Below are 57,671 nucleotides of genomic sequence, written 5' to 3'. Positions count from 1 at the left end.
GTTCTGAGTGCGAAAACCCAGGAGGGTAATATTGCAACCCGCCATTGACAGACCTAGCATTCGCAGAGAATGGGCGATACGCCTCCTGCTGATTTCCGTATCCTGCGTGGTTGCTGTGGTATTTGCCGAAGCGACGGTGCGAGTTTTCTTTCCGATCTCTGATGGACTTGAGAACGTCACGCTTGATGGGAAACCGATCAAGGGCTTCTTTGATCCTGGCAGTGTGTACCGACAGGTTGCTAATGAGTATGACGCACTCACGACCATTACGGATAAAGGACATCGAGTGCCAGGAGTTGAGGGGAATCCAGACACCGTATTCATTGGTGACTCCTTTACGTATGGGTTCGGTCTCAATGATGAAGAGACCTTTGCCTTAATTTACTGCAAGCAACAGCGCCGTGAGTGTGTGAACCTCGGTATACCCGGTAGTGGCACATTGAGGCAGGTTGAAAAGCTTGAGGCTTTCATAGAAAAATGGCACTGGAAGCCAAAAGAGGTGAAGCTGTTTTTTTTCGGCATGAGCGGTAGTTTTTCCGCTGGTAACGATTTTGTCGACAACTACGATCGGTATATACGGGAGCATTCGAGTCAAGCCGAGGTCGAGCAGAGAGTGCGAGATGGAACTCCAAGGGGAGGAGAGCCGCTTGGACTCACCGAACGCCTGATCAACTTGCAAGGTGCTATTCTGGAGCACTCAACCTTAATGCGTCTTGCTAAGTATCACTGGGGGCCGATGCTCAAGAGCCTTTTTGTGGTAGATCCCGGTAACGAACGCATGGCGTTGGCTTTAGCGGCGACCAGGGAGAGCCTCTCCAAGCTAGACGAGTTAAGCCGCCGAATTGGTTTTGACTATAGTATTTATCTTTTGGTCCCGGTGCAGGATATTATTCGAGGTACGTACGGAGAAACGTTGGCGACACTCAATGGAGTTGCACCAAAACCTGTTATAGCTACGGCACAGTTGTTCCTCGACTCACCTAAGGATTATTACTTTGCGTTCGATGGGCATTTTAACGCGAAGGGCAGTAAACGTATCGCAGAGTTCTTGATATTGAATGACCACTGACACGATGAACGCTGAGGGTGATTCTTGGGAATGAAGCGGGTTAGCTTGGTACGAACAATAGCGAGGACACTCGTTCTTATCTTCGTGGCCGTAGTAAGCGTGGCCGCCTATTTTCTATATCCTCCTGAGCCACGAGCAATCACGTTCCCGGGGGGCAAGCAATTTGCGTTTTCGATTGTCGATGATACGGATATGGCAACCCTTGAGCGAGTCAAGCCCCTCTATGAGCTGTTGTCTCGGTATGGAATTCGTACGACGAAAACAGTCTGGGTTTTAGAGTCCAACGAACTCGCTCATTCGCCGAACCGAGGCGATTCATTGCGCGATCCTGCATACCGTGCGTTTATTCTTGATCTGAAGAGTAAGGGGTTCGAAATCGCGTTGCACGGTGTTCGTGGCGGTAGTAGCGAGCGGACGGACATTATCAACGGCCTTGAGGAGTTTAGGGGGGTGATGGAGCAGTACCCCGCGATACATATCAATCACTCGCTTAATCGAGACAATGTCTACTGGGGTGAGCATCGGTGGTCGTTTGCCCTCTTTCGATGGGCCTATGCATTGGTAAGTAAACATGAGTTTTCCGGGCAGGATAGTATGTCGGCCTATTTCTGGGGTGATTTGGTCAAGCAGCGCATTCGGTACGTTAACCAGTTTACGTATGGCGACATAAACCTTCTTGCTGTCAATCCTTCGATGCCGTACCGGTTGGCAGATAAACCGTACGTCAATTACTGGTTCCCAACTGCAGATGGAGACAACCTTGACCGGTTCGACGAGCTTCTCCGGACCGAGAACCTCGATCGGCTTGAGCGAGAGGGCGGAGTCTGTTTAGTATACGTCCATATGGGGGCAGGCAGCTTCAATCGAGACGGTGGACCCGATCCAAGGTTCGAATCCCGCTTGAAAGACCTAGCCTCGCGCAATGGCTGGTTCGCGCCGGCATCGGAAATACTTGATTATTTGAGGGCGCAACCAGGCTGGAGGGCCGATTTGAGCTTTCGAGAGACAGTCCGACTTGAAATACTGTTTCTCTGGAATGCAACCCTTCGGGGTATCCTCCCTGCCCCCCCTCATCATACACACTAGGGGTATGCCGAAATTTCTGATGGTATTTTAAGCTAGATCACAATGGATTACATACGATGAGTACATCGTCGCCTTATTACAGAGGCTCTAGAGTAGAAGTAGCGAAATTTTTGCCGGAGCAATACGTAAAGGTCTTAGAGGTAGGATGTGGCGAAGGTGGCTTCCATAATAACTTACTGCAAGATAGTGAGCATTGGGGCATTGAGCCAGTTCACGCTGCATGCTGTATCGCCCGCGGTAAGTTACATAGGGTAATTGAGGCATCCTATCTAGAGGCTTTCGGCCAGCTCCCAGATAAGTATTTCGACATAGTCATATGCAACGATGTCATCGAGCACATGGTCGATCATGACGAGTTTTTTCGCACGATCAAACAGAAAATTAAGGAAGACGCCTGTCTCGTTGGCTCAATCCCAAATGTAAGGTATATAGGTAATTTAGCTAAATTACTGTTCAATGGAGATTGGAAGTATGAAGGCGAGGGAGTTCTTGATCGGACCCACCTCAGGTTCTTCACTCAAAAAAGCCTTATAAGATTATTCCGTGAAAATGGATTTGCAATTGAAGCGTTTGCTGGAATTAACGAGGTGGAGCCAGGACTGGCGTCGCCCCGAAAGTTTCTGAAGTACGTGTTAACTTTTATTTTTGGGCGAGACACTCGATTTCTGCAGTTCGGCTTTCGTATTAGATACATGGGGCCATCCGATAAATAGTGTCTACTATTGCAAGCGCAGCGCGCATCAGCATTCTCTCTTCGCGAACAGATCATTTACAAAGGAAGAGCAACTATGAAGCCGGATGTCGTAGGAGCTGGAAAGTATTGTGCTGTTCTTTTACTTGTGTTTCTGTGTGCGGTTGCACTTCCGCCCGGTGTTGACGCAAAAACGCTCTACGTGAATGGCGCCGTTGGCAATGATGCCGTGACCTATGCCAGTAACGCTGAAAATTCACCCTGGCGCACTATCGGGCGAGCAGCATGGGGGAGTGCGAGTTATGTTGTTCCTAATGGGAGTCAAGCGGCCCAAGCTGGTGATACTGTATTGATTGCGGCAGGGACCTACTGGGAAGGCGGGAGTACGGGAGGCGATCGTTTTACGGTGTCGCTCAATCCCGCTAATAGTGGGACGCCCGGGAGTCCCATCACGTTTCGCGGAGACGGGACAGTACATATCAGGCTCCTGGCGACATATCGCGGAGCCATGATTGGGTGTGCATCCCGTGACTACATAGTCTGGGATCATTTTGTGATCGATGACTACTACGGCGGTAGTAAGGAAGATACTGGGCCGGTGGTATTTTACCTCTCACATCATTGCGAACTCATCAATAGTGAGGTGATTGCACATCGCGGTTCCTACTACCACGATTATCCAATATTTGATGCGAACTATCGGGGCGTTAGTCTTGAGCCTGCCTATTTTACAACGATTCGGAATAATCGAATTCACGGCTTTACGGGAGCGTCCGGAGGTATCATGGCCTATGATAGCGATGATAGCCTCATTGAGCACAATGAAGTCTATAACTCAAAGATCTGTATTTATCTTAAGGGCATGCATGCTGGTCGTACAATGGCTCGCAATGTCATTCGACGTAATTATGTTCACGATTGCAATCGAGGCATCCAAACTGAGAGCGCACAGGATACGCTCATATCCCAGAATCTGGTTGTGAATAGCTCTCAATCAGGGTTCTATGCAGGGGCGTTGGGGGGGCCTACGCGTTCCCGGTTTATCAATAATACAGTCTATGGAAGTGTAGAGGGCAGCGTATCGATGGTCGCAACCTACATGAGGGATGTTGAGTTTCTGAACAACATTTTCGTTAATGCACCTGCCGCTTATTCTAGTTGGAATGTGGATAACCCTGGTCTTCATTCGTTTAGTGCCGACCGAAATTTATATTACAACCACCCTCGTCATGCCGATTACACGGGTGGGCCCGTTTCTTTCTCCCGAATGCAGCGCACCTACGGGAAAGATGTCAACTCGATTGATGGCAGCGATCCGCTGTTTGTCAATGTCTCGGTCGGCAACTTTCGGCTACAGAGGGGTTCTCCTGCGATCACCCTGGGCCGTGATGTATTGGATCTGAATAACAACGGGAGCACTCTCGATGCAATCCCGGCCGGTGCGTACATCACGGGGTCCGAGGCCATCGGTCTCCTTCCACAACCTCCGGTTCAGCGATGATCTGCGACGTATTTCGGGGTCGTCGCGTTTCACATACAGAGCTAATCTTGACGCCACAAGTTCTCTCTTGAGACTGTCCTGTTAGACAGTGTCCTACGGTGCTGTTAGTAGCAACTGTATTCCGACTGGTGTCGCAGGCGGTGTAAGGTCAGCGGTGCCGCCGGTGCTGCCGGAGATATCAACTCCGACCGTCTGACTTCCGCCATAGGCACCGAGTTCCCCACCCGTCGATGAGGCAGTTTTCAACGCATGCCCAGCGTTAATCCTGAAGTTGTTGTTTGCACGATCCATAAATGGGCTGGATGTCAACTTTTGGCTATTTGCATCTCGTCCATTAATTGCCGCTAACCAGGAGCTCATGGAGTTGTATTGGGTGCCGTTATATACGTAGGTCTCAGTTCCACCGTTCTTGTAGTAAGCGTTGTTACTCATTATGGCGGGGAGCGTGTTGCCGAGCGACACCTCATGTCCAAACGTTCCACTGTTGTTATCCACGATGTTGTTTGTGATGACGACGTTTGACGCGATCCCATTGTTCCGTGTGATGATTCCGCCCTCCGTGTTGATACTTGCTGCATCTACCTTTGCTACGGTCACATGATCAATGATGAGATTGCGTGCTGGGCTCGTTTCGCTCGACATTACCACGCCGCCACTCTGCGCGGTGTTGTAGCATAAGCTGTATTGGAGCGTCGTCGTGTTTACTGAGTCGAGGTCGTTGAACTGATAACACGAGGAGACATCCGACACGATGCCGTAACGGATAGTGCCGTAGTTGAAAGCGCCGCCTGCCGGCGCCGTCCCCTTGAGGAAGATCCCTCTCTGCGTATTTCTGATTTCAAAATGTTCAATCAGAAAATTTTGATCCCCGTATTGATCGCTAAAGAGGGCATTTTGAGGGGTTGTCGAGCCGGTACTATTGTTGATGAAGTCGTAAGTCCGGAAGTTACTGAGTACAGTATCTATGGCAGCATGTGGGCGATAGATAACCGCATTGCTGGCTATGGTGAGCGTTGCTCCCTTAATGACGAAATTCCTGAAATGTATCCCCCTCGCTGACTCCGGGCGTATGACTCCGGAGTCCTCCCTTACGTAGGCTTGCGCCATATCGACATAAAACCCGTCGAAGGTAATGTAGTTGCGCCCGTTGGCTCCATACATGGGAGCGCCAGTGCCTACCCCTATGCCATTTACGATGCTCGGTGCGCCCCCGTCATGTCGTAGCTCTGTGCGAAGTGGGTTTGTTTCCACGCTTGCCAGCGCCACCGCGGCATGCTTGGTGACATAAACAATCCGGCGATCGGAGGCACCGGAGTTGGTCGGGTTAAAGGCGGGAATGCGTGAGCTATTTGTGGTCGGTAGCCGAACGCTGATGCCTGGCAGTACTCCCACGACATCGCCGGCTACAGGTTGCGTTGCGCATTGGGACATATTCCAGGGGGCGCCCAATGTTCCCGATCCATTGCTGTTCAGTGCCCTGGTTGGATCGCAATAGTGATTCGGCGGGCCATAGGTGTTTTGGCGATAATCGCTCGGATCAAATGCCAATGCAGGCAGGGTATAGACACCGAGAATTAAACATACAAGCGGTAGTATTCGTCGCATCAGTTCACCTCCATCGATCTAGTATCTATTCAGGATATCCAGCGTCTTACTTGAAAGAGATCCCCTTCCTGGATCGGGTAGAGCTAGGGGTGGTTGTGTGGTTCTTGGTTTTGTGCCTATCGTTAGTTCAGGGGTGTTTTCCTTCACGGCATCGAGTACAGATTTGGGCGTAAGTACGGATTGCATGAGAAGGAAGCCATTTGTGCAACCTGTCTTTTCATATTCCGATAGAGCATGCGTAAGCAAAAGTAATGCCAGCGTGGCTATTGGCTGACTGCAACTCAAAGATCTATTTATTCGGCCAGTTACTCGGAAAGAATGACAGGATTGAATATTCATAAGATCTCAACGTACTGTAGGACCTTTCCTTCAATTGACCAATATCACCCAACGAGCAGTTTTCTCTTTCTGGATTCGGAAGTACCTTTCTTTCACCTTGATTAATTATCGAGAAGGTCGAGCCGAGTATATCTGGCCATGTAGGGCCAGTTGATAATTGTTGTTCGTTGCAATTTAATTGTGCCTCTGCCTCTTCTTGTTCCGATCCGATTTTACTAACTGAAAGCCATAGCAGTTTGTGGGTACGCAATACTTAGTGTGACCCCTGTCAGCTGCTGCATCGGTAATCATCTACATACCGTCGACCACGAGAGTCTCGCCTTTTGGTTCCTATGCCACCAGGGCCATTCGGTGTTTGAGTGCCAGCCTTCAGAGACTCCCTCATGTTCGCAGGGGGGGGCATCTCCCTGTCTGATAGAGTTCGGCTGGAGGCGGCCCCAACTTCACAGAGGGTAAAGCTCTCTGGCGCTTTCTATGGAATGTCAATCCTTGCTTCAGTTGAAAGCCCGCTTTCATTGCCTGCCGAATCGTAGGCCGTGACGGCAAAAAAGTATGTGGTGCTCGCCGAGAGCCCTGTCGCCTGATAGGAGAGCGTTCCCGCAGAGACTGTGGCGATGGCAGCGCCATATGCGCCTGATGCTGTTCTCCGATAGACCTTATATCCAGCCAAGTCTGGCTCTGTATTTGCGGCCCATGTCAATGTAACAGAATAGGTCGTGGGAGCACTGACCGTCAATGTGACGACAACTGTTCTTGATGTTGCCCCAGTGGCACTGACAGTAATGGTTCCATTATAGGTTCCGGCGGTAAGCCCCGTCGTATTCACCGCTGCTGTCAATGTACTACTGCTACTGCCAGATGGGGGCGTGACGCTTAGCCAGGAAGCGGTATCGCTCACGATCCAATTTGCGATTCCTCCGGTGTTTGTCAGCGTAACGGTTTGATTCGCCGGATTTGATCCGCCCTGTGTTGCTGTATAGGTCAGACTTGTTGGGCTCAAGCTGATACTGGGGGCTGCGGTAACGGTGAATGTTACGGGAACGGTTCTACTCGATGCTCCGGTCGCGCTCAGGGTGATATTTCCGGTATAGCTGCCGGCTGTTAGGATTCCCGTCGTCACGCTTACGGATACCGCACCATTTCCAGTGGCGGAGGAGGGTGAGGCTGCCAGCCAGGTGGTGTCGGGAGTTGCGCTCCAGCTCAAGGTTCCGCCACCGGTGTTACTGATATTCAGAGTTTGTGCGGCGGGGTTTCCTCCTCCTTGCTGAGCGGTAAAGGACAGGCTGGACGGGCTCATGCCAATTGTCGGTGGAGCCGCAACTGCAAAAGTTACGGGAACGGTAACCGAAGTGGCGCCAGTGGCCGCGATCGTTATCGTACCAGTATGGCTGCCCGCAGCCAGGCTGCCGGTCGCTGCGGTCAGGGTTACCGTTCCATTGCCTGTACCTGAGATTGGGGACGCTGTCAGCCAAGCGGCATTGTCGCTGACTGACCACGTCAATGTGCCACCGCCGGTGTTGCTAATGGTCAGAGTCTGGTTTGCTGGATTAACTCCACCCTGTGTCGCGGCAAAGGTCAGACTGGTCGGGCTTGCGCCAATCGCCGGCGGCACGGGGGCCGCTGTGACCGTAAGGCTGACAGGAATGGAAACTGAAGAGGCTCCAGTGGCGGAGAGTGTGATCGTTCCATTATGGGTTCCAGTGGCTAGCGCTCCTAGTAAGGCGGTAACGGTTACCGCGCCGTTGCCGGTTCCTGAGGCTGGTGCGACTGCCAGCCATGCTGCATCATCGCTGGCCGTCCACGTCAATGTGCCACCGCCGGTGTTGCTGATGGCTAGCGCCTGAGTTGCTGGGTTGGCGCCTCCTTGTTGTGCCGTAAACGACAGACTGAGCGGACTTGCTCCGATCGCTGGTGGTACCGGCGCTGCCGTGACGGTGAGCGCTACCGGGACGGTGACGGATGTTGCCCCTGGGGCAGAGAGTGTAATGAGAGCATTGTAGCTCCCTGCCGTCAGAGTGGTGGTATTCACTGTCAAAGTAGTAGTGCCGTTTCCGGTACCGGTGGTTGTCGACAACGTCAGCCAAGCGGCATTGTCGCTAGCGGTCCAGTTCAAGGTTCCGCCACCTGTGTTGCTGATCGTCAGGGTTTGGGTTGCCGGATTGGACCCCGCCTGTGCTGTGAAGGAGAAGCTTGCTGGACTTGCGCCAATCGCGGGAGCCATGGGAGTAGTGGTGACGGTAAATGAAACAGGGACAATGACCGGAGAGGCTCCGGTCGCGCTGAGCATCACGGTACCGCTATAACTTCCTGCTGTCAGGGCTCCGGTAGTTACGCTTACAGACACGGAGCCAGCTCCGGTCCCCGCAGAGGAACTGAGCGACATCCAGGCTGCGCTATCGCTCGCAGTCCAGCTCAAGATTCCACCACCGATATTGCTGATGGTTAAGGTCTGTGCGGCGGGATTGCTGCTTCCTTGCTGAGCTATAAAAGACAGACTGGTCGGACTTATTCCGATCGCGGGAACAACTGAAACTGCTGGGGCCGAAGGCGGTGCGATCAATTGGGCTAGTCTTGGCATCTCTGCGGCCAATCTACGCATTGTTCGCCCACCGGAACCTCTGGGGCCTGAGTTGCCCGGGTTAGCCGTGCTCGCAGCGGCCAGTGGGACAGATCCGGCCAACGCTGTGCCAGTTGCAATGGATCCGATGTTTGGCGTCGGAGCGGCGCTCATGGCCGCAAGAGGTATGGCTGCTCCGACGCTTCTGCTGAGCGTTGAGGGTTCTTTTGGTTGAGAAGTTGGGTTGTCGTTTTGTGGCGTCGATGAAATTGTGGGTAAGGAGGCTGATGGGGAGGGCTCGACGGACGCAATGGGATTGCTATCAGGCTTTCGAATCAGTCGGTGCGGTTTGCGAACTGTGGGTTGTGCATTCTTCTGTTCCAAGGATCTCATTGGGGATGGAGAGGCAGGGGGCATGTTATCGAGTCGGCGACTTTGAATACCTGTTCTGCTGGTTTCCTGGCTAGGTTGGCCTGTCAGCTGCTGGGCGGAGGCGGAGGACATGGGATGAAGCAGTAGCGGCGTGGCTACAACGCCAAATAGCATCATGAGAGTCAAATGTAATGGTTGGTGTATCGCTTGGCGCATGGTCTAGATCCTCCGTATTTCACTATCCGCCACTACGAGTATCGATCGAAGCGGATTTTATGCAGGCCCCAATGAGAGGCAGATGCCCCGACCATGGTAGGTCTGATTCGGGTATGCACTGCCAGTGGGGGAGGCTGAGCAAGAGCAGTGCCCTAGTTCGCATCTGTAGGTCTGGTGGCGTCTCAGCTTCAAATCAATTCAGTAAAACAAGGACTTGAGGTGTCTGCTTGGTAAAACTTTTGGTAGGGGAAGGCAAGGCCGGTGTAGGTGTGGAAGGTGGTCAGCTCCAAAGATTTGAACATATTACGCTACAGATTCACTATGAACTCTAAATAGCTGAAAGATATTAAGTTTATATATTATCATGGCGAGTTGTATCGTCGGAACTAGGCGAGAGTATGCAGCTTTTTGATGGTACAAGACAGTGTTCTTGCGCTGTTTGGCCAGGGGGATGAGGAGGGTAGTTTTGTTAGTAGCCGTTCATGATAGATGTGATTTGTGCTCCCACGTGGTTAGCAAGGGAAAGTGGCCAGCTCTTGCAATGTCTCATCAGGCGAAAAGGTGGTTGTCGGCGAGATCAAGTGTTGATGAGATGTAGCCCGGAGATGTTATCTCAATGCTCTCTTGAGTTTCTTGAGGAGTTGCTAAGATTATCGGCGGGAGTAAAAACGAAAAAGAAAAATCGATTGAACATGTTCCGACAACATGACCGGTTCCTAGCATAGATTCACTCGATTTCGTTGACGGAAGTCGGAGGTTCTGCCATTCTGATAAAAACTAATCGGAGAGGACTCATGGCTCAACAAAAAGAGACATCGCGAAAAATTGCAGTTGTAGGACTCGGCTATGTTGGTCTTCCTATTGCGGTCGCATTCGGGAAACGGCAGCATGTGATTGGTTTTGATATCAACAAGGCAAAGATTGCAGAGTTACAGAAGGGCCTTGACCGTACAGGTGAGGTGTCTGCTGCTGATCTGAAAGCGACGGACGTTCACTATACATTCCAGCCTAGTGATCTCAAGGCCGCAGATTTCATCATTGTGGCCGTCCCTACGCCGATTAATGAAGCTCTTCAGCCTGATTTGACGGCTCTTCGCAAATCATCTGAGCTCATAGGTGCCAATCTCTCACCTGGTTCGATTGTGGTCTACGAATCGACGGTCTATCCCGGCGCCACCGAGGAAGTGTGCCTTCCTATTTTAGAGAAAGTCTCCGGGATGAAAGCAGGTGTTGATTTTAAGATTGGGTATTCCCCAGAACGAATCAATCCGGGAGATAAGGAACATACGCTGGAGAGAATTATTAAGGTCGTGTCGGCCCAAGATGATGCATCGTTAGCGATTGTCGCCGAGACGTATGAACTTGTGGTTAAGGCGGGGATTCATCGGGCTTCCAGCATTAAGGTTGCTGAAGCGGCGAAGGTAATTGAAAATACCCAGCGAGATTTGAATATCGCGCTGATGAATGAGTTGGCACTCATCTTTCACCGACTTGGAATTGATACCAAGTCTGTACTGGATGCGGCAGGAACGAAGTGGAATTTCCTGAAGTTTACTCCGGGCCTCGTTGGCGGCCATTGTATTGGTGTAGACCCGTATTATCTGACTTCCAAGGCTGAATCAGTCGGTTATCATCCTCAAGTAATCCTAGCCGGTCGGCGTATCAACAACGGGATGGGGAAATTTATTGCGGAACAAACGATGAAGCTGCTCAGTCAACTTCCTCGGCCAGTCAACGATCTCAAGGTGGCAGTGTTAGGACTCACATTTAAGGAGAATGTGCCGGATCTGCGCAATAGCAAGGTCCCCGATATTATTCAGGAGTTGCGCGAGTATGGTGTTCAAGTACTTGTACATGATCCGATCGCCGAACCAGAGGAAGCGGTCGCAGAATACGGCATTCATCTCCAGCAGTGGGATGATTTGAAGAACGTCGATGGATTGATTGTTGCCGTGGCTCACCGTGCGTATGCCGAAATGAACTTGCAAGAATTGCTCAAGCCTCTTCGGGATCAGCGTGATGGGGTAGTGATTGATGTGAAGAGCCTACTTGATCGGGCGAAGCTCTCATCCTCGTTGAAGTACTGGCGCTTGTAGCATAATAGAGGGTGGTCGGTTCTGCCTGCCGACCCAGGAACCAGGGCCTTTCACCGGGGCCCTGGTTCTTCAGAGTTGGGGAAGTTGGCTTGGCCTCCCCGAGAACTCTTCAATCTAATACGTGCCAAGCACGGCCTCCCATATCTCACTGTCAGCAGAGTTTGTGAATCTCATTGCCCCACTCTATAGAGGCTGCTATAGATGGCTTGTGGCATCAAGACTCCACGTAGTTTCACCTGGGTCAATTTTTCGCGTTGGCTGTATTTTGGTAACCAATGGATAGCGAGGGCAATACGATAGTGAAGCATACGGCAATAGGGATGTGCTGTGTCCTTGGAACAATGGTGGCTCTTTCTGGCTGCGCCTACTTCAGCTCTCCTGATATCAAGCGAGGCGACCAACAACTCGCTGCAGGGAAATGGGAGGAAGCGAGTCTCGCCTATAAGCAAGCGCTGAAAGACGATCCCTTCAATCCCACTTTACAGAGCAAATACATCATGGCTCGAGAACGAGCCGCGGCCTTGTATGAGGAGCGAGGACGTACTTATCTCAAAGAACATCAGCCCGACCTTGCGTCGGAGCAGTTTAAACGTGCACTTACCATTGAGCCGTCCAGCCAGGAGCATCAATCAGGATTGCTAGAAGCGCTTCGCTTGAAAGATGCGCGTGGCCAGAATCGAGAAGCAGATCGCCTTGCCCAACTCGGTCGGACTGATGAGGCCATGGAAGGTTACGCTAGAGCAGCTGAGCTGGATCCTTCGTTCAAGGAACCTCTCGAAAGTATCTCCAGGCTTACAGAAGAGCAGCAGGCACTGAGCCGTGACGATCGGCGGAAGCAACCGGTGACACTTCGGTTTCGCAATGCCGGGCTCAAAGAAGTCTTGGAAGGGATTGGAAAGGCCGGAGGGATTAATCTCATTTTCGATAAGGATGTCCGAAATGACCCCGTGACCATTAGCATTCAGGACACGCCGTTCGATGATGCGTTCAACCTCATTCTCAACAGCAATAGCCTGTTCTCCCATACCATATCCCCGGGTGTTGTGATTGTCAGCCCGAATACCAGGCAGAAACAGGAGCAGTATCAAGATCTGATGATTCGGACGTTCTATTTGTCTAACGCCAAAGCGAAAGACATGCTGGTGTTGTTAAAGAGTATGCTCGACTCCAAACGGATGCATGCCAATGAACAATTGAATACGATTGTCATTCGGGATCAACCCGAAAAACTGGAGATGGCTGAAAAGATCATCCTGGCCAACGATCGTCTGGACTCTGAAGTGCTGTTTGATGTCGAAGTGTTGGAAGTCGATCGTACGGTCGATCAAACCTATGGTCTGACCTATCCCAAGCAAATCGCCGGCGCCATTGTGCCTCCAGGGTTTTCTGGTGCGATCGCCGGGGATGTTGCGCAGCAGTTCACCCGCGGACAACTCACCGACCTTGGGGGGAACAACTATCTCTTCAAGCTTCCAACTAACATCCAGTTGGACTTCTTTAAACAGATTACAGAAGCCAAGACCCTCGCGTCACCGAAGGTTCGGGTGGTCAATAATAAGAAAGCGGAAATCAACATTGGGGACAAGCAGCCAATTCTGCTGTCCACGACGAATGTCTTGCCAGGGCAAGCTGCCACAGGCGCCGTTCCAACAACCTCGACGGTGACCTCGATTGAATTCCGTGACACGGGAGTCAAGTTGACTGTTGAGCCATCCATCCATCTAGGGAACGAATTGTCCTTGAAGATGAAGATTGAGGTCATTCGCCTCGGCGAGCAGGTGACCCTCCAAGCCAATCCCCCCATTACTCAGTTTAAGTTCGGCAATCGGTCCGCGGAAACCATGCTCAATGTGAGGGATGGCGAAACCATTGTGCTGGGAGGGCTGATCCAAGAAGAAGACCGGAAAACCCGCACGACCATCCCATGGATCGGCGATCTTCCTTTTATCGGTAATCTCCTGAGCTCGTTTATCACCAAACGGGTTACCACCGAGGTGATCTTGACGATCACCCCCCACATTATTCAAGGCATGACTCCTCCCGGGTTGAGTAAACAGGTGTTCTGGTCCGGGACTGATTCAACCTACGCTACGAGCCCGCTGTTTACCCCACAGGGGAAGAAAATGTCCATGATGGGAAGTGGGGCCGCCAGTGCGGGGTTCTCATCGTTGGGAGGGGCCTTAAAAGGGGGAGTGGCAGGGAAAGCTGCTACAGCATCACTCACCCCATTGGTGCCGGTGGGGGCTGCCGCTTCGATCAGACCGGATGAGTCGGTCATTCAAATGGGAAAAGAGTTTACGCTTGCCATCGATGACGAGCGTCTTCGGCCGACGGCAGAAGGCGTGTTTCAGCTTCAGTATGATCCAAAGGTGCTGGAGTTCAGAACGATCCTGAATGGCAACGTCGTACCGCTCGATAGCACGGGTGAGGAGGCCTCCAGTAGCCTGGGGGCGCAAGCAGGAATGGTTGCTTTTAAGATTTCGCCCGCAGCAAGACAGGTCGGCGGGCGGACCGTCACGGTCACCTTCTATGCCAAGGCGCCTGGCGTGTCGCCTATGCGTGTGGTGTTGGTGGATTCCTCTGCAGAATCATCCACGGCACCACCTCAAGAAGGAAAAGGTATTGTGAGGGTGCGGTGAAAGAGTCAGGCGTGACCCTTTTGGAGCTTCTGATCACGCTGACGATTGTGATGGTCCTTGCTTCTGTCGCGATGCCGCTTAGTCGACTGTCGGCGAAACGAACTCACGAAATAGAATTGCGTCAGCATTTGAGGATCATGCGGGCGGCCATTGATACCTTCAAGTTGGAGTGGAACCGCGATGGCGACGTATTATTGGGGCCGGCTTGTTTGAAGAATAAGCTCACATGCAAAGACGTAACGAGCGCTTACGGATATCCGAAGTCGCTGGATATGCTCTTGGGGATTAAGCTCACCGGTGAAGAGGCGACAGTGAGGGGCACGACGACGAAGCGTTACCTGAGGAGTCTTCCACTCGACCCCTTAACCGGCAAGGCCGATTGGTTATTCCGATGTTATCGAGATGCGCCGACTGCATCGAGTTGGTGCGGGGATGATGTCTACGATGTGATGACTCAAAGTCAGGACGCGGCTTTAGATGGAACGAAGTATCGAGATTGGTAGGCGTGGCACAGGGGGCTCAGATGGCTTTACCCTGATCGAACTGATGATCGTGGTATCGATTATCGGTATACTTGCCACCCTGGCGGTGCCCTCATACCAATCGTCGGTTGTCAAAGCCAAAGAGGCTGCCTTGCGTCAGGATCTGTCGACACTCCGCGATGTGCTGGATCAACACAAGGCCGATCAGGGAAAGTACCCGATGTCTTTGGCGGCATTGGTGGGTGCCGGGTATTTACGGGGAATGCCAAAAGACCCCTTCACTGGTTCCACGACCACCTGGCAAGAGATTTCTGATCCTGTCGAAGGGGGCGTGGTCGATGTCTTTTCAGGGGCTGAATTTGTGGGGACGAACGGTACCCCGTACAATCGTTGGTAAGGATGTTTATGTGCAATCACGATCGTAGTCTGGTCCAGGCTTCAGCCGACGCAAGACGCGCCAGTTCTTCAATGGTGCGAGTCGGAGTGTTAACAGTTGTCGGTTTAGCTTCAGCCCTGTTTGTGGGATGTGGCGAGCTTGAGCCGATGCGCGAGCCGGAGGTGGTTGATCTTCAGCTGACCACCGACACGTTAAAATCGTCGGTGCGCGATGCGCAGCGGACGGTGGCGGAGTTGCGGGCCGATCTTGAAGTGCGGCGGAGTGAATTGGCCGAGGCTCAGGTGGCTCGAGCCCAGCTGGAAGGCCGAGTCAGGGAAGCAGAGCGGCGGGTCATCGAAGCGCGGCAGGTGATTGAGTTGCAACGGGAAGAGTTGGCCGTTGCTCGGGCGGAACGAGCTCGTGTGTCACGAGGCAGCCATCAGTTGCAGGGCCAGTTGAAACAGATGCAGAAGCAGTTTGCTCAACCAGGGAAATCGGAATCGGCTCATGATGGGCAGGAGGCCGTTCCCCTCCCGTCTCGCGGTGCGATGCGCAAAGGTTCGAAGGCGACACAGGTTCCTGCACAACGAAATCAGCTCTCGGAGTTTCCTGGGACGCCTCAGGCGGGTGCTATCACAGCGACGGTGTCGCAGGTGCCGATCGACCATGAGCCTTCGTCAGCGGTTGAGCAGCAGTTGGCTCCAGCTAAGCATGTTTCTGTAAAGCCTGGTGATACGCTTTGGAGTATCGCACAGAAGTATCGAGTCAATATGGAACGTCTGCGGACGCTCAATCAGTTGGCCGACAATAGGATTGTCATTGGACAGGCCTTATGGTTGCCGGATGATCGGCCCATGTCCGTGGTCGGTGCCGATAAAGTTGCGTCGACGCCATAAGCATCCATTCCTGTTATCCGCCTGATATTTGTGCACGTCTTACCATGCCTGTCTTTGCTTACAGAGTGGCCCGTTCTGATGGCTCAACCCTCGATGGTCAGATTGAGGGAGAGGAAGAATACCTTGTTCGAGCCAAACTGGAAGGCCAAGGCTTTCTTGTTTTTCGTCTGCAGAGACAGGGGGGGGCTCCAACCGGTTTGGGCCTTGGGTTGCAGGCGTTTGGGAAACTTCCACTTGGCGAATTTTTGGTATTCAATCAAGAGCTGCTCGCTCTTGTGAAAGCCGGTCTCCCCGTATTGCGGGTGTGGGATCTCTTGATCGAGCGATCTAACCATACAGGATTTCAGCAGTCCTTGCGGACGGTTCGACAGGATATTCGTGGAGGGGCGTCGGCTTCAGAAGCGCTGGCAAAACACCCGGCCCATTTTTCTGAACTGTATATTGCGACGATCAAAGCGGGAGAACAATCAGGGAATCTCGCCGAGGTGCTGCAGCGATTCATTGCGTATTTGAAATTGATGATCGGGCTGCGCCAGAAAGTTTCGAAAGTACTGGCCTATCCTGCCTTTCTCGTGCTTGTCGGGATTGCCGTTATTGGGTTTCTGTTGACGTACGTCGTGCCGACATTCGTGTCAGTCTATGCAGAGACGTCGAAATCGTTGCCGCCCGCCACACAACTGTTGCTCGATGTGGTGACAGGCGGCAAAACATACCTGATGCCTGGGTTTGCAGGACTCGCTATTTTTGGGCTCATAGGTCGCGCGTACTATGCGACGTCGGCTGGGCGACTCGTCGTGGATCGACTGTTATTGAGCGTGCCCATCTTGGGGCCGATTTTCGTGAAACATTATACGGTGCAGCTCACTCGCACGCTTGCGACGATTCTTGCCGGAGGCACTCCGCTTGTGGAGGCATTGTCTATTGCACGAGGGGCTATCTCGAATCGGTATGTGTCAGTCGGAGTGGCGGGCACGGTGGCGGAAATTCGCGAAGGGACGACATTGGCCGCCGCATTGGATCGTCCAAAAGTATTTCCAAAGTTAGCGGTGGAGATGTTATCGGTCGGTGAGGAGACCGGATCGTTGCCTACGATGTTGCACGATGTGGCTGAATTTTATGAAGGTGACCTGGACCTCCGGCTCACACAACTGACGACCTGGATTGAACCGGTGTTGCTCTTGATCATGGGGGTTCTCGTGGGCGCGATCGTCATCGTCATGTATCTGCCGGTTTTTCAAATGGCTGGGGCGGTGTAGCTGTACTTGAGTGAGTAGGTGATTATGGCGCGGACTGTGACTCGACCCACGCTTACGGATGTGCTTGTGCGGCAGGGGATTCTGCCGAAGCCGACGCTCGACCAGGTGCTCACCCGCTTGGGTGGCGTGACCGCAGCTCTCGGTCAGACCTTAGTAAGCGAGGGGCTTCTTTCTGAAGAACAGCTGGCGCGGGCACTGGCGGCCCAGTTTGACTTGCCCTGCAATCTACTGACGGAGTTTCGGGTTGACCAGTCGTTTTACGACTCCATGTCGGTGAAACTCATGCAACGGCATCCGTTCATTCCGATTGCAGAGCATCAAGGCCGCTTAGCTGTTGCCATTCCCGACCCTCAGAACCTCCTGGCATTGGATGAGCTGGAGTTGCTCTTGGGCCGTCCGTTGGATTTGGTCGTGAGTCCGAAAAGCTCGATCCTGGCGTCCCTGGAACGCAGTGAAGGCTCCAGCCAAGCCCTTCGTGAGCTCGAGGCCGAGTATCGATCTGTGCTGGTGAAGGAGGATGAGCGTGGAGAGGAAGTCCTCACGATGGACCACGCAGGAGAGGATCAAAGTCCTGCCGTCAAATTACTGGATTCGATTCTTCTGAGCGCGTTGCAGCGTCGGGCCAGCGACATTCACATTGAAGCGGCCGATCGTGCGACCAAGGTGAAGTTGCGGGTTGATGGAATTCTCGTTCCGGCAATGGAACCGCTCGATGTCCGGCTCCATGCGCCGTTGGTCTCTCGACTGAAAGTGATGTCTGATTTGGATATCGCCGAGCGGCGGGTGCCGCAAGATGGAAGCTTCCGGATGCGGCTGGAGCGAAAGACCGTCGATTTTCGTGTCTCAATCCTTCCCAGCGTGTTTGGTGAATCGGTCGTCATTCGTATTCTCGATCGGGAAGCGATTACGACGGGTGTGTCGACGTTGCGATTGGAACGACTGGGATTTAACGCGGAAGATCTGAAGCGTTTTCGGCGCGCGATCACGCGGCCCTACGGCATGGTGTTAGTCACCGGTCCGACCGGAAGCGGTAAGACGACGACGCTGTATGCCGCGATTACGGAGATGAATATTAAAGACGACAAGTTGATCACGATCGAAGATCCGGTCGAGTACCAACTGTCGGGGGTCGTGCAAATTCCCGTGAATGAGAAGAAAGGCCTGACCTTCGCACGCGGGCTACGATCCATCTTGCGTCATGATCCTGACAAGATCATGGTCGGTGAAATCCGCGATGGGGAAACCGCGCAAATCGCCATTCAATCGTCGCTCACGGGGCATTTGGTCTTGACGACGGTGCACGCCAACAACGTGTTCGATGTCATCGGGCGATTTGCTTCAATGGGAATCGACGCCTACAACTTTTTGGCTGCGCTGAATTGTGTGCTGGCGCAGCGGTTGGTTCGCATGGTGTGTCTCGTCTGCCGCGTGGAGGTCAAGCTCGATCAAACTCTGGCGGAAGAATCCGGCCTCGATTTCGAAGAATATAAAGACGTGCCGTTTTATGAAGGCAAGGGGTGCCAGGAATGCCATGGCACTGGGTATCGCGGACGAAAATGCATCACGGAGTTTCTGGATCTGAACGACGAAATCAAAGAAATGATTCTTGCCGAACGTCCCCTCTCCGAGATCCGCTATCGTGCGGTGACCGGTGGGATGATTACGTTGCGGCAGTCCGCCCTCAGAAAGGTGCTGGAAGGTTCTACGACCTTGCGTGAGATCAATCGAGTGACGTTCAGTGAGGAAGGGTAAGTGATGTGGGGACTTGCTCCTAATCGTCCGCGGCATTGCTTGAAAATAGGCGCGCAGACGCTCGCTTGGGGAGAGGCGGTCCGCACCTGGCGAGGGCGATATCGTTACCGCTGTGCTCTCTCGCCGATACCGAACGGGGCCATCAAGCTATCCCCCATGGATCTGAATCTGACAGACCTGTCTGCGGTAGAAACCCGTCTTCGGTCGTTGGCAGGACCAAGTCGAGACGTTCGGTTTGCAGGGCGCGTGTGGTTGCCAAACGTTCCACATCCGATTGTGTTGCTGTTGCCGGATCTATCGGTGCGCACGACGGTGTTGCAGTTGGACCAATTCCCGGCTCAGGCGGAAGAGCAAGAGGCGCTGATTCGTTGGCGCGTAGGGCAGGAGCAGCTGGTGCCTTTGGCTGGAGCCAAGATTGTCTGGCAGGGCTTCCCCTCATATGGCGCAGGAGACCAACGTTCCCATGTGGTGCTCGTCGTGGCGATACAAGAAACCATCTTGAGGCAATATGAGTCCCTCTGTGAGTCGGCCGGCTTGCTTCCGCAGGAAGTCGGCGTGGCCAGCTTTCGTCTATTCAATCTCTGGTTGAAAGCCGCAGGCGGGCGGAAACGGGCGGGCCGTGATTTGCTCTGGGTCAGTGTATCGGATGGCGGATTGACCTGTTTTGTGCTGCAGGAGGGCCGATTGGTATTTGTTCGGACCAAGCGGTTGAGCGTTGAATGTTTTGCAGGCGAAGAAGATCCTGGTTCCGACGTGGCCAACAACATCGTTGAGGAATGTGCCGCGTCACTTCGTGCCTGTGGCGAGCATCACCCAGGCCTGAACGTGGCGGAGGTTGTGCTTGCCAGCGATAGCCCATTTCCGACGCTTGAAGAGGCGTTGACTCGCGAACTCGGTCTGTCGACTGAGAGTTTGGATTGGAAAGCAGTCGAGCGGTTGGGCTGGATTCACGATGGGGGGAGCAGGTCATGGGCGACGCTCTCTGCCGTGGCGGGGGTGATGTAGGCGATGGCTTCTGGGCGAAAATTCTTTCGGGTGTTCGCAGGCAGGGTGAACAGCGTCCTGGTGAAGCCAGGAGGCACACGGTATTTTCAGATCGAACTGAGCAGCCGATACCGTTGGTATCTTGCGCCGACACGAGTCGTGCTGGTTGCGCTCAGCTGGATCCTGGGGGGGGCAATTCTTTGGAGTGTGAGCCAGACAGTGATCGCGATGCACGATCGGCAGGACTTGCAAGATCGCCTCGATCATGTTCGTGTGCAAGATCATCAGCTTCTTGCCGAGGCCCAGCGGGAAGGCCTTGATCTCTCAGGGCCGTCATTGCAACAGTTACCGGTAGAGGTCAGTTTAGCGAACCAGTTGCTCACTAAACGGCATTTTTCCTGGACACAGTTTTTGTCCGCTCTTGAAACTGCGATCCCCCCGCATGTGTCGATTCAGAGTATACGACTGGATCCCGGGAGCGCGGTCGTCCACATGACTGGGTTGGCGGTGACGGTTGAAGATGTCACCGCGTTGACGGTTACCTTGCAGGATCACGCCGTGTTTCGCGATCCTGTGCTGGGCCAACATCGGGTAGGACAGGATGGTTTGGTTGAGTTTGACCTGACGTTGCACTATCGGCAACCTGGCGCCTAGAGCTACATGATGGATTTTATTCTCCAACAGCTGCGAAAACCCTATGGGATTTTGATTCCGTGGCTCGCGTTGGTGTTGCTGCTGACCGGAGTATTGTGGGCGACGTGCACGGTGGGGATTGATGGGGCGGAACAGAGTCGGGCCAAATTGGAACGTGAATGGAGCAACGCCCATCAAGAGTATATCTTCCATAAGGACGCTCAGAAAGCGCGGAAGGATCTTGCGCAAGTGTGGTCTGTCTTGCCTGGTGAACGAGACTTTGCTCCCTTGGCGCTGGGCATTACTGAGGAGGCCAAGCGTGATCGGGTGATCCTTCCCGCGCTCTCCTATAAGACTGAATCCACGCCGGTGGCCCATACGAGTAAGGGTGTGCTTCAAGGCACGATGACCGGTCGCTACGAGGATCTCCGCCGGTTTCTCTATGACCTGGAGACGGCCGAGGAGTTGATATACATTGAGGATTTGGAGCTTGTACGCTCAGGCGCCCAGCAGGACCAGACGTTGACTTTCAACATTAAGATTGCCACGTACCTTCGTGGCGAGCCTGCCAAGGCCACGGTTCAGTAGCGTCGAGACATGATGATGACGAATCGAAAAAAAGTGATGGCGTTGGCCGTGCTCGGCCTATTGTGGGGTGGCATTGTTGCCTGGCAATGGCTGGCTGTCGAAGAACCCGTGCGTGTGCCACTGGCAAATATGACGGGCCCTGCGTCCAGGCCGCTGGCACCTCGTGGAGGAGTCGATAGGGTGCACGTGCAGCTTGACCTTCTTGCCGCGACAAGGACGCAACGAGAGATGACGTTCACGACGCCACGTAATATCTTTGCCCCGCCTCGCCGCAATGATTCAGAGGCGGCCAGTGCACACCAGTCTGAGCCTGATCCTCGGTCGGAGCAGGCGCTGCGCCAACAGGCCGTCCTTGATGAATTAGGACAGTTCCACTATCTCGGGTTTGTGCGGATGGAGGACGCGTGGCGAAAAACCGGTCAGATGGCTGTACTCAGGAGGAATGACGATCTCCATGTCGTCAGGATCGGAGAAACTGTAGAGAATCATGTTCTGGTGAAGGCCATCACGCAAGAGAGTGTGACGTTGCAAGATCGTCCGTCACGACTCGAGTATACGGTCTTGCTCTCAGAGGAAGCTCCGATACAGCCCTAACGGTTCTATGCGTATCAGCCCTCAGCGACGAGTTATCTGCGAGCAAGGTGTGACCTACCTCATGCTCATGTTTGCGATCGTCTTGATCGGCATTGCCACGACTGCGGCAGCAAAACAATGGAAGGTCATCGTCCAGCGGGAACTTGAGGCGGACCTGTTGGCCAAAGGAATTGAGATTCAGAATGCCCTCGCATTCTATTCCGCGACGGTAAAGGCGGGCCGTGTGATGCCGGGGGAGGTCTATCCCCAGACATTGGCGGAACTCACGAGATTGCCCAAACCGTTTTTACGCAAGGTCTATCTTGATCCGATGGGGCATGGGGAGTGGGAATATCTCCTGGCCCCGACAGGCGGTATCATGGGTGTGCGGAGTAAGAGTTACGCAAAGCCATTCCGGCAGCATGACTTTCCCCTTGCTGTCCGGCATTTTGAAGGACGAACCACTTATCATGATTGGGTCTTCCAACATCCGAATCCCTCATCCGCTCCGAACGTGCCACAAGGGGCTGCGCCTGGTGCGGTGGTGCCATCAGCGACGGGATCCTCGAACATAGCCGGCGTCGGCACGTCAGTTTCCCCGTCAACTCAGGGGCAGCCGAGCATGAATCCATAATCCCTGCCAGCATCCCTGTAGCGATTCCTGAAAATGTTATGGTATTCATAACGAGAGAAGCGTAAAAGAGGCGTCATCGTATGCGTATCCTTATTACAGGTGGAGCTGGGTTCCTCGGGAGCCATCTTTCCGACTTGCTGCTGCAAGGCGGACATTCCGTCATCTGCATGGACAACCTCCTGACGGGACGGATGGAGAACATTGCCCATTTGCTTGGGCACGAACGGTTTTCCTTCATTAAGTACGACGTGTGCGACTATCTTCATGTCGAGGGGGCATTGGATGCCGTCATGCATTTTGCCTCGCCTGCCAGTCCGCAAGACTATATGGAGTTTCCGATTGCCACGATGAAGGTCGGGGCGATGGGGACGCATAAAGTGCTGGGGTTGGCACGAGCAAAAGGCGCGCGATTTATCCTTGCCAGCACATCGGAAGTCTATGGCGATCCCCTCGTGAACCCCCAACCGGAAACGTACTGGGGGAATGTGAATCCCATTAGTCCACGTGGGGTCTACGATGAAGCTAAACGGTTTGCCGAGGCGATGACCATGGCGTTTCATCGCTATCACGGCGTCGATACGAGGATTGTGCGTATTTTTAATACGTTCGGTCCACGCATGCGCCCGCACGATGGCCGGGTTGTGTCTAATTTTATCGTTCAGGCACTCCAGGGAAAACCGCTCAGTGTATTCGGCGATGGGTCCCAGACCAGGAGCTTCTGCTATGTCGAGGACCTGGTCCGCGGCATTACCTCATTGCTCATGCTGGATTCAGACAAGACGGTCGAGCAACGGACGGACCGAAAGTTTCTGCTCAGGCAGAAAGAAGGCGAGGATGACTCCAGTATGCACGACCCTGTGAATATTGGAAATCCGCGTGAATTGACCGTGTTGGAGATCGCAAAATTGGTCTTGAAGCTCACCCGATCATCGAGCCACATCACGTACAACCCTTTGCCTGCCGATGACCCAAAAGTCAGACGGCCCGATATTTCACGGGCGCGCAGTCTCCTGAAATGGGAGCCTCAAGTAGAGCTCGACGAGGCCCTCCTTCGGACGATCGAATACTTTAAGAAAGTGATCTAAGTGTTGGTTCTGGCGCGAGGGGTCGTTTTCCCTGGTCTATTCCGAAGGGAAAACGGCCTACAATGGCTGCCTTGACCGCGTCGAAACTCCCGCTGTATCCTATCCCAGCTCTCACGTCACAAGGGATCAGTCTTTTTTATGTTATCTGACCAAACGAATCAGGCGGACACCTCGCTCGAACCCATCGAAGAATCAACGGTCGTGGAAGTCGTTGCGACTCCCGTACCGATTCCAGAGTATGTCAATGAATTGGTTACGCGCGCCAAACAGGCCGCTGGCCGGCTCGCGACGCTGTCGACCGCTGTGAAGAACCGGGCGCTTCTTGCGATGGCAGAGGCGCTGGAAGCACAGAAGGATGCGTTGCTTGTTGCCAACGAACTGGATCTGGAGGCGTTCGGAGCTGAGCCGGAGAAGCAGGCGATGGCGGACCGGCTGCGTTTGACCGCCGAGAGGATTACTGAGATGGCTGCGGGTCTGCGCGAAGTGGCTGCGCTTCCCGATCCTCTCGGAGACATGCCGAAGATGTGGACCAGGCCGAATGGGATGCAAGTGGGGCGCGTACGGGTTCCCATCGGCGTCATCGGCATTATTTATGAGTCCCGTCCGAACGTCACGGCCGATTCCGCCGCGCTCTGTTTGAAATCCGGGAACGCCTGCGTGTTGCGGGGCGGGAGCGAGGCCATCCACTCGAATACCGCGATTGCAACGGTCTTAGCAGAAGCGGCAGAGAAAGCCGGAGTCCCGGCTGGGGCGATTACTTTTGTAGCGCGGTCCGAACGTGAGCTGGTCCCTCTGTTGCTGAAGCAAGATCGCTATATCGACCTGATCATCCCGCGCGGCGGCGAATCGCTCATGCGCGTCGTAACCGAGCATGCCACGATCCCTGTCATCAAGCACGACGCAGGGGTTTGTCACATCTATGTCGATGCCGATGCTGATCCGGCCATGGCGGAGCGGGTCTGTTTCAATGCGAAGGTGCAACGGCCGTCGACCTGCAATGCGGTGGAGACACTCTTAGTGCATCAGGGCATTGCGCGCAACTGGCTCGCCCCATTTATTGAGAAGTTGGTAGAGGCCAAGGTCGAGGTTCGCGGCTGTCAGAAGACCTGTCAGTTGTCATCGTCGGCCAAACCCGCGAGCGACGAGGATTTCGGAAAAGAATTCCTCGATCTCACCGTGGCGGTCAAAGTGGTCAAGAACGTCGATGAAGCGATGGAGCATATCGCTAAATATGGCTCACGCCACACGGAGGCGATCGTGACCTCCGATTATCCCAAGGCGATGCGATTTTTGCGCGAGGTTGATGCCAGTGCGGTGTTGGTGAATGCCTCGACCAGGTTAAACGATGGCTTTCAGTTCGGGCTGGGAGCGGAAATCGGGATCAGCACGTCCCGTATCCATGCTCGAGGCCCTATGGGGCTTGAAGAATTGACCTGCTTCAAGTTTATCGTATTGGGGAGCGGGCAAGTCCGCGAGTAGATGTCTTCCGATCCACTCTCTCTCGCACTGAGAACGTCCGGTCACCTTCACTTTCCAGTCAATCTTCCCTTTGCAGAGGATCTCGAACAGGCGGGAGGACGAGTCGTCCGCCAGCCCACCGGGCATCTTGTCTTCTATCGCCAGGACGGTCGCCGGTTTCTGGCAACCGATCCGGATGGACACCTGTTACATGAATGCGAGTGGGGGACGGATGCCGCAGGCGCGGTGGTTCTGCTCCGTGCTCGAATCCGTTTAGATTGGGGACAATGGGTGGGGTTGAAGCCGGCTGGGTTGGTAAATGAAACCAACCTCAATCTTGCCAGTAAGCCCGGTTGGCAGCGGCTGACGGCTGACGATCTGCGAGCGATGGCCGCGCAGGCTCTTCGGGTCCCGATCGAAGAAGTCAGATTTTTTTACCGGGATGAGGATCTTGTGATCGGGCCGACCGGTCGGGCAACGATTCGTCAACGAAAAGATGCCTTCTATGTCCTTCAGGATGGGGACTTCGGACGAGCTCGTTTTATGTCCTGCATGGGAGCGATGAATTGGGCATCTATTGATTTTTTGCCGGTCGTCGAACTCTTCAAGTCACTGCTGCCGGGAACAGGGTCTGCCGTGTTTGAATTGATACGCGGACTGTATGACGATCAGAACGAGAAGCGTGCAACTCCACGCCCCTTGCGATATCGGGGGATTCCGACCTATCCGTCGGAAGCGGCCTTTGGTTTGTTTAGTAGTTTCTTTACCCCGCAGGCACCTGGGGGGAGCCATCCGTTCACGCTCTTTATGAATCCTGAGCGGTCCAATCAAGTCAGTTGGCTGCCCGCTGGGAAACCGCCGACTCGATATTTTGATCAACGAGCGGAGGCTTGTCTGACATTCCAAGACGGCTTGTTGCGCAAGGTGACCGTGGCGGCAGATTCCTCCGGGCTATCCTATCTGAGCTCGAAGGGCCGTCGGTTTGCCCACTGTGACCGGAGTGCCGCAATTGCCGGAACGCATATCATCCTGAAGGATCGTGATCGTGCGACCACGTTGGCCATGACCTTGCCGCCGGGGAGCCAGGACCAGACTGGCGCGCCTGTGGCCATGAGCCCGGTCGATTGGCGGTCGGTCTTTGTCCAGGGAGTTCCGTTCATCCCCCCATCCAAAGCCTATGGCGCAGTGCTGCTCTATCCGGAAGACGAATCTGAAATCGGTGAACGTGCGGCACAACCGTTTGTGGCGGATTATCTACAAGATCTTGGTGAGCAGGACAGGGAAATTGGCGCGGCGCTTTCGCATGCCGGGCGTGTCCTTATCGACAACGGCGACGCCGTGATCGCGACCTGCATGATGTTTGATCGGCCAAGAGACTATACCGTGCGGATGTATGATGCCGCGCTTGCTCAAAAACAAGCACAACAGCTCTGGAGCGTTTGTGCCGAGTTGCAGCGGTGGGATTGGCTCTCACACATCCGATTCGTTTCGACCGAAGGACCGCAAGAGCAAGAGGCTTCTCACTCCTATGATTTGCTGTATCACTGGATACCCTATGAGGGCGGCGACCAACCAGCTAGGTTGGCCGAATATATGAAGGGGATCAGCCGGGCTCTTCGGGGAGGAGGCCATGCCTTCGTCATTGGTCCGGCACAGTTGGGTCGACAGGGTCCGACCGTTGGACTCCAGGTCTGTTGGGAAGAGCTGGTCGAACAGCTTCCCACATTTCGGATGCATCGCACGATCTTGCCGAGAGCCACACTCAAGGCAGGGCTGACGTTGTTCCACATGAAGAAGGTGTAACATGCTTGCACTACATGTCATGGATCGATTACGGTTATCCCTATGAGCGAACCGACGCCAGAGCAGGTCGACGGCGAAGAGCCGAGCGACAAGATCGTCATCTATTGGGAGCGGGAGTATTCGACGGCCTTCGCGCCGGAGCGATTGAAGCTCGATTTCATGCCGCATCGGCCGTTGTTGTCCGGGATGTCATTGAACGAGCAGAGGACGGTGGCGGTTGAGGGCTACAAGGTGCTTCCTGATGATTGTGGACCAGTGCGAACGGTGGGGCAGTACGGGTGGCTCATTCGGTCTCCCGCTGACTGTAAGATTCGCCGAACGACCGATGGGGTCAAGTGGCAGGCCCCGCCGATTTTGCCGGAAGAGCGAATCCTGGGCTACAAGTCGTTTTCAGGGACCTATGTCGATCTCATTTTAAATAGCGGGTATCCCAAGCTCTGCTGCGGCATCCGGTTCTACTATCCCAAGCAGGTGGGCTTGATGATGAAGGACGTGCCGAACCATTTCTATCATTATCCCGATCGGACATTTTTTGTATGGGAGGGGATTAAGACCCAAGAGTATAAACGTACGCCGAATATGTACGACTGGCTTCAGGACTATGACGCGTTCACGGCGAATTTCCTTCTGCAACTCACGAAGCCGACGACCATTAAGCGGGGCGATCCCATCGGCATCGTGATTCCGGTGATGCTGCCCAAGCAGTTTTCGCTCGAAGAGCTCAAACACCCCTAGCGGAATCTAGTAGTCTGGTGCCCGCAGTCTTCCACGGTGGACGGTGAGGTCATGAACCTTCTCGCTCGGTGCATCGCGGTCCTCGACCCATTTCTCTGTCCCCATATCGGATAAGCCGTGAAAGTGCGCTCCTGCCTCAATGGAAATTGTCGGAGTGCGGATATCGCCGATCACAATCCCCGGGTTCAGGATGGTGACCTTTTCAGAGGCCGTGACATCTCCCTTGATTTTGCCGCTCGTGATTAAGACCCCGGCCGTGATGTTGCCTTTGATGATCGCATGTTCCCCAACCGTCAGCGTCCCGGTTGAGTGGAGTTCACCTTCAAGCTGACCATCGACACGAACGTTTCCCTCCAAGGTCAGGGTGCCTTTAAAGACGACGTCCTTTCCCAGAAAGGTAAAATCTTCCTGCCCCGTTACTGTCCCCGGTTGAGTGTTTCCGAACGCCCACATGACATCCTCCTAATACATGCGCTCCCTATGACAAGCCCGCACGGCTGTTCGGATCGGTCGCTCGGAGGCCCTGTGCATGCGAGTTGGGCATCCACGTTGCTGTGCGTTCATACGAGAGGCAGTCAGGTTACGTTTCATGGGCCCTATACTGCGGCTCGCTTGATGGGTGAAACGCTGGCGTCATCGACGGAGCGGAGCGTCGTTTCCCGGCTCACTTCTCGAACTGCTTGAGTCATCTCCAATGTGCCATTGAAGAGTACGCCGTCCTCGATCGAGAGCATCGGGGTCTTTACGCCGCCATTGAGCACGGCAGGAGCGAGCAGCTTGATTTTTTCTTTTGCCACGACATCGCCGGTGATTTTTCCCATACACACGATGGTCCCTGCGCTCACTTTGGCTGTGAGGACGGCTTCCTCTCCGACCAGCAAGGTCCCGTCGGTGTGGATCTCTCCATCAAGAAAGCCATCGATCCGCACAGTTCCGCTGTATGAGATCGTGCCTTTGAATTCGACGCCTTTGCCGACGAAGGCCACGATGGCTTCAGTCGATTCCGGTCGAGAGTTTGGCGATGAAGGGATGATGCCCTCCAGGTCTGAGAGGGATTGCGTCGAACGTCTGTTGTCCTGCTTTTCCGGCTGCCACATAATCGGTCCTCCTCTGTGTGTTGGATCAGGTAACGTTGGTCTCAGTTTCTGTTATGACCTGTATCGGTTGGTGAACGAGAAATATTGAGCGTTCGATGCCGATGTGGTCCAACTATGCATCTCACTGTCCAGTTTTTTCCCTGGAGAGACAGGAAGGCATCTCGCCTTGCATGCATCTGACCACCATATGTTGTGGGTTGGCTAATTGTGGATGGGCGCCCATGGGGGAGAGCATTGCATTGTGTTTAACGGTAGGTCTGCCTCTGGCGCGGGAACAACTCAGCCTATTCTATCCATGATCGTCGGTACGGCCATTTCGAGAGGACTCTTGGCGGCCATCGTCGTCCCTCCATATTGATCGTGGCCGCTCCACTGCGTGTTCGTTGTCACGTCACTGGGCAGCGATTCTGCTGCTGGCGCTCGCTTCGTCGAGTTCATGGCGAGTCGTGGCTCCATCAACTGGAGAGGTGGAACCTCTCAGTGCGGACCTGTAGAGCGAGTATCGTCTCACGGCTTGACAGCGTTCCTTCGGCCTCAGTAAGATAACGCAACCTTTAATGCTCATCCTGCGAGGTGAGCAAGGAGTGTTCGTGGGCTTCAAGTACCTATCAGTCTGTCGATGTACCCCAACCTTCTCGTCGGATTTCGATGAGAGGGTTTTTTTATGCGTGGAATCAATACGATGAACCCTACACCACAGGATCGACCTCAAGAGCGGCTCGTGATGGACACGGGAGATATTGCGCGGGCGGTCACCCGGATTGCCCATGAAATTCTCGAACGGAATAAGGGCGTGCAGGATTTGGCGCTGGTCGGGATTCGAACCGGGGGCGTGCATCTGGCCCATCGGTTGGTGAAACGTATCCAGGAAATTGAAGCGGCGTCGGTGCCGATCGGTGAATTGGACATTACGCTCTATCGGGACGATCTCTCGATGCGGAAAGAGCAGCCGATTCTCCGCAAGACATCGGTTCCGTTTGATATTTCTGACAAGATTATTGTGTTGGTCGATGACGTCCTGTTCACAGGACGAACCATCCGTGCGGCGATGGATGGGTTGATCGATCTGGGGCGACCGGCAGAGATTCAGCTGGCCGTGCTGGTCGACCGGGGCCATCGCCAGTTGCCGATCAAGGCCACGTATATCGGGAAAAATATTCCGACGTCTCGGGAAGAGAACATTCAAGTGTTGCTGGAAGAACAAGGCGAAGATGATCGGGTGGTGATTCTCAAGGCCTGAGGTGGAGAAAACGATGAGCCTCAAACGCAAAGACCTCTTGAGCCTAGCGCCCTTGTCCGTCGACGAGATCCGGTTAATCTTGGAGACGGCCGATTCGTTCAAGGAGGTGAGCGGTCGGGAAATCAAAAAAGTCCCGGCACTTCGTGGGCGCACCGTGGTCAATCTGTTTTTTGAGCCCAGTACGAGGACGCGCACCTCGTTCGAGTTGGCGGCAAAACGGCTGAGCGCCGACGTCATCAATTTTTCGCCGTCGTCGAGCAGTGTGGTCAAAGGCGAAACATTGCTCGATACCGCGCGCAATATCGAGGCGATGCAGGCGGATATTATCGTCTTGCGCCACCCCTCGGCCGGTGCAGCCGAGGCCCTGGCCCGCGGGGTGAAATCTTCCGTAATCAATGCCGGAGACGGGTGGCATGAGCATCCGACCCAAGGCCTCCTGGATCTCTATACCATTCGGGAGCGAGGCCTGTCGTTCGAGGGGCTCAAGGTGGCGATCGTCGGAGATGTGGCGCATAGCCGGGTGGCTCGCTCGAACATTCATGCGCTGGTCAAGTTAGGAGCGGAAGTTCGGGTCGTAGGGCCGCCGACGATGATACCCAGTGGCGTCGATAAGCTGGGCGCACGAGTCTATTATCATCTCGATGAGGCCTTGCGCGGCGTGCAGGTCATCATGATGTTGCGATTGCAGCTCGAACGGCAGGGCAAGGCGATGTTTCCAACCATCCGCGAATATGCGCGGCTTTACGGGCTGACGGCTGAACGGGTCAAGTTAGCCGACCCAGGGGCTATCGTGATGCATCCAGGTCCGATCAATCGAGGGGTCGAAATTGCTCCTGAGGTGGCCGATAGTTTGTCCTCGGTCATTCTGGATCAGGTGGCGAACGGCGTGGCCGTTCGCATGGGTATTCTCTATCTTATGTCAGGAGCGAACTGAATCGTGGCTATTCATATTGCGGGCGGGCACGTGATCGATCCGGGACGGTTCAATGGCGTGGCCGATGTGCTGATCGATGCAGGGCGAATCGTCGCGGTGGGGCCGAATCTGACGGCTCCCGCAGGGGCCACGAAGATTGATGCTAGGGGACGATTGGTTCTTCCAGGCTTTGTCGATCTTCATGTCCATTTCAGGGAGCCTGGTTTCGAATACAAAGAGTCGATTCAGAGTGGAGCGGCGGCGGCGGTAGCCGGCGGGTTCACGTCGGTCTGTTGTATGCCGAACACCAATCCCGTCAATGACAATCAAGCGATTACAGAGTTCATGCTCGAACGGGCGCGGGCGGCTGGGCTGGCGAATGTGTTTCCGATCGGCGCGATCACGAAAGGCTCCGAAGGGAAAGAACTGGCGGAGATCGGCGACTTGCGGCGTGCCGGTTGTGTCGCCATTTCGGACGACGGGAAGCCGGTGATGAACAGTTTGGTGATGCGGCGAGCGATGGAGTACGCCTTGGCCTTCGATGTGGCGGTGGTCGATCATTGCGAAGACCTGCATCTCGCCGAGGGAGGCTGTATGAACGAAGGGGCTATCTCAACCGAGTTGGGGCTCCCCGGAATTCCCTCTGCGGCAGAAGATGTGATGGTGGCGCGTAATGTTGCCTTGGCGGAACTGACCGGAGCCCGGCTGCATCTAGCTCATATCAGCACAGAGGGTTCGGCCCGGATGGTGCGAGAGGCCAAGTCCCGTGGACTGAAAGTGACGGCCGAGGCCTGCCCCCATCACTTTACCATCACGGAGGAAACGGTCCGAGGGTACAACACCTATGCCAAAATGAATCCCCCGCTTCGGACCTGGAAGGATGTACAAGCTATTAAGGACGGTCTTCGCGACGGGACCATTGATGTCATTGCCACGGATCATGCGCCGCATGCCACTCAGGAAAAACAGCTGGGTTTTGCCGAAGCGCCGTTCGGCATTGTCGGGTTGGAGACAGCACTACCGTTGACCTTCGCCTTGGTCGATGAAGGGGTCTTGTCGTTGGAGGCGGCGGTCGATAAGCTGAGTACCGCTCCGGCGAAGGTATTTGGATTGGCCAAAGGCACGTTGGCGGTCGGGGCCGATGCCGATGTCACGATTGTCGATCAACAGGAATCGTGGGAGGTCGATCCGGCCAGGTTTTTCTCGAAAAGTCGAAACACCCCCTTTGCCGGATGGAAGGTGAAGGGGCGAGTGCGGACGACCATCGTCGGCGGCCGGGTCGTGTTCGAGGCCAGTCAGGCGGAGGGCTAGTGCCACGCCACTTCCGCTGGGGCCTGGTCTGTTGCCTGACCTGTGAATGGCTGGCCTTGGGCATATGGGTCGGCGGATTGCTGGTGCTCATTGGAGCGGTCATTCCAGCTGTCTTTAATACGTTCGGTGGGCAGGACTCAGGCGGGTTCTTTCTGACGCGAGCGTTTGAGGGATATAATCGCTTCGTGATCGGGGCGCTGGCTATCTTATGTGCCGGAACCTGGTATCGCTGGTGGAGTGGAAACCAGGCGGTGGTGGTTAGTCGGAGCGAGATGGCGTTGCTAGTGGGGATGTCGGTGATTGCTGGGGTCATTATTCTCTGGCTGCATCCACAGGCCGCCTCGCTTCAAGCGCAGGCCTTCGCCGTAAAAGATGAGGTCGCAAGGAAGGCGGCGTTCGAAGCATTTTTCCGTATTCACATGCCGGTCCGGTCGTTCTATATGGTGAATCTCGTGCTGGGTATCCTATTGACCGGAATCAAGGCTAAACGATTGCTGCATCGGGACGGAGCGCTCACGTGAAAAAAGCGTTATTAGCATTGGCGGATGGCACGCTCTTCGAGGGGCGTGCATTGGGATATGAAGGGGAGACAGTCGGCGAAGTCGTGTTTAACACGGCCATGACTGGCTACCAGGAAGTTTTGACCGACCCTTCCTATAAAGGACAGATCATTACCATGACCTGTCCCCACATTGGAAACTACGGGGTCACACCGGAGGATATCGAGTCGAGGCGGATCTGGGCTGAAGGATTCATCGTCAAAGAGGCCAGTTCGCTCGCCAGTAACTGGCGCAGCAAACAGCAGCTCCAAGACTATTTACAGGATGCGAAGATCGTCGGCATCGAAGGGCTGGATACGAGGGCCCTCACGCGCCACTTGCGCGAATATGGCTCGCAGCAGGGCCTCATTACCCATGTTGAGATGGATGCCCGCCGAGCTGTGGAGAAGGCGAAAGCGGCCCCCAGCATCATTGGCCGCGATCTGGCGACCACCGTCACCTGCGAGAAGTCCTATCAATGGACGGAGGGATCGGGTGAATGGATTCCTTCGCTCGGCGACAAGCCTCGCGTTGCTGCGACCAGACGCTGGCATGTTGTGGCCTATGATTTTGGGGTGAAACAGAATATTCTTCGCCAACTTGTGGATGTGGGCTGTGCCGTCACCGTTGTGCCGGCTTCGACCACCGCGAAGCAGGTTCACGCGCTCAAGCCGGACGGGGTTTTTCTGTCGAACGGGCCAGGGGATCCTGAAGGGGTACCGTACGCCATCGAGGCGGTGAGGGAGTTGATCGGTCAGTATCCGCTCTTCGGTATTTGTTTAGGACATCAGATTCTTGGCCTCGCACTGGGGCTCAAGACCTATAAGTTAAAGTTCGGCCATCATGGGGCGAATCATCCCGTCATGAATCTCCGCACGAGACAAGTCGAGATCACGTCGCAGAACCACAACTTCGCCGTGCAAGTCACGCAGCCGATCAGTGCCATTCCAGATCGGCCGCCCGTCATCGAGACGTCGTTCGGGAAGGTCGCGGTGACACATCTGAGTCTGAACGATCACTCCATTGAAGGATTGGCCTGTGTGGATCGTCCAGTATTCTCGGTGCAGTATCACCCGGAGGCCTCCCCCGGGCCCCATGACTCGGCCTATTTATTCACCGAGTTTATTCAGCTGATGGAGAAACAGCATGCATAAAATGTGTGTCACTCTTGGTCGGCTGTGTCTCCTTGCGGCCATCAGCCTGCAATCCAGTTGCATCACGGTCAACCTCATCGAACCATCGGGGCCGGTGCAAGAAGTACAGCTGAGCGGCACAGGCGAGGGGAAAGTGTTGTTGCTCGACCTATCGGGTGTGATCAGCTCACAAGATAAAGACGGGCTCGTGTCGCAGCCTAATATGTTGGCTACGTTCAGGGAAGAGCTGACAAGGGCTTCGAAGGACGACAAGGTGAAAGCGGTGGTCGTTCGGATCAACAGTCCGGGTGGAACGGTGACCGCTTCGGACATTCTGTATCACGAGTTGCGGGAGTTCAAGCTCAAGAAGAAGGTTCCCGTGATTGCCTCGATGATGGATGTTGCGGCGTCTGGGGGCTACTACTTGGCCATGGCAGCGGACAGCATTTTGGTCCATCCCTCAACGGTGACGGGCAGCATCGGTGTCATCATGCTGACCGTCAATGCGCGAGGCTTGCTTGAAAAAGTGGGTGTCGAGGCGAACGCCATCACCTCAGGCCCCCGCAAGGACATGGGCTCACCCTTTCGAGTCATGACGCCGGAAGAGCGGGGGATTTTTCAGAGCGTGATCGATTCCTTCTATCATCGGTTTCTGGCCGTGGTACAGGAGGGGCGTCCCCATCTGACGGCCGATCAAATCAAGAAGTTGGCCGATGGACGGATCTATTCAGGAGATCAGGCCAAGGCGGCAGGTTTGATCGACGAGATCGGGTATCTTGATGACGCGCTCGAGCTGGCCAAGAAGAAGGCGGGTCTGACCGAGGCGCGGGTTGTGACCTATGGGCGTCGGGGGGAATATCAGAATAATATATACTCGCGTCTGTTCGGGACGAGTTCTGTGAGTATGGCCGGGTTCGCCAATTTGGATTTGCTGTCGATGGTACGGGGTGGTACGCCACAGTTCATGTATCTCTGGATGCCGTAGGGTCGTATGGCATGTTCGGCTGATCACAGTTCGGATTCCGTCGAGCGAGCGTTAGCGACGCCGGTCGGGCGACGAGCGATGCTGGCGCTGGGCGCCCATGGAGCCATGAACCTCTGTACGGTCCTAGGGGTCGGCACGGCGCTGAGTCTGTTCGGCAGTTTGACCGGTTGTTATCGCGCACCGGGTACGGCTCGCGACCAGGTGATTTTTTTCTCCGAAGAGAAGGAGCTGGAATTCGGATTGAGCGCGTTCCGCGAGGTGTTGCGCTCGGCGCCTCTGAGTGACAATGCCGAAGTGAATGAGTTGGTGCATCGGGTGGGACGGAAAATCGCTGACGCTGCGAACAAGCCTGAATATCAGTGGGAATTTGCGGTCATTCAAGACGATAAGATGGTTAATGCGTTCGCCCTCCCAGGCGGGAAGGTCGCCATCTTCACCGGAATTCTCAAGACGACGAAAGACGATGTGGGCTTGGCAACCGTGATGGGGCATGAGGTCGCACATGCGTTGCAGCGTCACGGGGTCGAACGGATGAGTCGAAGTATCCTGGACCAAATTGCCCAATTGGGCGCATTGGGTGCGGCGGCCTCAGGCCATGCCAATCCCGGTGCGATCCAGGGCCTGTTGGGGGCCTACGGGGTCAATGTGTCGCTGCCGTTTAATCGAAAACAAGAATCAGAAGCCGATTACATTGGACTTCGATTGATGGCCCAGGCCGGGTACGATCCGCGTCAAGCGGTTCCATTTTGGGAGCGCATGAGCGGCTGTCCGAGGCAGATGATCGGTAAGGTCTGCTTCCGCTCGCAGCAGGCGATCCCTGAGTTTCTTTCCACTCATCCGTCCGATTTGACACGTATCAACCAGATTGAAGCCTGGCTTCCCGAGGCGCTCCAGTATTATCATGGGCCTGGGGGAGGGGCGGTTCCGCCGCCACCAGCGCCATACAGGCCGACCATCGGGCCCATGCCACAAACTAGTTAGCTGACCCTGAAACGAGGTTTCTGTGCCAAGGCGAACAGATATCAAATCCATTTTGTTGATCGGGTCTGGCCCGATCGTGATCGGTCAGGCCTGTGAGTTCGACTATTCCGGCACGCAGGCCTGCAAAGCTCTGAGAGAAGAAGGTTACCGGGTCATTCTTATCAACAGCAACCCGGCAACGATCATGACCGATCCAGAGTTGGCCGATCGGACCTATGTGGAGCCGATCACAGCTGAGGTGGTTGAGAAAGTGATCGAGCGTGAGCGTCCTGACGCCCTGCTCCCAACCATGGGAGGACAGACCGCGTTGAATGCGACGATGGCCTTGGTCAAGCGGGGGACGCTCGAAAAATACGGAGTGAAGCTAATCGGCGCGTCCGCCGAAGCGATTCATAAGGCTGAGGATCGCGAAGCGTTCAAACATGCGATGCAGCGTATCGGGTTGCGCGTGCCAACCAGCGGAACGGCGCATACCCGTGAAGAAGCGATCAAGATTCTTGAGCAGGTCGGATTCCCGGCGATCATTCGACCGTCGTTTACCATGGGTGGAACCGGTGGAAACATCGCCTACAATCGGGAAGAGTTCGAGAAGCTGATCGACTGGGCCTTAGCGATGAGTCCGGTCAGTCAAGTGCTGATCGAGGAATCGCTGATTGGCTGGAAAGAGTATGAACTTGAGGTGATGCGGGACCTTAAGGACAATGTCGTCATTATCTGTCCGATCGAAAATCTGGACCCGATGGGCGTGCATACAGGCGATAGCATCACCGTCGCACCGGCGATGACACTGTCGGACAAAGAATATCAACGCATGCGGGATGCTGCGGTTCGGATTATGCGTGAGATCGGCGTCGATACCGGCGGATCGAACGTCCAGTTCGGCCTGAATCCTAAGAATGGCGACATGGTGATCATCGAAATGAATCCTCGTGTATCGAGGAGCTCCGCACTGGCTTCCAAAGCGACGGGATTTCCTATCGCCAAGATTGCCGCGAAGCTCGCCGTGGGCTACACGCTGGATGAAATCACCAACGACATTACCGGTGTGACTAAAGCCTCCTTCGAACCCACGATCGACTATGTGGTGGTGAAGATCCCTCGCTTTGCGTTTCAGAAGTTCCGAGGAGCCGATCCAACCCTCACGACACAGATGAAATCCGTGGGCGAAGTGATGGCGATCGGGCGGACCTTCAAGGAAGCTTTGCAGAAGGCGATTCGTTCGCTGGAGTTGAACATGAACGGGTTCTCCTCGCGGGAGGGGTTGGACCGAGGCATCCCTGAAGGGTTCGATCGGCCACAAGCGCTGGAGCGGGTACGCCAACATCTGCGGACTCCGATTGCGGAGCGGCTGTGGCATGTTGCCGATGGCATGCGACTCGGTCTGTCCAATGACGACCTTTTTGCCCTCACGATGATCGACCCCTGGTTCCTCGAGCAGATCCGGGAGCTGATTCAATTTGAAGCGGTGCTGGTCGGCCAGGCAGGGAAGAAATCATCCGCGCTTGAAGAGTCGCTTCTGTGGCAAGCCAAAGAACTGGGATTTTCAGACGATCGGATCGCGCAGCTCATCGGGTCCACATCGGCCTCCGTCAGGAAGCAGCGGACCCGTGCAGGCCAGGGCCGCAGAGGGGTGACGTATAAACGCGTCGATACCTGCGCCGCAGAGTTTGAAGCCCATACCCCGTATCTCTATTCGACATATGGAAGCGAATGTGAGGCGCGCCCGACAGACCGGAAGAAAGTCATCATCCTCGGGGGAGGACCGAATCGTATCGGACAGGGGATCGAATTCGACTACTGCTGTGTTCATGCGGTGATGGCGCTTCGCGAAGAAGGCATCGAATCGATCATGGTGAATTGCAACCCCGAAACGGTGAGTACCGACTACGACACCTCGGATCGGCTCTATTTTGAGCCGTTGACTGAGGAGGACGTCCTCAACATCGTGGAGCGCGAACAGCCGTTGGGTGTCGTCTTACAGTTCGGCGGGCAGACTCCGCTCAAGCTCGCGCTCCCCTTGTCCAAGGCCGGGGTGCGAATTCTGGGCACAAGTCCTGACGCGATCGACCGAGCAGAAGATCGAGAACGATTCCGCGACCTCTTAAATAAGCTCGGGCTTCGCCAAGCGGAGAGCGGCATGGCCCGATCCGTTGACGAGTCCCTTCGGATCGCCGCGCAGATCAGCTATCCGGTCATGGTGAGGCCTTCGTATGTGCTGGGCGGGCGATCCATGCAGATCGTCTACGACGAGTCCGGCTTGTTGGAATATATGAAGTCGGCCGTGAAAGCCTCGCCGAAACATCCCGTGCTGATCGATAAGTATCTTTCTGATGCGATTGAAGTCGATGCCGATGCCATTTCAGACGGGACGAACGTCGTGGTGGCCGGGATTATGGAGCATATCGAAGAAGCCGGGGTGCATTCGGGGGACTCAGCCTGTTCGTTGCCGCCCTATTCACTTGATCACAGTGTTGTCGAAGAGATTCGTCGACAAATGAAGGCGTTGGCCCTGGAGCTCGGGGTGATCGGCCTGATGAACGCGCAATTTGCGATTAAAGACAAGACGATCTATGTGTTGGAGGTGAATCCTCGAGGCTCACGCACCGTGCCGTTCGTGAGTAAAGCCATTGGTGTGCCGCTGGCCAAGCTGGCGATGAAGACCATGGTGGGTAAGACCCTTCCTGAATTGGGGCTGGTCGAGGCCCCTGCGCCCGCACATCTGTCTGTGAAAGAATCCGTCTTCCCCTTCAATAAGTTTCCGGGGGTGGATGTGCTCTTGGGCCCGGAGATGAAGTCCACCGGAGAAGTCATGGGCATCGATCAGGATTTCGGATGGGCCTTCGCGAAATCTCAGGCAGGCGCCGGTGCGCCCCTGCCGAAGGGCGGCACGGCCTTCATCAGCGTGAAGGAGAGCGATCGACCGGCGGCGTTGGAAGTCGTGCAACAACTGCAGCGGCTGGGGTTTGCCATTGAAGCCACGAGTGGAACGGCAGCTTATTTGCGCGACCACGGAGTCCATACGGAGACCGTGAATAAGGTCAAGGAAGGCCGCCCGCATGTCGTGGACCATATTAAGAACGGCCGGATCGCGTTAGTGGTGAATACGGTACGCACCGCCTCGGCCCATGCTGATTCCTTGTCGATCCGCCGGGAGGCTCTCAATAAAGGGCTGGCTTATTATACGACCATACGGGGGGCACGGGCGGCGGTCATGGGCATTGAAGCGATTCTCAAGACAGAGCTGACCATCCGGTCGTTGCAGGAGTATCACCACCACTCATAGGGGACGATGTAGACCATGCCGACACCGATCACGAGAAAGGGGCACGAGGCGCTCCAGGCAGAGCTCGATCGTTTGCGCAAAGTCGAGCGTGCAAAAAATATCGAGGCCATCGCTGAAGCGCGCGCCCATGGCGACCTGAGCGAGAATGCAGAGTACGATGCCGCCAAAGAACGCCAGGGATTTATCGAATCGCGCATCATCGAGCTTGGGGCGAAGTTAGCCGATGCCCGCATCATCGAAACGGCCGGGCGGGTTTCCGAGACGATCGTGTTCGGCGCGACCGTGCTCCTCATCGAACAGGAGTCGCAGTCGAAGCGGCAGTACACGCTGGTGGGACAGGACGAAGCCGACATGAAAGTGAATCGGATCTCCATTCAGTCTCCGGTCGGCAAGGCGTTGATCGGCAAGCGCGTCGGCGATTTCGTCGAGGTCAAGACACCGGTGAAGATGGTCGAATACGAGGTGGTGGAGATTCGTTTCGAGGAGCTCTAGTGCCGCACCCTCAGGGGCTCATCACGCTGTTGACCGATTTCGGCGATCGGGACTCGTTTGTGGCGAGCATGAAGGGGGTGATCCTTACCATTCATCCCGATGCCCGTATCGTCGACCTCTCCCACCAAATTGCTCCTCACCAGATCGAAGAAGCGGGATACGTCCTGCATTCCTGTTACCGCTCGTTCCCCGATGGGACGATTCATGTGGCGGTCGTCGACCCCGGCGTTGGAAGTGCCAGGCGGCCTCTCCTGGTCGCGACGTCACGGTGCTATTTTATTGCGCCAGATAACGGACTCCTTACTCAGGTGCTGCGAGACGAGCGGCATGTGGAGATTCGGCAGATCGAGCAGACGCCATCTCGCCTTCAATCGGCAGGGGCCACGTTCGATGGCCGTGACCTCTTTGCGCCGGCGGCAGCCTGGCTTGCGAGGGGGCGGTCGTTCGCGTCATTTGGTCGGCTCGTCGATGATCCTGTCGGGCTCCAACTCGATGAGCCGGTATGGCGCGATCGAGAGTTGGTCGGACGGATTGTGTCCGTTGATCGATTCGGCAATCTTATCTCCAACATCACCGCGAAGCATCTGGACGACGTGCGAACGGTTACGCAGCGAACGTCGCCGACAATTCGTATCGCGGAGCGCAGTATTGAGGGGCTCGTTGCCTGTTATAGCGATGGGCAGCCCAACCATCCCTGCGCATTGGTCAATAGCCATGGACGGCTTGAATTCTTCATCCAGGAAAGCAGTGCCGCCAGAGCTCTCAATGTGAGGGCTGGAGAACAGGTCCGCGTCACCTGATACGGGCCTCGTCAGGGCTTCCAGTCGCCGCTCTAACAGCTGCCCAAGGTATAGTCCTTCCGGTAGTTTACCCCCCCTGAAGGGAGTGGTCTTCCCCCTCTGATGGTGAATGGGCACAGTTCCCTTTCGACGATATAGTCGTAACACCGCGTGAGTCATGATCGTTTACCTTGTCTGGTCGTGACGTGGGAGACTTTCGCGCTGTCGGGGATAATGAGTTGAGGGGGTACGCACAGGTGCAAGATCGTCGCCTCTTTGCATTAGATTCGGCACGTGGGATGGCCATGCTGCTGGTCTGTATCGCGCATTTCGTGGATATCTTTCATTCCCGGCAACTTCCCCTGGAGGGCCCGATAGAGAGCTGGATTGTCGATACGCTCACGCTGGCCTGCAGGGCTGCGTCGCCGATGTTCGTGCTGATCAGTGGGGTGTTGCTGGGTTATCAGGCTGAGGTCAAGGGCGCTCACTTCGCGGCATTTCGCCTGCACGTGCTGGATCGGGCGTTGTTTTTAGTGACGATCGGCCACGTGCTGATTGCCTTGTCGTTTGCCGCACTATGGGGCTTTGGCCCTGCCATGTCGCAGACCTATATCACTGATACCGTTGCATTCTGTGTGATGATCGGTGTGTTTGTGGTGCCTGCCATCGGTAGGCGATTTCGCTTTGTGCTAGGGGGATGCCTCTCCATCGGAAGTTGGCTCCTCTGGCTCTACTGGAATCCGGAAGACCCGCTGTATCAAGTGATCAGGAGTGTGCTCTGTGGGCCAACCCAGGACCATGTCGTGGCGCAGTTTCCGTTGTTTCCCTGGTTAGGGGTCTATATGGCCGGGAGTGGAGTGGGGGCATGGTTGAAGGATCTTCCCGCTCAAGGTCTGAGGCCCGTGAGTCGGCGTCTTCTGAACGTTTCTCTTGGGATGATTGCCACGGCGATCGTGTTCAAAGCGGGGATCGCCCTGCTCACCTCATTTGGCGGAGTGGCGCTCGATCCCGAGTGGCGCCAGTCCCTGTCTCTCTATCAGAAATATCCTCCAGGGTTGGTCTATCTATTGGCGTATGGAGGCGCGGCTTTGCTCCTTCTTGGCGTCCTGTTTGCGCAGACAGAACAGTCATGGATGAGAGGAGCCATGAGAGCCGTCGAGCCGATCGGGCGGAATGCGCTCCCTATATTTATCGTGCAATTCTTCTTGTACTACACCTGTATATATTTATTATCCGCAACGGTGACAAGAATGCCTCTTGCGATGGTAGGGGGGCTGTTACTGTTGTCTCTTTGGGGGATCTGGGGGGGGGCACGATTGTGCCAGCGGTATAATATATCGCGATTCTTGACGACCGGTCTGCCGAGGCTTCTTTCCCGGCTGGACAATCGATCCAACGTTATTCGCCACGTTGTGTGGCGCTCTGCCTAATGCTCAGCTAGTGGGCCCATCATTGGGTGCCTCGAACTGTTCATGCCTGAAGCTTGCGCAGTCACGATGGAGTCGGTGTGCTGCGAATCCTCAATCTACTGTGCCAGGCCCTGTATCATTGCGAGACAGGCTCAGCAATTTGATGTGGGCCAGTTAATGCAAAGTTGTAGCCGTATCTATCAATCTAATGTGGGAATGTCGTGCAAGGGAGGTCTCTGGCGATTTCCCAAGGTGGGCGTGTCCAACGAGGGCCTTCTGAGGCCGCGCGTTGCGCGAGCACAGGGAATCGTCTGGCCAGCCCAGTTCAGTCGCCTGTTTTATGGGCGTGGGCCGGATGCCAGGGCTAGCGTTGCGGTTTCGATGGAAGCTTGTAGAATTTCTACCATGCGTCTGAGTTCAGGAAGCGACGTGCTGAGCGGCGGCATGAGGATGATGACGTTGCCGATCGGGCGGAGTAAGAGCCCTCGGCGACGTGCGTCCATCGTTACCTTGTGGCCAACCCGTGCTTCGAGCGGATAGGGCTTCTTCGTGTTCTTGTCCTGCACCAACTCGATGGCAGCCATGAATCCTCGCTGCCTGATGTCCCCCACATGGGGCAGTTGCCTCAGGGGTTGAAGCAGCCGCGCCATCGTTTTGATCTTGGGTTGCAGTCGAGCGAGCGTTTTTTCTTTCTTGAACAGCTCAAGATTCGCCAGCGCCACGGAGCAGCCGAGCGGGTTTCCTGTATAGCTATGGCCGTGGAAGAATGTTTTGAAGTCTTCGTATTTCCCGAGAAACCCCTTGTAGATCTCTTCGGTGGTCAGCGTCGCGGCCAACGGCATGTAGCCGCCGGTCAATCCTTTGCTGATCGCCATCAAGTCCGGCGTCACCCCCTCATGTTGGCAGGCGAACATTTTCCCGGTGCGGCCGAAGCTGGTGGCCACTTCATCGGCAATCAAGAGCACCTGATATTTCGTGCAGAGTTCGCGTACTCGCATGAGATAGCCCGGTGGGGCCGTGATCATGCCGGCGGCAGCTTGGACTAATGGCTCAATGATGAAGCCGGCCAGTTCACGGTGCCGTTCTTTGAGGATCCGTTCGATCGGATCGAGGCAGGCCATGTGGCAGGACGGATGGGTCAGGTTGAGCGGGCAGCGATAGCAATAGGGAGCATCTGCTTCCAGAGTGGGGAAGAGAAGCGATTTGAACCGCCCATGAAACAGTTCGATATTGCCCACGCTGACTGCGCCGAGCGTATCACCATGGTAGGCCAGCTTCAGATGGAGAAAGGTATTCTTGGTGCCTGCTTCTGGGTGCCGTTGCTGCCAGTACTGGACTGCCATTTTGAGCGCCACTTCGACCGCCGTTGATCCGTTGTCGGAATAAAATACGCGCTTCAGACCTTTGGGTGCGATCCGAATGAGTTCACGGGCGAGCTGAATCGCCGGGGGATTGGAGAGGCCCAGGAAGGTCGAGTGTGCGATCTTATCGAGTTGGGCCTTGATGGCACGGTCGAGCGCCGGATGGCGGTGCCCATGTAGATTGACCCAGATGGAGGAGGTCCCGTCGAGATACTTTTTCCCCTCCGTATCGATCAGGTAGGAGCCTTTTCCGCGCTCGATGATGAGCGGTTCTTCCTGTTCCCATTCCTGCATTTGGGTGAAGGGATGCCAGAGGTATTGGTGATCCCAATCAATCAACTGTCGAGTAGAGGGTTTTCGTGCCACGGTGGAGGAGTCGCAGAAGAGCTTATGGCGAATGGCGTATCGCGAGAAATCAGAAAAACTGGACTCTTGCCATTCGCTATACGCTATCAGCCATAGGCTCTTATCCGATGTTGTTGGCGCGGTGCAGAGCGGATTATACGAGGGGCCAGTTGCTTTGACAACCTGGGGGGCGGTAACTATAATGAACCGATTTTATTGGGAAATGAGTTAGCATTTGCAAAGTCTTATACGCAATTTTTCGATTATCGCCCATATCGATCACGGCAAATCCACCCTCGCTGACCGGATCCTCGATGCAACTGGCGCGGTGACTGCCCGAGAGGCCAAGGAGCAGATCCTTGATGCGATGGACCTGGAGCGTGAGCGTGGCATCACGATCAAGGCCCATGCCGTCGCCATTCGGTACAAGGCCAAGGATGGGAAGACCTACGCCTTGCATTTGATTGATACGCCGGGTCACGTGGACTTCACCTATGAGGTCTCACGCAGTCTCGCCGCATGCGAAGGAGCGCTCTTGCTCGTCGATGCCACTCAAGGGGTGCAGGCGCAGACGATTGCCAATGTGAATTTGGCCATGGCGAACAACCTCACCATCATTCCCGTGATCAACAAGATCGACCTGGCCAGTGCCGATGTCGAAGGCACCAAACAGTCGATTTCCGATGTGCTGATGCTGGATGCGACCGATGCCCTCTTGATCAGTGCGAAAGAGGGCAAGGGTGTGCCGGAGGTGCTGGAGGCCGTCATCGAGCGGATTCCACCGCCTTCGGGCGATCCGGATGCGCCGCTGAAGGCGCTCATTTTCGACTCCTGGTTCGATAACTATCAGGGTGTGATCGTGCTGGCCCGGATCGTCGATGGCTCCGTTCGTCCCGGGATGAAGATCAAAGTCATGTCGAACGAGCGGATCTTTGAAGTGATGGAAGTTGGGCAGTTCACGCCGAAGCGAACCAAGAAGTCCGAGTTGTTGACCGGCGAAGCCGGCTATCTCTGTGCCAACATGCGTGAAGTCGCGGACGTGAAAATCGGCGATACTCTCACGGATGCCGTGACACCCACGAGCGCGCCGTTCCCCGGCTATAAAGAAGTGAAGCCGTTGGTGTTCTGCGGGCTTTATCCCACCGATACGGCCCGGTATGAAGATTTACGGGATGCGCTGGTCAAACTGCGGTTGAACGATTCCTCTTTCGTCTACGAACCGGAGACATCACTTGCCCTGGGCTTCGGGTTTCGCTGCGGCTTCCTGGGGCTCCTCCACATGGAAATCATCCAGGAGCGGCTTGAGCGTGAATATAATTTGACGCTTCTGACCACGGCGCCGACCGTCGTCTATCGTGTATTGCTGACCAATGGCGACGTGCTGGAGGTCAATAATCCCTCACAGCTCCCGCCCCCCAGCAGCATCGAATCGTTCGAGGAGCCGTTTATTCTGGCCTCGGTCATTACGCCAGAACGGTACATGGGGGCCATCATCCAGCTCTGTCAGGAGCGTCGCGGCATTCAGCGGGGCATTCAATTCCTCGACCCGACGCGGGTGACGATCAGTTACGAGATGCCGCTCAATGAAGTCATTCTTGATTTTTACGACAAGCTCAAATCGCGCACGCAGGGCTATGCCTCGCTGGACTACGAATTGCTCGGCTATCGCCAGTCCGATCTCGTGCGGCTCGATATTCTCTTGAACGGCGAAGCGGTCGATGCCTTGTCCTTCATCACCCACAAAGAGCGTTCCATTCACCGCGGACGTCAGCTCGCGGAGAAAATGAAGGAACTCATTCCCCGGCAGATGTATGAGATCGCTATTCAAGCGGCGATCGGGAGCAAGGTCATCGCGCGCGAGACGATTGGCGCCATGAAGAAGAACGTGCTGGCGAAATGCTACGGCGGCGACATCACGCGGAAACGCAAGCTCCTCGAGAAACAGAAGGAAGGGAAGAAGCGCATGAAATCCGTGGGGAACGTGGAAGTGCCGCAAGAGGCCTTCCTCGCCATTTTGAAAGTCGGTGAAGAATGAGCGGGGAGACGAATCGTCCCTCATCGGACGACCTCACCGTTGCGACTACCGATGGGCAGGCGGATGCTGCGGGAGCGCCGGCGGTGTCGCAGCTCGGCCGAAAGTCGCTTTTCCGCGAATATGCGGAAGCCATCGTGGTCGCGATGCTCCTGGCCTTTGCGATCCGGGTGTTCGTCGTTCAGGCCTTCAAGATTCCCTCAGGTTCGATGATTCCGACATTGTTGATCGGGGATCATATTCTGGTCAGCAAGTTGTCCTACGGTATTCAATGGCCCAGCCAGTGCAAGTTCCAGGCGGCCTTTCCTCCCGTCAATTGTTACGCATCTCAGGCGCTCATCGAGTTCGGCAAGCCGCAGCGGGGCGACGTGATCGTGTTCCGGTTTCCCGAAGACGAGGAAAAAGATTTCATCAAGCGCATTGTCGGGGGGCCTGGCGATACCGTGCAGGTTCGGAATAAAGCCATTGTGGTGAATGGGACGGTGCTCGACGATAAAGCGTTCACGCAACGGATCGACCCGGGAATCATCGATGGCACCATCAATCCGCGCGATAACTTCGGGCCGGTGACCGTGCCTGAAGGCGCCTATTTTGTGATGGGTGACAACCGAGACCAAAGTTTGGACAGCCGGTTTTGGGGGTTCGTGCGCGAGGAGAAAATCCGCGGCAAGGCATTCCGTATCTACTGGTCGTGGAGCGGACAGGGTCAATGGACGGAGTGGGTCAGATGGGATCGATTCGGCAAAGCCATTCAGTAGGAAAAGCCACGAGCCAAGCAGCTGCGGGCTCCGGGGGGCAGGGGCGTGGAGGCGAGGCCTCTCCCAAAGCGCTTCGGCAGTATATTCAGCGGTTCCCGCAAGCCAGCGTGCTCGTCATCGGCGACCTCATTCTCGACCATTATATATGGGGCCGTGTGAGCCGTATCTCGCCGGAAGCCCCGGTTCCGGTCGTCCAGGTCGACTCCGAATCCTTGAGGCTCGGCGGTGCCGCGAACGTCTTCAATAACGTGCTGGCCTTGGGGGGCAAAGCGGATTTGTGCGGTGTCATCGGCTCCGACGAAACCGGACGGATGCTCCTCAAAGAATTGGGGGGGACCCGTTCAGGACGCGGCGGGGTCGTGATCGACCAGGACCGCCCAACCACCAGGAAGTCCCGCGTCATCGCTCACAATCAGCAGATCGTGAGGTACGACGTCGAGCGCCGGGCAGAACTGAAACCGGCGATGCAGCGGCGGATTCTCCGCTATGTCGAATCGCGGTTACGGGAGTTATCCTGCCTCGTCGTGTCGGACTATGCCAAGGGTGTGGTCAGCGCGACCTTGATGACGGACCTTACGCGGCTTGCGGCGCTTCGAGGGATCCCCTTGATCGTCGACCCGAAAGTCGAACACTTCAGCTACTACAAGGGGGCGACGGTCATCACGCCGAACCACCTTGAGGCGACCCAAGCCGCCGGGGTGCATGGCGATGACGATCAGGCGAGCGACGAAGCCGGCGCGATCATCCGGCAGCGTTTGGGATGCCAAGCGGTGCTCATTACGCGCGGGGAAAAAGGCATGAGTCTGTACGAGGGAGACGGAGTCTCCTGGCATATCCCGACACAGGCCCGCCAGGTCTACGATGTCACCGGAGCGGGCGATACGGTGATCGGGACGTTGGCGCTCGCGCTGTCGACCGGCGCCTCGATGAGAGACGCGGCAGCGCTGGCCAACTATGCGGCGGGTGTCGTCGTCGGCATGGTCGGCACCGCGACCCTATCGGCACAGCAACTTTCGGAGGCCCTCGGCAATGACTGATACGGCTGCGTCCGTCATGGTGGTGATTCCGGCTCGGTTTGGATCGTCGCGCTTTCCAGGCAAACCCCTCGTCATGCTGGGCCAGAAGCCCATGATCCAGCATGTGTATGAGCAGGCTGCGGCCTGCCCAGGTGTGAAAGAGGTGTTGGTTGCGACCGATGACGAACGAATCCGGCAGGCGGTGATCGGATTCGGCGGGCGGGCCGCGCTGATAGGCGGCGACTTTCGGACCGGCACCGATCGAGTCGCAGGCGCGGCGCGCAAGTTTGGCGGCGACTACTTTTTGAATCTGCAGGGAGATGAGATTCCGCTTCAGCCGGACTTGCTCTCGGATCTCATCGAGCCCTTCATCACAAGCGGCGCCGGAATGGGCACGCTGAAGCGTACCATCGATTCCACGGACGACCTGCACAATTCCTCAGTGGTCAAGGTGGTGACCGATCAGGCCGGCAATGCCCTGTATTTCTCGCGCGCGCCGATCCCCTTGGTGCGGGACGATCCCAGCCGCCAGGCCGTCGGAGGGTTGCATTACATTCATCTCGGTCTGTACATCTACCGGCGCGACACGTTGCTGAAGTTGGCGGCTCTTCCCACAGGACGGTTGGAAGATGCGGAAAAGCTCGAGCAGTTGCGCGCCTTGGAGCATGGCATTCCAATCAGAGTATGGGAAACCAAACATGCCTCTCTGCGGGTGGATACGCCGGAGGATGTCGGCCCGGTGACGGAACAGCTTCAACAGTTTGACGACATCAAGAAGGAATTGGGTTTATTGAAGCCGGTTCCACCCAAGTCCTAATGGTGGCAGGTATGTCAGAATTTTACGATCCGACAAGATGGGGGCCACGATGAGCAAGTTCATTTTTGTCACGGGCGGAGTGGTCTCCTCCCTGGGGAAGGGGCTCGCCTCAGCCTCGATCGGCAACCTGCTCGAAAGCCGGGGGTTGAAGATCACGTTCCTCAAGCTCGATCCCTACATCAACGTCGATCCAGGCACGATGAATCCCTATCAACATGGGGAAGTCTATGTGACGGACGACGGCGCGGAGACAGACCTGGATCTGGGCCACTATGAACGGTACACGTCTCTGACCCTGACCAAAGAAAACAACTACACGACCGGCCGGATCTACCATTCGGTCATCAGCAAAGAGCGTCGCGGCGATTATCTCGGCGGGACCGTGCAGGTGGTGCCTCACGTGACCGACGAGATCAAACAATGCATCATGCGTATCTCGCAGGGGATCGACGTCACGATCGTGGAAATCGGCGGCACGGTCGGCGACATCGAGAGTTTGCCATTTCTCGAAGCGATTCGGCAGATGCCCTACGACGTCGGCCGTGAGAACGTGCTCTATGTCCATCTCACACTGGTGCCCTATATCGGAGCGGCCGGTGAGCTGAAGACCAAACCGACGCAGCATTCCGTCAACAAGCTGAGGGAAATCGGTATCCAGCCGCATATTCTCCTTTGTCGGACCGACCGGTATCTGCCGCCGGAACTCAAGGGCAAGATCGCGATGTTCTGCAATGTTGAAAAAGACGCGGTCATCACGGCCAAGGACGTCGATACGATCTATGAAGTGCCGATCGTGTTCCGGAAGGAAGGGTTGGACGAGCTGATCGTGCGCCTGCTCCATCTCGAGACCGGTCCTCCGAACCTGCGCGAATGGGATGCCATGGTCCAGAAGATCAAGCATCCCAAGCATGAAGTCTCCGTCGCGCTGGTCGGTAAATATGCCGGATTGAAGGAATGTTATAAGAGTCTCGCGGAGTCGCTGGTCCATGGCGGCATCGACCATGAGACGAAGGTGAATATCGAGTGGATCGAGTCGGAGGAGATTGAACGGCAGGGGACCGAACGGATTCTGCGTGAGGTCGATGGCATCCTGGTGCCAGGCGGGTTCGGCGCGCGCGGGATCGAAGGGAAAATCGCCTCGATTCGCTACGCCAGGGAGCATCAGATTCCGTTTTTCGGCCTGTGCCTCGGTATGCAATGCGCGACGATCGAGTTCGCACGGAACGTCGCCGGGTTGGCCGGCGCCAACAGCGCGGAATTCGATGAGGCCTCCCCCTATCCCGTCATTCATTTGATGTCGGATCAGCAGTCCGTCAGCGACAAGGGCGGGACGATGCGGCTTGGGTCCTATGTCTGTAAGCTTGGGGAGGGAACCCTTGCCCAAAAGATGTACGGAGTGAGCGAAGTGCGTGAACGCCATCGGCACCGGTACGAATTCAATAATGCCTACCGTGAGCAATTGCTCGCCAAGGGCCTTGTGCTGAGCGGGCTTTCGCCGGACGGTCGGCTCGTCGAGATCGTCGAATTAAAAGACCATCCGTGGTTCCTGGCGACGCAATTCCATCCGGAATACAATTCGAGGCCCCACCGGCCCCATCCTCTCTTTAGTGGTTTTGTCGGCGCAGCGTTACGCCGAAAGTGCGGCCATTAGGTTGCGAGGCTGAAACTGGCTTCCAACGGCGTTCTCGGGTCGTCGAAATCCTCAACGTACCCTAGAGGGTACGCTTCCGGTTTCGACTCGACTGCGGCCTTGTTGGAAAGTCAGTTTGAGCTTCGCAACGAAAACAGATAGATTTGAAACTTATGGCACACGAAATCACAATCGGTTCATTCACAGTCGGTGCAGGTCATCGGCCCTTTCTGATCGCCGGGCCCTGTGTCATCGAGAGCGAACAACTCGTGCTGGAGACGGCAGCGCGGATTGCCGAGATCACCACGTCTCTGGGCATCCCCTATATTTTCAAGTCGTCCTTCGATAAGGCCAACCGGACCTCGATCACGTCCTATCGTGGGCCTGGTCTCGAACAGGGCCTGGCGATTCTGAAGAAGGTGAAGGATCAGCTGGGACTACCCATCTTGACGGACGTGCATACAGAGGAACAGGCGACCGAGGCAGGGAAGATTGTTGACGTGCTCCAGATTCCTGCCTTTCTCTGTCGGCAGACGGACTTGCTCATCGCGGCAGCGAAAACCGGAAAAGTGGTGAACGTCAAGAAGGGGCAGTTCCTCTCGCCGCAAGAAATGGGCAATGCGGTCAAAAAAGTCGAGGAGTCAGGAAACAAGCGGATTGTCCTGACCGAACGGGGCTCGTCGTTCGGTTATAACAATCTCGTCGTCGATATGCGGTCCTTCCCGGTCCTTCGAAGCTTCGGCTATCCGGTGGTATTCGATGCCACCCATAGTGTGCAGTTGCCGGGCGGCGGGGGCACCAAGTCCAGCGGCCAGCGCGAATTTGTCGAGCCCTTGGCCTGCGCGGCTGCCGGGGCCGGAGTCGATGGCTTCTTCATGGAAGTCCATCCCAATCCGGACGAGGCCCTCTCGGACGGGCCCAACATGGTGCCGCTTCATCAGCTCAAAGCTTTGCTGGAACGGGTTTTACGGATATGCGACGCGTCACAACCTCGAAAGTAACCAAGCCGAAAGGCGCCAGAGCCACGACGCTGAAGACCTCAACCAGCCTTGAAGTAGGCCGGCGCGTGCTGGGCATCGAAGCCCGTGCCGTTCAGGCGATGGTGCAGCGTCTCGATCGTGGTTTCTCGGATGCGGTTGACTTGCTCTATGCCTGTAAGGGCAAGGTGGTCGTCTCGGGCATGGGGAAGTCCGGTTTGATCGGTCAGAAGATCGCCGCGACGATGGCCAGCACCGGGACGCCCTCGTTCTTTCTCCACCCGGCTGAAGGGCTTCACGGCGATCTGGGTATGTTGGCGCGGGGCGATGTGCTCATTGCGATTTCGAACAGCGGAGAGACGCAGGAGATTCTGCAGCTCCTGCCCTTTATGGAGCGGATGAGCATTCCAGTCGTGGCGATCGTCGGCCGCATGGTTTCGACCCTGGCGAAGAACAGCGACGTTGCGTTAGATGTGTCCGTGGCAGAAGAGGCCTGTCCCATGGGATTGGCGCCGACGGCAAGCACGACCGCGACGCTTGCGATGGGCGACGCCTTGGCCGTGGCCCTCCTTGAGAAGCGCGGATTCAAGGAGCAGGATTTTGCGCAGTTTCATCCTGGCGGAACGCTCGGGCGCCGTCTGCTGGTGAAAGTGCGGGACGTCATGCATGTCGGCGCGGAGCTCCCACAAGTGAAAGATAGCGTCTCAGCCTCGGCAGCCCTGCTGGAAATGTCTGCGAAGAAACTCGGTATGACCACGGTCGTCGATCGAGCCGGCGCATTGACGGGGATTATCACCGACGGAGATTTGCGGCGGTTTCTCCAACAGGGCGGGGACTTCTCCAAGATCACTGCCGGGGCTCTGGCCTCGCGCCATCCCAAGTTGATCGGACCGGATGAGTTGGCAGCCAAGGCGGTCGAAATGATGGAGCGGTATTCCATCACCACGCTCGTCGTCGCGGAATCGGCCAAGCGCATCGTCGGGGTCGTACATTTGCACGACTTGCTCAAGCACGGCATCGTTTAACAGGACGCTCAAAATGTCCGCCAGCGTCGTTCTCGGCTCATCAAAATCCTCAACGTACCGCCGAGGGTACGCCTCCGGTTTCGACTCGCCTGCGGCCTTGCTGGACGAGCATTTTGAGCATCCTGTGGGATTGTTCTTCTGTAGTGCCACAATAGATTTTTCGAAACCGGCTAACGGAATGGGTGGTGGCCGATGAATCGCGTATTGGCGGTATGGAAATCGGTCGGGCAGGAATCGCTCAACCTGCCGAACTTCATTACGCTCACCCGCATCCTCTTGATTCCGGTCTTCGTGGTGCTCTTTGCTACGCCGACTCCGGATCGATCGCTGAGCGCGGCCATTGTATTTGTCGTTGCAGCGGTCACCGATATGTTGGATGGCTATCTGGCCCGTCGGAACGGCCAGGTGACCACACTCGGAAAGCTGTTGGATCCCATCGCCGATAAGTTGTTGGTCCTCTCCGCCTTGATTCTCCTGCTCAACATCGATCGTGTCAGCGCGCTGGTTGCAATACTCATCATCGCACGCGAGGTTGCAGTCACCGGTATTCGAGCCATAGCCGCAGGCGAGGGTATGGTGATCGCGGCTGAGACGACGGGCAAGTATAAGATGGCGCTGCAAGTCGTGGCGATCGTGATGTTGATTCTCGAGGGCACGTTCTTGTCTGGTCTGGGTAATCTGCACCTTGCCGGTATCGTGACCCTGTATCTGTCGCTCGTGCTTGGCTATGTCTCCGGAGCTCAATATGTATGGAGCTTCTGGAAGCAGGTCGTCGCTAAAGGACTGTAGCAGGATGCTCAAAATATCCGCCAGCGTCGTTCTCGGCTCATCGCAATCCTCAACGTACCCACGAGGGTACGCCTCCGGCTTCGACTCGCCTGCGGCCTTGCTTGGGACAATGCGCGTCTCGGCGCGCCAGGGTTGGGCGGGTGAGAAGTCTGGCCGTTTTGAGCATCCTCTGTGGGGTTTGCGAGTTCTTTGGGCCTGCGCACCTCCCTTTCTCATTTCTTAATCCATGAACGAAGACTTTCTCTGGGTTCTCATGGCAATGGTCGGCTACTTGCTGGGTGCCATTCCCTTCGGCGTCGTCGTGTCTAAAGCGATGAGGTTGCCCGATCCGCGTACGGTCGGGAGCAAGAACGTTGGCTTCACCAATGTGCTGCGCGTGTCGGGCAAGAAGGCAGGTGTCCTCACGCTTCTTGGCGACATGGGCAAGGGGTGGGTGATGGGGTGGGCTGCCATGCAGTGGCTCACCGATGAACGGTTTATCATGCTCGTCGCCCTCTCGACGATCCTGGGCCATCTCTTCTCACCATTCCTGAACTTCAAAGGAGGGAAGGGGGTGGCGACGGCCTTAGGTGCGGTGTTGGGTCTGTCTCCCTCGATCGGACTCCTCTTGTTGCTGATCTGGCTTGGCGCGGTCGCGATCTGGCGCTACTCCTCAGGCGGCGCGCTGGCGGCCTTCGGATGCTTTCCGGTCGTGGCGATCGTGAATGAGCAGAGACAGGAGTTTTTTGTGTTTTCCTTGATCGTCAGCGGGCTGATCTGGGTCAAACACAAAGACAATATCGCGCGGCTCTGGAAGGGGACAGAATCTAAAATAGGGCAAAAAAAACAGGGATAGAGGGATGGGGGTTCTCGACCGATCCCTCTTGCTTTCGCCATCGGCCTTCCGCTCCTGCCATAAGCATAGACACAGGTTTCTTGTTCCTTAGGCTTTTTGTTCCTTCCTCATCAGCCATCTGTTATCAGTTAGACGTTCCCATCTCTCCCGCTCCACCTTCAGCGCGTTGTAAGCTTCCTGGCTGTATTGTTTCTTTCTCATTCGTATCGGGTACGATACAGACCTACAGCTCCTCAAGACTCATTCCTCTCAAAAAACGTAAAAATACTAATCAATTTGAGCGGTGGTCTCTCGGCACGAGAGTTGCGAACTGACTGTGCATCTTAGGTTGCACAGTGTGAAGGAGGAATCCGCCATGGAGCTCACGTTGCCCGTCTTCCCCGAACAGGATTATTTCGTGCCACGGATGGACCTCCGGCGGTATGTGCGCAAGGCGGTGAATCTCCGCATAATCCTCGCGGACAAGGGCGGACTTGCGAGTGGAGAGGTGATTGATCTGACGACGAGAGGGTGCGGACTTCGGCTTCTCCTATCTCTCGCATGCGGGCAGTGCCTCACCCTCAAGCTCTACCCTGGCGATGAGACATCTGCGGTGATCTGCGATCTGGTACAGGTGCAGTGGGTTAAAGGGGGGCGGGCGGGCCTTGTCTTCCTCTCGATGTCGCTTGAGAACGAGCTTCGACTGCACCGACTCTGTGACGAATATCTCCTATCCAAGGTTGAGGACTAGATGCTGGCCTATTGCTCTCCCTATGTGTCGCTCGAGAATGTCGAAACAGAGCCCCCCTCTGGTCTGGCTCTCGGGGTGGATGTCACGAGCATCCTGCTTGAAACATGGTGCGCCCACGAACTTCTGTGGGTCGTGTATGAACGCAATACCCCATCCGTTTGGGCGCAAGTCGTCGGACATCTGCGAGGATACTTGGGATGTTTATGGGTATCGGAAGCGCTACGAGGGGAGAAAGCCAGCGAGGCTTTTTCCGTCATCTGCGACCAATCCACGATGACCCCGGAAGACATTCGCAATGGCCATCTCATCTGCCTCGTCGGAGTCGCGCTCGTCACGCCAGGGGACTTTACCTTCTATCGAATCCACATTCGTCAGAAGAGCTGGTAGCAGCTCTTTCCCATTTCCTCCTGTCGGCTATCCTCTTTCTCCACTCACACGGTGCTTTCCCCCTGGGAAAGGGCTATTCTTCGATGTCTATTATTCAATGAAGTCTGGCCTGTCAGGGCATGTAAGGGAGAATTATCATGCGCGATGTAGAAGACCAGAAATGTCTCAAGGTGGTTGCTGAAGCACTGCACAAAGAACTTTCCAGACGGCTCGGTAGAATCATTCGTCTGCGTACCGTGCTCCCGCTCAAAGAATCCCACACCAATGGGTGGCGTGTCGAACTAGGATCGTTGGGGCTGGGAGAGCCACGATTAGAGGTCTGGTTTTGTGAATGGGCCGACACGAAAGGCCAACGACGTATATGGTACGGCTTCTATGCCGCGCAGGCAGACAAGCTGCGGAAGAGAGTCGCCGCATTGCCCGAGGCCCTTCGGCCTGTGCGACGGTTGAGCGAGCGGGACATGAGACTCGCTGCCGGTTCACGATCGGACGATGTGCTCAGAAAACCGTTGGACCCTGGTGACTATGACCGTCCCATCTACGAGGAGTTTGACGAGAGTGAGGGGCAGTATGCCTACTACGGGTTGTTCGATTCTGCTCTTCCGGAGAGCGAAGATACGGTTTTGGGCATCGTGGTCCGTGCAACGAGTTTTTTCGAAACTGTCATCAAGAGCCAGCAGGCCAAGGTACAGGTGCAGGAGAAAGATCAGGATCAGGAGGACGCCTATGCGCATTATGAAAACCGCCAGGTGGTACGCCAGCACCTGGCTCGTGAACAGAGCCATCCGTTAGCTGAACAATGTAAGCGGCGGGACAATTATCGCTGTCAGGTCTGTGAGATGACCTTTCGTGAACTGTATGGGGACATTGGTAAAGCCTTTGCCGAAGCACACCACATCATTCCGCTGAATCGCCTTGCGAACACTGTAGAGGCGTCTCTCAGCGATCTGGTCACTGTCTGTGCCAATTGCCACCGGATGCTGCATAAACTTGATGGAGGAGAAGAGGATCTGGCGAAGCTGAGGAGAATGCTGCACCGTCGGTAAGGACAGGCATCTCGCGCTAGGCCGTGGGGCCATAACACTTGTCGCGTGAGGTTATTCTGCTAGAAGATTATCCTGGACTGGAACGCAACAACGGGGGCCGCAACGATCGTTGCGGCCCCCGTTGTCCTGTCTCGTCGGCTCCGGAAATATTGCCGAGCTGGCGACTAATCGACTTGTTGGATGGCTGAGAGCAACCACTTCCCGTCTTGGAATCGCATGAAGGTCCAGACTTCGCTCGATTCGGACGGCTTCTCTTCGTTGCCCTCGACGAGATAGCCTGCTTCTCCGCGCTGCTTCGTCAAGGAGATCGTATAGTCGCGGGCGCTCCAATGCAGGCTCACCGTCGCGTACTGCGTGGCATCTTCGGTCCAGGATTCCCGGACTTCCGCCTGTCCCAGTACCACATCTTCCACGTGATTCTCGATGTCCTGGCTGGTGTTTTCTGCCAGCGCGGTGCTGAAATAGGTCAGCATCTCCGGTGTGACGAATCGCCGCAGTCCTGCCAGGTCTTGTTTGCTCCAGGCTGTCTGAATATCGGTCAGCAGTTGCTGGAAGGCCGCCTTGTCTGCGGCGGTCACGTCACTTACCACGGTTGAGGTCAGTCCAGTCGTGGCGGAGGGCTCTGTCAGCAGGGACCCGCCGACTGCGCTGCTCCTCGTGATCCCGGAAAAATCAGGGATAGCCGGCCGCCGGACTTTCAGGAAATAAAACAGCGTTCCTGCTCCCAGGAGCATGAGGAAGAGGAGAATGCCGGTTGAGCTGGAGGCGCCGGTTGCCTGGGTGGCTTCGCCGACCGGTTCACCGGCTTCGTTCGTCTTTGCGCTGCTCTCGGTCGCGCCGAAGAGCATATGGCCGAGCCACGATCCGGCGAGGCCGCCTGCGATTCCGGCCAAGAGAGGATTACGTTGTAGAAACGAAGGCTGGCTGGCCGGTTGGGCTGCAGGAGCCTGGCCGGCTGGTGTGGCTTGTGGTGCAGTTGCCGGCTTGGGGGTGGCCGATTGCTGAATCGGTTTTGCGCCGTTCTGGTCGTAGGTGCGGGATCCACGGCTCCCGATGCTGCTCCCGGTGCTTCCGCTCCGTGACCCGCTGGAGAACCCTCCACCGGATCCGCCTCGCGCCTTTGCGAAAGAGAGGGTCGGGACTCCGATCAGAGACAACACGATGGTGGCGGCAATGAGTTTTGTTCTGTTCAAGGCGAGCGTCCTTTCTATCGATGTCAGGAATCAATCACGCAGGGACCTGTATCCTAACAGTATTGGCTCCAGGAAAACCGAAGATTCGAGAAGGGGAGAGCGGAGTTGGGCCTCGTTCGACGCCCGTCTTCGCGAATCGACCAGCCTCTCCCCGTGAAGAGAGACGCCAGCGCGCACGTTTTTATTGAGCGCTCTGCGAGCAAGAAGGATGGCCCGGCTATTCCCTCCTCTTCATTGACTCTCTTCAATCCCATTCATATAATGGCCGACATCATCAGATTTTGACTGCCTTTCCAAATACTTATGGCTTCTTTGCTCAAGACCCCTCTGGCGGAAACGTGGGATAGGGTCCGTGCGGAACTCTCCCATGCTTTTTCGACCATACCCGACGCTGCGTTGTTCACCATTGAAGATCTCGCGCTGCTTGAGCGGGTGGCCGACGCGGTGGTGAAGCGGGGTCTGGCCGCTCCTGCTACGGTATTTTTAGAATCGCTTGGCCCCATGAACTTTCTCGGCAGCCAGGCCCTGTATTTTCTGACCCCGATCATTGAATGGGCGTTTCACGCCAAGGAAGTTGAGCAAGTGGCCAAGCTGCTCGAACGGCGCGATACGATCTCCCGTCTCATCGCTCTCATTGAAACAAAGTCTGTTCCCCAGGCTCCTCAAGGAGCCTCCGCTCAATGACCGTGCCGAACCCAGCGCCCAAGTCTGTGATCCCCCAGCCTCTCAACGTCATCGTCGCCACCGACTGTGGCAGCACCACGACCAAAGCCATTCTGATCGAGAAAGTCGGCGACGAATACCGGCAGACCTATCGCGGGGAAGCCCCGACCACGGTGGAAGCGCCGTTCGAAGATGTGACCCGCGGAGTGCTCAACGCGATTGCAGAAATTGAAGAACTCTCCGGCCGAAAAATTCTGGACGGCGATACCATCATCACGCCCTGCCGCGATGCGAAGACCGGTGTCGATATTTACATCTCTACCAGCAGTGCGGGTGGCGGGTTGCAGATGATGGTGACCGGGGTGGTGCAGAACATGACGGGGGAAAGTGCGCAACGGGCCGCGCTCGGAGCCGGCGCAATCGTCATCGATGTGCTCGCGTCGAACGATGGCCGTCTGCCACATGAGAAGATCGAGCGT

52 protein-coding genes are annotated in these 57,671 nt (G+C 55.7%); 45 read left to right on the top strand and 7 right to left on the bottom strand.

Features of this window, described 5'->3' with window-relative positions; translation table 11 throughout:
• Nucleotides 1–31 precede the first annotated feature (31 nt).
• The 4 genes from Q7U76_06215 to Q7U76_06200 all read left to right on the top strand — a co-directional run bounded on the left by Q7U76_06215 (nucleotide 32) and on the right by Q7U76_06200 (nucleotide 4,347).
• Entirely contained in the window at nucleotides 32–1,069 is a 1,038-nt protein-coding gene (locus Q7U76_06215; GenBank protein MDO8355966.1) for an SGNH/GDSL hydrolase family protein, read from the top strand.
• Between the two features lie 192 nt (nucleotides 1,070–1,261).
• Nucleotides 1,262–2,155 (top strand): hypothetical protein, encoded by an 894-nt coding sequence (locus Q7U76_06210; protein ID MDO8355965.1) that lies wholly within the window; start codon nucleotides 1,262–1,264, stop codon nucleotides 2,153–2,155.
• A gap of 56 nt (nucleotides 2,156–2,211) precedes the next feature.
• On the top strand, nucleotides 2,212–2,868 hold the full coding sequence (locus Q7U76_06205) for a class I SAM-dependent methyltransferase (GenBank protein ID MDO8355964.1): 657 nt from the start codon (nucleotides 2,212–2,214) through the stop codon (nucleotides 2,866–2,868).
• 75 nt (nucleotides 2,869–2,943) lie between these two features.
• Nucleotides 2,944–4,347 (top strand): right-handed parallel beta-helix repeat-containing protein, encoded by a 1,404-nt coding sequence (locus tag Q7U76_06200; protein ID MDO8355963.1) that lies wholly within the window; start codon nucleotides 2,944–2,946, stop codon nucleotides 4,345–4,347.
• A gap of 93 nt (nucleotides 4,348–4,440) precedes the next feature.
• Here Q7U76_06200 and Q7U76_06195 read toward each other — a convergent pair whose 3' ends face one another.
• Nucleotides 4,441–5,952: a hypothetical protein gene (locus Q7U76_06195; GenBank protein MDO8355962.1), complete on the bottom strand. Its 1,512-nt coding sequence runs from the start codon at nucleotides 5,950–5,952 to the stop codon at nucleotides 4,441–4,443.
• A gap of 811 nt (nucleotides 5,953–6,763) precedes the next feature.
• Nucleotides 6,764–8,869, bottom strand: a complete 2,106-nt coding sequence (locus Q7U76_06190; protein MDO8355961.1) for a choice-of-anchor D domain-containing protein — start codon at nucleotides 8,867–8,869, stop codon at nucleotides 6,764–6,766.
• 1,361 nt (nucleotides 8,870–10,230) lie between these two features.
• On the opposite strand from Q7U76_06190, the gene Q7U76_06185 reads away from it, so the two are divergent.
• The 16 genes from Q7U76_06185 (at nucleotide 10,231) to Q7U76_06110 (ending at nucleotide 27,426) form a co-directional block, all read left to right on the top strand.
• Nucleotides 10,231–11,532, top strand: a complete 1,302-nt coding sequence (locus Q7U76_06185) for a nucleotide sugar dehydrogenase (protein MDO8355960.1) — start codon at nucleotides 10,231–10,233, stop codon at nucleotides 11,530–11,532.
• A gap of 341 nt (nucleotides 11,533–11,873) precedes the next feature.
• Nucleotides 11,874–14,171, top strand: a complete 2,298-nt coding sequence (locus tag Q7U76_06180) for a secretin N-terminal domain-containing protein (protein ID MDO8355959.1) — start codon at nucleotides 11,874–11,876, stop codon at nucleotides 14,169–14,171.
• Nucleotides 14,168–14,674, top strand: a complete 507-nt coding sequence (locus Q7U76_06175) for a prepilin-type N-terminal cleavage/methylation domain-containing protein (protein ID MDO8355958.1) — start codon at nucleotides 14,168–14,170, stop codon at nucleotides 14,672–14,674. The genes Q7U76_06180 and Q7U76_06175 overlap by 4 nt, the downstream gene beginning before the upstream one ends.
• Nucleotides 14,649–15,050 carry a prepilin-type N-terminal cleavage/methylation domain-containing protein gene (locus tag Q7U76_06170; protein ID MDO8355957.1) on the top strand — a complete coding sequence of 134 codons (402 nt, stop codon included), beginning with the start codon at nucleotides 14,649–14,651 and terminating at the stop codon, nucleotides 15,048–15,050. Before Q7U76_06175 ends, Q7U76_06170 begins: the two co-directional genes overlap by 26 nt.
• Before the next feature lie 86 nt (nucleotides 15,051–15,136).
• Nucleotides 15,137–15,925, top strand: a complete 789-nt coding sequence (locus Q7U76_06165) for a LysM peptidoglycan-binding domain-containing protein (protein MDO8355956.1) — start codon at nucleotides 15,137–15,139, stop codon at nucleotides 15,923–15,925.
• Between the two features lie 65 nt (nucleotides 15,926–15,990).
• Nucleotides 15,991–17,181, top strand: coding sequence for a type II secretion system F family protein (locus Q7U76_06160; GenBank protein ID MDO8355955.1), 1,191 nt, complete (start codon nucleotides 15,991–15,993; stop codon nucleotides 17,179–17,181).
• Nucleotides 17,182–17,205: 24 nt separating this feature from the next.
• Complete coding sequence (locus tag Q7U76_06155; protein ID MDO8355954.1) at nucleotides 17,206–18,933, top strand: GspE/PulE family protein; 1,728 nt, start codon at nucleotides 17,206–17,208, stop codon at nucleotides 18,931–18,933.
• A 3-nt stretch (nucleotides 18,934–18,936) separates the two neighbouring features.
• A complete protein-coding gene (locus Q7U76_06150; protein ID MDO8355953.1) occupies nucleotides 18,937–19,938 on the top strand; it encodes a hypothetical protein in 1,002 nt (333 codons plus the stop codon).
• A gap of 3 nt (nucleotides 19,939–19,941) precedes the next feature.
• Nucleotides 19,942–20,571 carry a PilN domain-containing protein gene (locus tag Q7U76_06145; protein ID MDO8355952.1) on the top strand — a complete coding sequence of 210 codons (630 nt, stop codon included), beginning with the start codon at nucleotides 19,942–19,944 and terminating at the stop codon, nucleotides 20,569–20,571.
• Between the two features lie 6 nt (nucleotides 20,572–20,577).
• Nucleotides 20,578–21,138: a type 4a pilus biogenesis protein PilO gene (gene pilO / locus Q7U76_06140; protein MDO8355951.1), complete on the top strand. Its 561-nt coding sequence runs from the start codon at nucleotides 20,578–20,580 to the stop codon at nucleotides 21,136–21,138.
• 9 nt (nucleotides 21,139–21,147) lie between these two features.
• Nucleotides 21,148–21,732: a hypothetical protein gene (locus tag Q7U76_06135; GenBank protein MDO8355950.1), complete on the top strand. Its 585-nt coding sequence runs from the start codon at nucleotides 21,148–21,150 to the stop codon at nucleotides 21,730–21,732.
• Nucleotides 21,733–21,739: 7 nt separating this feature from the next.
• On the top strand, nucleotides 21,740–22,345 hold the full coding sequence (locus Q7U76_06130; GenBank protein MDO8355949.1) for a hypothetical protein: 606 nt from the start codon (nucleotides 21,740–21,742) through the stop codon (nucleotides 22,343–22,345).
• Nucleotides 22,346–22,425: 80 nt separating this feature from the next.
• Nucleotides 22,426–23,430, top strand: coding sequence for an SDR family oxidoreductase (locus Q7U76_06125; GenBank protein MDO8355948.1), 1,005 nt, complete (start codon nucleotides 22,426–22,428; stop codon nucleotides 23,428–23,430).
• A gap of 138 nt (nucleotides 23,431–23,568) precedes the next feature.
• On the top strand, nucleotides 23,569–24,909 hold the full coding sequence (locus Q7U76_06120) for a glutamate-5-semialdehyde dehydrogenase (GenBank protein ID MDO8355947.1): 1,341 nt from the start codon (nucleotides 23,569–23,571) through the stop codon (nucleotides 24,907–24,909).
• Nucleotides 24,910–26,691 carry a hypothetical protein gene (locus Q7U76_06115; GenBank protein ID MDO8355946.1) on the top strand — a complete coding sequence of 594 codons (1,782 nt, stop codon included), beginning with the start codon at nucleotides 24,910–24,912 and terminating at the stop codon, nucleotides 26,689–26,691.
• A 42-nt stretch (nucleotides 26,692–26,733) separates the two neighbouring features.
• The gene (locus Q7U76_06110) at nucleotides 26,734–27,426 is read left to right on the top strand and encodes a hypothetical protein (protein MDO8355945.1); all 693 of its coding nucleotides are present in this window, start codon (nucleotides 26,734–26,736) and stop codon (nucleotides 27,424–27,426) included.
• Between the two features lie 6 nt (nucleotides 27,427–27,432).
• Here Q7U76_06110 and Q7U76_06105 read toward each other — a convergent pair whose 3' ends face one another.
• The 3 genes from Q7U76_06105 to Q7U76_06095 all read right to left on the bottom strand — a co-directional run bounded on the left by Q7U76_06105 (nucleotide 27,433) and on the right by Q7U76_06095 (nucleotide 28,961).
• Entirely contained in the window at nucleotides 27,433–27,879 is a 447-nt protein-coding gene (locus tag Q7U76_06105; GenBank protein MDO8355944.1) for a polymer-forming cytoskeletal protein, read from the bottom strand.
• A 143-nt stretch (nucleotides 27,880–28,022) separates the two neighbouring features.
• Nucleotides 28,023–28,523, bottom strand: coding sequence for a polymer-forming cytoskeletal protein (locus Q7U76_06100; protein MDO8355943.1), 501 nt, complete (start codon nucleotides 28,521–28,523; stop codon nucleotides 28,023–28,025).
• Between the two features lie 279 nt (nucleotides 28,524–28,802).
• Nucleotides 28,803–28,961 carry a hypothetical protein gene (locus Q7U76_06095; protein MDO8355942.1) on the bottom strand — a complete coding sequence of 53 codons (159 nt, stop codon included), beginning with the start codon at nucleotides 28,959–28,961 and terminating at the stop codon, nucleotides 28,803–28,805.
• Between the two features lie 244 nt (nucleotides 28,962–29,205).
• On the opposite strand from Q7U76_06095, the gene pyrR reads away from it, so the two are divergent.
• The 11 genes from pyrR (at nucleotide 29,206) to opgC (ending at nucleotide 41,609) form a co-directional block, all read left to right on the top strand.
• Nucleotides 29,206–29,763, top strand: a complete 558-nt coding sequence (pyrR, locus tag Q7U76_06090) for a bifunctional pyr operon transcriptional regulator/uracil phosphoribosyltransferase PyrR (protein MDO8355941.1) — start codon at nucleotides 29,206–29,208, stop codon at nucleotides 29,761–29,763.
• Nucleotides 29,764–29,776: 13 nt separating this feature from the next.
• Nucleotides 29,777–30,697: an aspartate carbamoyltransferase catalytic subunit gene (locus Q7U76_06085; protein ID MDO8355940.1), complete on the top strand. Its 921-nt coding sequence runs from the start codon at nucleotides 29,777–29,779 to the stop codon at nucleotides 30,695–30,697.
• Between the two features lie 3 nt (nucleotides 30,698–30,700).
• On the top strand, nucleotides 30,701–31,987 hold the full coding sequence (locus tag Q7U76_06080) for a dihydroorotase (protein ID MDO8355939.1): 1,287 nt from the start codon (nucleotides 30,701–30,703) through the stop codon (nucleotides 31,985–31,987).
• Nucleotides 31,987–32,508 carry a DUF4149 domain-containing protein gene (locus Q7U76_06075; protein ID MDO8355938.1) on the top strand — a complete coding sequence of 174 codons (522 nt, stop codon included), beginning with the start codon at nucleotides 31,987–31,989 and terminating at the stop codon, nucleotides 32,506–32,508. The genes Q7U76_06080 and Q7U76_06075 overlap by 1 nt, the downstream gene beginning before the upstream one ends.
• Nucleotides 32,505–33,680 carry a glutamine-hydrolyzing carbamoyl-phosphate synthase small subunit gene (gene carA / locus Q7U76_06070; protein MDO8355937.1) on the top strand — a complete coding sequence of 392 codons (1,176 nt, stop codon included), beginning with the start codon at nucleotides 32,505–32,507 and terminating at the stop codon, nucleotides 33,678–33,680. The genes Q7U76_06075 and carA overlap by 4 nt, the downstream gene beginning before the upstream one ends.
• Complete coding sequence (gene sppA, locus Q7U76_06065; GenBank protein ID MDO8355936.1) at nucleotides 33,673–34,644, top strand: signal peptide peptidase SppA; 972 nt, start codon at nucleotides 33,673–33,675, stop codon at nucleotides 34,642–34,644. The genes carA and sppA overlap by 8 nt, the downstream gene beginning before the upstream one ends.
• Nucleotides 34,645–34,650: 6 nt before the next feature.
• A complete protein-coding gene (locus Q7U76_06060) occupies nucleotides 34,651–35,625 on the top strand; it encodes a M48 family metallopeptidase (protein ID MDO8355935.1) in 975 nt (324 codons plus the stop codon).
• Between the two features lie 22 nt (nucleotides 35,626–35,647).
• Nucleotides 35,648–38,908 carry a carbamoyl-phosphate synthase large subunit gene (gene carB, locus Q7U76_06055; GenBank protein ID MDO8355934.1) on the top strand — a complete coding sequence of 1,087 codons (3,261 nt, stop codon included), beginning with the start codon at nucleotides 35,648–35,650 and terminating at the stop codon, nucleotides 38,906–38,908.
• Nucleotides 38,909–38,923: 15 nt separating this feature from the next.
• Nucleotides 38,924–39,400 (top strand): transcription elongation factor GreA, encoded by a 477-nt coding sequence (greA, locus tag Q7U76_06050; GenBank protein MDO8355933.1) that lies wholly within the window; start codon nucleotides 38,924–38,926, stop codon nucleotides 39,398–39,400.
• On the top strand, nucleotides 39,400–40,200 hold the full coding sequence (locus Q7U76_06045; GenBank protein ID MDO8355932.1) for an SAM-dependent chlorinase/fluorinase: 801 nt from the start codon (nucleotides 39,400–39,402) through the stop codon (nucleotides 40,198–40,200). The genes greA and Q7U76_06045 overlap by 1 nt, the downstream gene beginning before the upstream one ends.
• 185 nt (nucleotides 40,201–40,385) lie before the next feature.
• Nucleotides 40,386–41,609, top strand: a complete 1,224-nt coding sequence (gene opgC, locus Q7U76_06040) for an OpgC domain-containing protein (protein ID MDO8355931.1) — start codon at nucleotides 40,386–40,388, stop codon at nucleotides 41,607–41,609.
• A 317-nt stretch (nucleotides 41,610–41,926) separates the two neighbouring features.
• Here the strand turns inward: opgC and bioA are convergent, their stop codons facing one another.
• On the bottom strand, nucleotides 41,927–43,315 hold the full coding sequence (gene bioA / locus Q7U76_06035; GenBank protein MDO8355930.1) for an adenosylmethionine--8-amino-7-oxononanoate transaminase: 1,389 nt from the start codon (nucleotides 43,313–43,315) through the stop codon (nucleotides 41,927–41,929).
• 214 nt (nucleotides 43,316–43,529) lie between these two features.
• Between bioA and lepA the strand changes: the two genes are divergently transcribed.
• The 12 genes from lepA to Q7U76_05975 all read left to right on the top strand — a co-directional run bounded on the left by lepA (nucleotide 43,530) and on the right by Q7U76_05975 (nucleotide 55,336).
• Complete coding sequence (gene lepA / locus Q7U76_06030) at nucleotides 43,530–45,329, top strand: translation elongation factor 4 (GenBank protein ID MDO8355929.1); 1,800 nt, start codon at nucleotides 43,530–43,532, stop codon at nucleotides 45,327–45,329.
• Nucleotides 45,326–46,084: a signal peptidase I gene (gene lepB, locus Q7U76_06025; GenBank protein MDO8355928.1), complete on the top strand. Its 759-nt coding sequence runs from the start codon at nucleotides 45,326–45,328 to the stop codon at nucleotides 46,082–46,084. Before lepA ends, lepB begins: the two co-directional genes overlap by 4 nt.
• Nucleotides 46,054–47,121, top strand: coding sequence for a D-glycero-beta-D-manno-heptose-7-phosphate kinase (rfaE1, locus tag Q7U76_06020; protein ID MDO8355927.1), 1,068 nt, complete (start codon nucleotides 46,054–46,056; stop codon nucleotides 47,119–47,121). Before lepB ends, rfaE1 begins: the two co-directional genes overlap by 31 nt.
• Entirely contained in the window at nucleotides 47,114–47,917 is an 804-nt protein-coding gene (kdsB, locus tag Q7U76_06015) for a 3-deoxy-manno-octulosonate cytidylyltransferase (protein MDO8355926.1), read from the top strand. Before rfaE1 ends, kdsB begins: the two co-directional genes overlap by 8 nt.
• 49 nt (nucleotides 47,918–47,966) lie before the next feature.
• On the top strand, nucleotides 47,967–49,568 hold the full coding sequence (locus Q7U76_06010) for a CTP synthase (GenBank protein ID MDO8355925.1): 1,602 nt from the start codon (nucleotides 47,967–47,969) through the stop codon (nucleotides 49,566–49,568).
• 152 nt (nucleotides 49,569–49,720) lie between these two features.
• Nucleotides 49,721–50,548: a 3-deoxy-8-phosphooctulonate synthase gene (gene kdsA / locus Q7U76_06005; protein MDO8355924.1), complete on the top strand. Its 828-nt coding sequence runs from the start codon at nucleotides 49,721–49,723 to the stop codon at nucleotides 50,546–50,548.
• Between the two features lie 98 nt (nucleotides 50,549–50,646).
• On the top strand, nucleotides 50,647–51,549 hold the full coding sequence (locus Q7U76_06000; protein MDO8355923.1) for a KpsF/GutQ family sugar-phosphate isomerase: 903 nt from the start codon (nucleotides 50,647–50,649) through the stop codon (nucleotides 51,547–51,549).
• A 192-nt stretch (nucleotides 51,550–51,741) separates the two neighbouring features.
• On the top strand, nucleotides 51,742–52,338 hold the full coding sequence (gene pgsA / locus Q7U76_05995) for a CDP-diacylglycerol--glycerol-3-phosphate 3-phosphatidyltransferase (GenBank protein ID MDO8355922.1): 597 nt from the start codon (nucleotides 51,742–51,744) through the stop codon (nucleotides 52,336–52,338).
• A gap of 226 nt (nucleotides 52,339–52,564) precedes the next feature.
• Entirely contained in the window at nucleotides 52,565–53,173 is a 609-nt protein-coding gene (gene plsY, locus Q7U76_05990) for a glycerol-3-phosphate 1-O-acyltransferase PlsY (protein ID MDO8355921.1), read from the top strand.
• A gap of 355 nt (nucleotides 53,174–53,528) precedes the next feature.
• Nucleotides 53,529–53,903 carry a PilZ domain-containing protein gene (locus Q7U76_05985; GenBank protein MDO8355920.1) on the top strand — a complete coding sequence of 125 codons (375 nt, stop codon included), beginning with the start codon at nucleotides 53,529–53,531 and terminating at the stop codon, nucleotides 53,901–53,903.
• The gene (locus tag Q7U76_05980) at nucleotides 53,904–54,290 is read left to right on the top strand and encodes a hypothetical protein (protein MDO8355919.1); all 387 of its coding nucleotides are present in this window, start codon (nucleotides 53,904–53,906) and stop codon (nucleotides 54,288–54,290) included.
• Nucleotides 54,291–54,427: 137 nt separating this feature from the next.
• Nucleotides 54,428–55,336, top strand: coding sequence for an HNH endonuclease (locus tag Q7U76_05975; GenBank protein ID MDO8355918.1), 909 nt, complete (start codon nucleotides 54,428–54,430; stop codon nucleotides 55,334–55,336).
• Nucleotides 55,337–55,500: 164 nt separating this feature from the next.
• On the opposite strand, the gene Q7U76_05970 is transcribed toward Q7U76_05975, so the two are convergent.
• On the bottom strand, nucleotides 55,501–56,529 hold the full coding sequence (locus Q7U76_05970; GenBank protein ID MDO8355917.1) for a TIM44-like domain-containing protein: 1,029 nt from the start codon (nucleotides 56,527–56,529) through the stop codon (nucleotides 55,501–55,503).
• Between the two features lie 303 nt (nucleotides 56,530–56,832).
• On the opposite strand from Q7U76_05970, the gene Q7U76_05965 reads away from it, so the two are divergent.
• Nucleotides 56,833–57,213, top strand: coding sequence for a hypothetical protein (locus Q7U76_05965; GenBank protein ID MDO8355916.1), 381 nt, complete (start codon nucleotides 56,833–56,835; stop codon nucleotides 57,211–57,213).
• On the top strand, nucleotides 57,210–57,671 hold a 462-nt coding region (locus Q7U76_05960), incomplete at its 3' end, for a glutamate mutase L (protein ID MDO8355915.1). The genes Q7U76_05965 and Q7U76_05960, both read left to right, overlap by 4 nt.

Source organism: Nitrospirota bacterium (assembly GCA_030645475.1).
In the GTDB taxonomy this organism is placed as follows: domain Bacteria; phylum Nitrospirota; class Nitrospiria; order Nitrospirales; family Nitrospiraceae; genus Palsa-1315.
The sequence above is the reverse complement of the archived record's forward strand: the minus strand, read 5'-3'. Positions and strand labels throughout refer to the sequence as shown.

Bases quoted from the DNA above. Each gene is read 5' to 3' on its own strand.
- Q7U76_06210 (MDO8355965.1), top strand. From the start codon at position 1,262: ATGGCAACCCTTGAGCGAGTCAAGCCCCTCTATGAGCTGTTGTCTCGG.
- Q7U76_06205 (MDO8355964.1), top strand. From the start codon at position 2,212: ATGAGTACATCGTCGCCTTATTACAGAGGCTCTAGAGTAGAAGTAGCG.
- Q7U76_06200 (MDO8355963.1), top strand. From the start codon at position 2,944: ATGAAGCCGGATGTCGTAGGAGCTGGAAAGTATTGTGCTGTTCTTTTA.
- Q7U76_06195 (MDO8355962.1), bottom strand. From the start codon at position 5,952: ATGCGACGAATACTACCGCTTGTATGTTTAATTCTCGGTGTCTATACC.
- Q7U76_06190 (MDO8355961.1), bottom strand. From the start codon at position 8,869: ATGCCAAGACTAGCCCAATTGATCGCACCGCCTTCGGCCCCAGCAGTT.
- Q7U76_06185 (MDO8355960.1), top strand. From the start codon at position 10,231: ATGGCTCAACAAAAAGAGACATCGCGAAAAATTGCAGTTGTAGGACTC.
- Q7U76_06180 (MDO8355959.1), top strand. From the start codon at position 11,874: ATGGTGGCTCTTTCTGGCTGCGCCTACTTCAGCTCTCCTGATATCAAG.
- Q7U76_06170 (MDO8355957.1), top strand. From the start codon at position 14,649: ATGGAACGAAGTATCGAGATTGGTAGGCGTGGCACAGGGGGCTCAGAT.
- Q7U76_06155 (MDO8355954.1), top strand. From the start codon at position 17,206: ATGGCGCGGACTGTGACTCGACCCACGCTTACGGATGTGCTTGTGCGG.
- Q7U76_06150 (MDO8355953.1), top strand. From the start codon at position 18,937: ATGTGGGGACTTGCTCCTAATCGTCCGCGGCATTGCTTGAAAATAGGC.
- Q7U76_06145 (MDO8355952.1), top strand. From the start codon at position 19,942: ATGGCTTCTGGGCGAAAATTCTTTCGGGTGTTCGCAGGCAGGGTGAAC.
- pilO (MDO8355951.1), top strand. From the start codon at position 20,578: ATGATGGATTTTATTCTCCAACAGCTGCGAAAACCCTATGGGATTTTG.
- Q7U76_06135 (MDO8355950.1), top strand. From the start codon at position 21,148: ATGATGATGACGAATCGAAAAAAAGTGATGGCGTTGGCCGTGCTCGGC.
- Q7U76_06130 (MDO8355949.1), top strand. From the start codon at position 21,740: ATGCGTATCAGCCCTCAGCGACGAGTTATCTGCGAGCAAGGTGTGACC.
- Q7U76_06125 (MDO8355948.1), top strand. From the start codon at position 22,426: ATGCGTATCCTTATTACAGGTGGAGCTGGGTTCCTCGGGAGCCATCTT.
- Q7U76_06120 (MDO8355947.1), top strand. From the start codon at position 23,569: ATGTTATCTGACCAAACGAATCAGGCGGACACCTCGCTCGAACCCATC.
- Q7U76_06115 (MDO8355946.1), top strand. From the start codon at position 24,910: ATGTCTTCCGATCCACTCTCTCTCGCACTGAGAACGTCCGGTCACCTT.
- Q7U76_06110 (MDO8355945.1), top strand. From the start codon at position 26,734: ATGAGCGAACCGACGCCAGAGCAGGTCGACGGCGAAGAGCCGAGCGAC.
- Q7U76_06105 (MDO8355944.1), bottom strand. From the start codon at position 27,879: ATGTGGGCGTTCGGAAACACTCAACCGGGGACAGTAACGGGGCAGGAA.
- Q7U76_06100 (MDO8355943.1), bottom strand. From the start codon at position 28,523: ATGTGGCAGCCGGAAAAGCAGGACAACAGACGTTCGACGCAATCCCTC.
- Q7U76_06095 (MDO8355942.1), bottom strand. From the start codon at position 28,961: ATGAACTCGACGAAGCGAGCGCCAGCAGCAGAATCGCTGCCCAGTGAC.
- pyrR (MDO8355941.1), top strand. From the start codon at position 29,206: ATGAACCCTACACCACAGGATCGACCTCAAGAGCGGCTCGTGATGGAC.
- Q7U76_06085 (MDO8355940.1), top strand. From the start codon at position 29,777: ATGAGCCTCAAACGCAAAGACCTCTTGAGCCTAGCGCCCTTGTCCGTC.
- sppA (MDO8355936.1), top strand. From the start codon at position 33,673: ATGCATAAAATGTGTGTCACTCTTGGTCGGCTGTGTCTCCTTGCGGCC.
- Q7U76_06060 (MDO8355935.1), top strand. From the start codon at position 34,651: ATGGCATGTTCGGCTGATCACAGTTCGGATTCCGTCGAGCGAGCGTTA.
- greA (MDO8355933.1), top strand. From the start codon at position 38,924: ATGCCGACACCGATCACGAGAAAGGGGCACGAGGCGCTCCAGGCAGAG.
- lepB (MDO8355928.1), top strand. From the start codon at position 45,326: ATGAGCGGGGAGACGAATCGTCCCTCATCGGACGACCTCACCGTTGCG.
- rfaE1 (MDO8355927.1), top strand. From the start codon at position 46,054: ATGGGATCGATTCGGCAAAGCCATTCAGTAGGAAAAGCCACGAGCCAA.
- kdsB (MDO8355926.1), top strand. From the start codon at position 47,114: ATGACTGATACGGCTGCGTCCGTCATGGTGGTGATTCCGGCTCGGTTT.
- Q7U76_06010 (MDO8355925.1), top strand. From the start codon at position 47,967: ATGAGCAAGTTCATTTTTGTCACGGGCGGAGTGGTCTCCTCCCTGGGG.
- kdsA (MDO8355924.1), top strand. From the start codon at position 49,721: ATGGCACACGAAATCACAATCGGTTCATTCACAGTCGGTGCAGGTCAT.
- Q7U76_06000 (MDO8355923.1), top strand. From the start codon at position 50,647: ATGGTGCAGCGTCTCGATCGTGGTTTCTCGGATGCGGTTGACTTGCTC.
- pgsA (MDO8355922.1), top strand. From the start codon at position 51,742: ATGAATCGCGTATTGGCGGTATGGAAATCGGTCGGGCAGGAATCGCTC.
- plsY (MDO8355921.1), top strand. From the start codon at position 52,565: ATGAACGAAGACTTTCTCTGGGTTCTCATGGCAATGGTCGGCTACTTG.
- Q7U76_05985 (MDO8355920.1), top strand. From the start codon at position 53,529: ATGGAGCTCACGTTGCCCGTCTTCCCCGAACAGGATTATTTCGTGCCA.
- Q7U76_05980 (MDO8355919.1), top strand. From the start codon at position 53,904: ATGCTGGCCTATTGCTCTCCCTATGTGTCGCTCGAGAATGTCGAAACA.
- Q7U76_05975 (MDO8355918.1), top strand. From the start codon at position 54,428: ATGCGCGATGTAGAAGACCAGAAATGTCTCAAGGTGGTTGCTGAAGCA.
- Q7U76_05965 (MDO8355916.1), top strand. From the start codon at position 56,833: ATGGCTTCTTTGCTCAAGACCCCTCTGGCGGAAACGTGGGATAGGGTC.